Annotated in this window: 43 protein-coding genes and 2 pseudogenes (1 of these 45 cut by a window edge); 31 read left to right on the top strand and 14 right to left on the bottom strand. The window is 62.8% G+C overall.

Annotation, left to right across the window (positions count from 1 at the left end):
• Positions 1-226 precede the first annotated feature (226 nt).
• Entirely contained in the window at positions 227-1576 is a 1350-nt protein-coding gene (locus tag PSH84_RS07980; RefSeq protein ID WP_305482537.1) for an MATE family efflux transporter, read from the top strand.
• 3 nt (positions 1577-1579) lie between these two features.
• On the opposite strand, the gene PSH84_RS07975 is transcribed toward PSH84_RS07980, so the two are convergent.
• The 6 genes and pseudogenes from PSH84_RS07975 to PSH84_RS07950 all read right to left on the bottom strand — a co-directional run bounded on the left by PSH84_RS07975 (position 1580) and on the right by PSH84_RS07950 (position 8378).
• On the bottom strand, positions 1580-2374 hold the full coding sequence (locus PSH84_RS07975) for a DUF4123 domain-containing protein (protein WP_305482536.1): 795 nt from the start codon (positions 2372-2374) through the stop codon (positions 1580-1582).
• Complete coding sequence (locus PSH84_RS07970) at positions 2371-3678, bottom strand: type VI secretion system Vgr family protein (RefSeq protein ID WP_305482534.1); 1308 nt, start codon at positions 3676-3678, stop codon at positions 2371-2373. The genes PSH84_RS07975 and PSH84_RS07970 overlap by 4 nt, the downstream gene beginning before the upstream one ends.
• 404 nt (positions 3679-4082) lie before the next feature.
• The gene (gene speA, locus PSH84_RS07965) at positions 4083-5996 is read right to left on the bottom strand and encodes an arginine decarboxylase (RefSeq protein ID WP_122567229.1); all 1914 of its coding nucleotides are present in this window, start codon (positions 5994-5996) and stop codon (positions 4083-4085) included.
• Positions 5997-6207: 211 nt separating this feature from the next.
• Positions 6208-6579, bottom strand: coding sequence for a translation initiation factor Sui1 (locus PSH84_RS07960; protein ID WP_058543875.1), 372 nt, complete (start codon positions 6577-6579; stop codon positions 6208-6210).
• A gap of 169 nt (positions 6580-6748) precedes the next feature.
• Positions 6749-7306 carry an NUDIX hydrolase gene (locus PSH84_RS07955; RefSeq protein WP_305482532.1) on the bottom strand — a complete coding sequence of 186 codons (558 nt, stop codon included), beginning with the start codon at positions 7304-7306 and terminating at the stop codon, positions 6749-6751.
• Between the two features lie 3 nt (positions 7307-7309).
• Positions 7310-8378: pseudogene (locus PSH84_RS07950) on the bottom strand (DUF2333 family protein).
• Here PSH84_RS07950 and PSH84_RS07945 point away from each other — a divergent pair.
• The 13 genes from PSH84_RS07945 (at position 8314) to PSH84_RS07885 (ending at position 25052) form a co-directional block, all read left to right on the top strand.
• Positions 8314-8577 carry a hypothetical protein gene (locus PSH84_RS07945; protein ID WP_305483209.1) on the top strand — a complete coding sequence of 88 codons (264 nt, stop codon included), beginning with the start codon at positions 8314-8316 and terminating at the stop codon, positions 8575-8577. The pseudogene PSH84_RS07950 and the gene PSH84_RS07945 overlap by 65 nt on opposite strands.
• Before the next feature lie 85 nt (positions 8578-8662).
• Entirely contained in the window at positions 8663-10333 is a 1671-nt protein-coding gene (locus tag PSH84_RS07940; RefSeq protein WP_192263661.1) for a GGDEF domain-containing response regulator, read from the top strand.
• A 52-nt stretch (positions 10334-10385) separates the two neighbouring features.
• Positions 10386-12332, top strand: a complete 1947-nt coding sequence (locus tag PSH84_RS07935) for a methyl-accepting chemotaxis protein (protein WP_305469546.1) — start codon at positions 10386-10388, stop codon at positions 12330-12332.
• 362 nt (positions 12333-12694) lie between these two features.
• Positions 12695-13147, top strand: a complete 453-nt coding sequence (gene aroQ / locus PSH84_RS07930; RefSeq protein WP_122567234.1) for a type II 3-dehydroquinate dehydratase — start codon at positions 12695-12697, stop codon at positions 13145-13147.
• A gap of 48 nt (positions 13148-13195) precedes the next feature.
• On the top strand, positions 13196-13660 hold the full coding sequence (accB, locus tag PSH84_RS07925) for an acetyl-CoA carboxylase biotin carboxyl carrier protein (protein WP_053118072.1): 465 nt from the start codon (positions 13196-13198) through the stop codon (positions 13658-13660).
• A 17-nt stretch (positions 13661-13677) separates the two neighbouring features.
• Positions 13678-15033, top strand: a complete 1356-nt coding sequence (gene accC, locus PSH84_RS07920) for an acetyl-CoA carboxylase biotin carboxylase subunit (RefSeq protein WP_122567235.1) — start codon at positions 13678-13680, stop codon at positions 15031-15033.
• A gap of 294 nt (positions 15034-15327) precedes the next feature.
• Complete coding sequence (gene prmA / locus PSH84_RS07915) at positions 15328-16206, top strand: 50S ribosomal protein L11 methyltransferase (RefSeq protein WP_122567236.1); 879 nt, start codon at positions 15328-15330, stop codon at positions 16204-16206.
• 30 nt (positions 16207-16236) lie between these two features.
• Positions 16237-17460: a DUF3426 domain-containing protein gene (locus PSH84_RS07910; RefSeq protein WP_122567237.1), complete on the top strand. Its 1224-nt coding sequence runs from the start codon at positions 16237-16239 to the stop codon at positions 17458-17460.
• A gap of 185 nt (positions 17461-17645) precedes the next feature.
• A complete protein-coding gene (gene dusB / locus PSH84_RS07905; protein WP_058544597.1) occupies positions 17646-18653 on the top strand; it encodes a tRNA dihydrouridine synthase DusB in 1008 nt (335 codons plus the stop codon).
• Positions 18650-18970, top strand: a complete 321-nt coding sequence (gene fis / locus PSH84_RS07900; protein ID WP_003186237.1) for a DNA-binding transcriptional regulator Fis — start codon at positions 18650-18652, stop codon at positions 18968-18970. Before dusB ends, fis begins: the two co-directional genes overlap by 4 nt.
• A gap of 83 nt (positions 18971-19053) precedes the next feature.
• On the top strand, positions 19054-20661 hold the full coding sequence (gene purH, locus PSH84_RS07895) for a bifunctional phosphoribosylaminoimidazolecarboxamide formyltransferase/IMP cyclohydrolase (protein WP_305469541.1): 1608 nt from the start codon (positions 19054-19056) through the stop codon (positions 20659-20661).
• 218 nt (positions 20662-20879) lie between these two features.
• The gene (gene purD / locus PSH84_RS07890) at positions 20880-22175 is read left to right on the top strand and encodes a phosphoribosylamine--glycine ligase (RefSeq protein ID WP_122567239.1); all 1296 of its coding nucleotides are present in this window, start codon (positions 20880-20882) and stop codon (positions 22173-22175) included.
• 99 nt (positions 22176-22274) lie between these two features.
• On the top strand, positions 22275-25052 hold the full coding sequence (locus tag PSH84_RS07885; protein ID WP_305482526.1) for a hybrid sensor histidine kinase/response regulator: 2778 nt from the start codon (positions 22275-22277) through the stop codon (positions 25050-25052).
• Positions 25053-25079: 27 nt separating this feature from the next.
• Here the strand turns inward: PSH84_RS07885 and PSH84_RS07880 are convergent, their stop codons facing one another.
• The 3 genes from PSH84_RS07880 to PSH84_RS07870 all read right to left on the bottom strand — a co-directional run bounded on the left by PSH84_RS07880 (position 25080) and on the right by PSH84_RS07870 (position 27335).
• Complete coding sequence (locus tag PSH84_RS07880) at positions 25080-25757, bottom strand: hypothetical protein (protein WP_305482525.1); 678 nt, start codon at positions 25755-25757, stop codon at positions 25080-25082.
• Positions 25754-26461, bottom strand: a complete 708-nt coding sequence (locus PSH84_RS07875) for a hypothetical protein (protein WP_122567242.1) — start codon at positions 26459-26461, stop codon at positions 25754-25756. Before PSH84_RS07875 ends, PSH84_RS07880 begins: the two co-directional genes overlap by 4 nt.
• Before the next feature lie 64 nt (positions 26462-26525).
• Positions 26526-27335, bottom strand: a complete 810-nt coding sequence (locus PSH84_RS07870) for a hypothetical protein (RefSeq protein WP_305482523.1) — start codon at positions 27333-27335, stop codon at positions 26526-26528.
• A 234-nt stretch (positions 27336-27569) separates the two neighbouring features.
• Here PSH84_RS07870 and PSH84_RS07865 point away from each other — a divergent pair, with 234 nt between their 5' ends.
• Positions 27570-28166, top strand: coding sequence for a MarC family protein (locus tag PSH84_RS07865; protein ID WP_003186248.1), 597 nt, complete (start codon positions 27570-27572; stop codon positions 28164-28166).
• 12 nt (positions 28167-28178) lie between these two features.
• On the opposite strand, the gene PSH84_RS07860 is transcribed toward PSH84_RS07865, so the two are convergent.
• The 5 genes and pseudogenes from PSH84_RS07860 to cobG form a co-directional block, all read right to left on the bottom strand.
• Positions 28179-35234 (bottom strand): TcdA/TcdB pore-forming domain-containing protein, encoded by a 7056-nt coding sequence (locus PSH84_RS07860; RefSeq protein ID WP_305482521.1) that lies wholly within the window; start codon positions 35232-35234, stop codon positions 28179-28181.
• A 381-nt stretch (positions 35235-35615) separates the two neighbouring features.
• Positions 35616-37313 (bottom strand): precorrin-3B C(17)-methyltransferase, encoded by a 1698-nt coding sequence (gene cobJ, locus PSH84_RS07855; protein WP_305482519.1) that lies wholly within the window; start codon positions 37311-37313, stop codon positions 35616-35618.
• Entirely contained in the window at positions 37313-38044 is a 732-nt protein-coding gene (locus PSH84_RS07850; RefSeq protein ID WP_018608198.1) for a precorrin-2 C(20)-methyltransferase, read from the bottom strand. The genes cobJ and PSH84_RS07850 overlap by 1 nt, the downstream gene beginning before the upstream one ends.
• Positions 38044-38670 (bottom strand): precorrin-8X methylmutase, encoded by a 627-nt coding sequence (locus PSH84_RS07845; RefSeq protein WP_003197389.1) that lies wholly within the window; start codon positions 38668-38670, stop codon positions 38044-38046. Before PSH84_RS07845 ends, PSH84_RS07850 begins: the two co-directional genes overlap by 1 nt.
• A pseudogene (cobG, locus tag PSH84_RS07840) lies at positions 38663-39984 on the bottom strand (precorrin-3B synthase). Before cobG ends, PSH84_RS07845 begins: the two are co-directional and overlap by 8 nt.
• A 506-nt stretch (positions 39985-40490) precedes the next feature.
• On the opposite strand from cobG, the gene cbiE reads away from it, so the two are divergent.
• From cbiE to urtE, 16 genes are all read left to right on the top strand, one after another.
• Positions 40491-41702 (top strand): precorrin-6y C5,15-methyltransferase (decarboxylating) subunit CbiE, encoded by a 1212-nt coding sequence (cbiE, locus tag PSH84_RS07835; RefSeq protein WP_305482517.1) that lies wholly within the window; start codon positions 40491-40493, stop codon positions 41700-41702.
• On the top strand, positions 41695-42792 hold the full coding sequence (locus PSH84_RS07830) for a cobalt-precorrin-5B (C(1))-methyltransferase (RefSeq protein WP_305482515.1): 1098 nt from the start codon (positions 41695-41697) through the stop codon (positions 42790-42792). The genes cbiE and PSH84_RS07830 overlap by 8 nt, the downstream gene beginning before the upstream one ends.
• Positions 42789-43526, top strand: coding sequence for a cobalt-precorrin-6A reductase (locus PSH84_RS07825; RefSeq protein WP_305482513.1), 738 nt, complete (start codon positions 42789-42791; stop codon positions 43524-43526). Before PSH84_RS07830 ends, PSH84_RS07825 begins: the two co-directional genes overlap by 4 nt.
• A gap of 329 nt (positions 43527-43855) precedes the next feature.
• Positions 43856-44254 carry a DUF2946 domain-containing protein gene (locus PSH84_RS07815; protein WP_305482511.1) on the top strand — a complete coding sequence of 133 codons (399 nt, stop codon included), beginning with the start codon at positions 43856-43858 and terminating at the stop codon, positions 44252-44254.
• A 46-nt stretch (positions 44255-44300) separates the two neighbouring features.
• The gene (locus PSH84_RS07810; RefSeq protein WP_305482509.1) at positions 44301-44780 is read left to right on the top strand and encodes a copper chaperone PCu(A)C; all 480 of its coding nucleotides are present in this window, start codon (positions 44301-44303) and stop codon (positions 44778-44780) included.
• A gap of 57 nt (positions 44781-44837) precedes the next feature.
• Complete coding sequence (locus PSH84_RS07805; RefSeq protein ID WP_305471143.1) at positions 44838-45224, top strand: DUF2946 domain-containing protein; 387 nt, start codon at positions 44838-44840, stop codon at positions 45222-45224.
• A gap of 84 nt (positions 45225-45308) precedes the next feature.
• The gene (locus tag PSH84_RS07800; RefSeq protein WP_305482507.1) at positions 45309-47435 is read left to right on the top strand and encodes a TonB-dependent copper receptor; all 2127 of its coding nucleotides are present in this window, start codon (positions 45309-45311) and stop codon (positions 47433-47435) included.
• 163 nt (positions 47436-47598) lie between these two features.
• On the top strand, positions 47599-48978 hold the full coding sequence (locus tag PSH84_RS07795; protein WP_305482506.1) for a PepSY-associated TM helix domain-containing protein: 1380 nt from the start codon (positions 47599-47601) through the stop codon (positions 48976-48978).
• 200 nt (positions 48979-49178) lie between these two features.
• Positions 49179-49967, top strand: a complete 789-nt coding sequence (locus tag PSH84_RS07790; protein ID WP_122567255.1) for an ABC transporter ATP-binding protein — start codon at positions 49179-49181, stop codon at positions 49965-49967.
• The gene (locus PSH84_RS07785; RefSeq protein ID WP_305482503.1) at positions 49964-50911 is read left to right on the top strand and encodes an ABC transporter substrate-binding protein; all 948 of its coding nucleotides are present in this window, start codon (positions 49964-49966) and stop codon (positions 50909-50911) included. The genes PSH84_RS07790 and PSH84_RS07785 overlap by 4 nt, the downstream gene beginning before the upstream one ends.
• Complete coding sequence (locus tag PSH84_RS07780) at positions 50908-51918, top strand: FecCD family ABC transporter permease (protein WP_122567257.1); 1011 nt, start codon at positions 50908-50910, stop codon at positions 51916-51918. The genes PSH84_RS07785 and PSH84_RS07780 overlap by 4 nt, the downstream gene beginning before the upstream one ends.
• A 329-nt stretch (positions 51919-52247) precedes the next feature.
• Positions 52248-53513, top strand: a complete 1266-nt coding sequence (gene urtA / locus PSH84_RS07775) for an urea ABC transporter substrate-binding protein (RefSeq protein ID WP_025211599.1) — start codon at positions 52248-52250, stop codon at positions 53511-53513.
• A 160-nt stretch (positions 53514-53673) separates the two neighbouring features.
• Positions 53674-55176, top strand: a complete 1503-nt coding sequence (urtB, locus tag PSH84_RS07770; protein ID WP_122567258.1) for an urea ABC transporter permease subunit UrtB — start codon at positions 53674-53676, stop codon at positions 55174-55176.
• Positions 55176-56255 (top strand): urea ABC transporter permease subunit UrtC, encoded by a 1080-nt coding sequence (gene urtC, locus PSH84_RS07765; protein WP_305469516.1) that lies wholly within the window; start codon positions 55176-55178, stop codon positions 56253-56255. Before urtB ends, urtC begins: the two co-directional genes overlap by 1 nt.
• A gap of 23 nt (positions 56256-56278) precedes the next feature.
• On the top strand, positions 56279-57112 hold the full coding sequence (gene urtD / locus PSH84_RS07760) for an urea ABC transporter ATP-binding protein UrtD (RefSeq protein ID WP_305483160.1): 834 nt from the start codon (positions 56279-56281) through the stop codon (positions 57110-57112).
• Between the two features lie 167 nt (positions 57113-57279).
• Positions 57280-57671: the 5' portion of an urea ABC transporter ATP-binding subunit UrtE gene (gene urtE / locus PSH84_RS07755; protein ID WP_122567261.1), read on the top strand. It continues 307 nt past the right edge of the window; only the first 392 of its 699 coding nucleotides appear in the window; the start codon lies at positions 57280-57282; its stop codon lies off the right edge, out of view.

The raw sequence follows: 57671 nt of genomic DNA, 5'->3' as shown, positions 1-57671 counted from the left end.
GGGATCGATACTGCGCCAGCCCCCTTGTGGCGAGGATGCTCTGTGGGAGCAAGGCTTGCCCGCGATGAATATGACGCGGTTTCCCAGGGAACCGAGGCGCCTGGATCGCGAGCAAGCTTTGCTCCCACTGAATGGGGATAAATCCCCTCGCCACAAGGAGTCCAAGATCCCCTGGAGAACGATCAGACCATAACCCGCTACAATCGCGCTCCATCAAGGAGCCCCCATGTCCAACCTGATCACCGACTGGCGCGACCGCCTGACCCATCGCCGGGTCTGGGCGCTGGCGGCGCCGATGATTCTTTCGAACATTTCCGTGCCGCTGGTGGCGCTGGTGGACAGCACGGTCATCGGCCATTTGCCCCATGCCCATCAGTTGGGCGCAGTGGCGGTCGGGGCGAGTTTGTATACGGTGCTGGCGTGGGCCATGGGTTTCTTGCGCATGGGCACCACCGGGTTCGCCGCCCAGGCTGCCGGGCGGGGTGACGGGGCGGCGTTGCGGCAAGTGTTGTTGCAAGGACTGCTGTTGGCGATGGGGCTGGCGCTGCTGCTCGGTGCCGTCGGCGTGCCGTTGAGTGGCGTGGCGTTGCACTTCATGCAGCCGTCCGCCGAGCTCAACCAACTGACCCGCGACTTCTTCCACACCCGGCTCTTTGGCTTGCCGGCGGCGCTGGCCAGCTATGCGCTGGTGGGCTGGTTCCTCGGCGCCCAGAATGCCCGAGCGCCGTTGACGATCCTGCTGGTGACCAACCTGGTCAACATCGCCCTGAACCTGTGGTTCGTGATCGGCCTGGACTGGGGCGTGACCGGTTCGGCCCGGGCGTCGGTGATTGCCGAGTGGACCGGTGCGCTGGTCGGCCTGGCCCTGGCTCGCAAGACACTGCGGGCCTGGCCCGGGCAGATGGCCTGGGCGGCCCTGGGCGTGTGGCAGAACTGGCGCCCGCTGCTGGCGGTGAACCGGGACATTTTCATTCGCAGCCTGGCACTGCAAGCGGTGTTTTTCCTGATCACGGTGCAAGGTGCGCGCCTGGGGGACGCAACCGTGGCGGCCAATGCCTTGCTGCTCAACGGCCTGTTGCTGACCGCCCATGCCCTGGACGGCTTGGCCCATGCTGTGGAAGCGCTGTGCGGCCATGCCATCGGCGCCCGCGACCGCCTGGCCTTGCGTCGTTCGCTGGTGGTGGCCATCGGTTGGTCGCTGATTGCAAGCCTCGGCTTTGCCCTGCTGTTCCTGCTCGCCGGCCACTTGTTCATCGACATGCAAACCGATATCCCCGACGTGCGCGCCACCGCTTACGACTACCTGCCCTACCTGGCGACCTTGCCGCTGATCGCGGTCTGGAGCTATTTGCTCGACGGCCTGTTCATCGGTGCCACCCGCGCCCGGGAAATGCGCAACGGCATGGTCTTGACCCTACTGCTGGTGGCCCCAATCGCCTGGATGCTGCTGGGTTTGGGCAACCATGGACTGTGGATCACCTTCCTGCTGTTCATGGCCCTGCGCAGCCTGACCCTCGGTGCGTTTGCCTGGCACTTGCAGCGGCGCGACCGTTGGCTCAGCGCGCCACCTCAATAACCGTCAATCCAGGGGGCCCTGCCAACGCCGCCGCAGGCGATCGAGACGCTCGCGCGGCGAAGCACCCTCCGGCCCCGGGATGGGTCGGGCATCGGGGTATTGCAGGCGCAGCCACAGCCAGTCGTCGAGCACCGTGCGTTCGGTAAACCCCAGCGCCAGCCCTTGCTGCAAATCCTCCCAGAGCCGACGGTAGTCACGCCCGGTGGAACTGGACCATTGCCACGCGTGGCGCTCCAACAGGCATCGTTGCAACTGGCCCTGCTGTCGATCGCTGAGGCCGTGCTCCTTCTCCAGCGCCGCCACCGGCACTCCCGGGTTGGACAATTGTTGCCAGCCCTGGCTGCCGATTGCACGGTCGGCCCATGTGCCACCGAACCAGCGCAACAGACTGATCGGCCCCAGCCAACAACTGAGCTCATGGGAATCGCAACCGTCGAAGAAATAGCTGGCGGTGTGCGGGTTGTAGTAGTTCAACAGGGCTTTGTGATGCAGGCCCAGCGTCACTGTCAGCATGCGCCGCAGATGCGCGAGCACTTGCACGGTGGGCTTTGGGCTGGTCAACAACAACCCCGGCCAGGCGCGCGGGTCCAGATGACAAAGACTGACCAGCGCTGGCGATTGGCGCAGTTCCACCAACAGCGGACCGTGCTCGCGAAGCCCATGCAACTCGGTGCCTTCGAACAGGGCAAAGCGCCGGGCCTCGGCGAACTGCGAGTGCACCCGCCGCACCGCCTCAGGTGCACTCGGTACGTCCAGCAGCAACCACTGCGGCGTTGGTCCAGGCACGGCCGCGCTCATCGAGCCACGCCCGCGCCGCGGCCCATGAGCATACGGCAGGTGCACAGCGGTTGGGCGCAGGGGCTGAACGGTCCGCCTTCGGGCAACAGGCACAACAAGACCAGCGGCTGGGCCTCTCGCATCGCCGACAACAGCACCGGATCGACCACCGACGACCCGAGTGTTTCGTCTGGGGATGACTCATCGGCAATCTCGGCCGAGGCAGGTTCGCTCAGAAATGCACTGACCAGCGGCCGATCCGGATCGCCTTCGATAAAGCTCACCAGCACCTCGGTACCGTCACCCAGCGCGCCCACCCCGCCAGCAGCCAGTTCGGGCGCCAAGGGCAGCCAGCAATGACTGGGGCTGGAACCTTCGCCCTGATAGACCCAGTCAAACTCCACCGCCACGCGCCCCGCTCCCTGCTCCGGCGGCTCGTCCACCGCCACGACCCAGCCGCGCTGCCGGCTCACCATGCGTGGTTTGGCCGGGACGTTGTCCGGCACGAACAACACGCCCCGGGGAATGGCCTTGAAATGGTTGCCATACACACCCGCCTGGGCGTGATGCTCGACCTTCGTCAACAACCAGCGCCGGTTCCAGTTGGCAAACGGATGGTCCGTCAACATCAGCACCTGGCCACCCCGCAAGTTCGTCAGCTCGCTGCGCCCCTGGGCGACCTGCTGCCCCGAGACATCGGTGTGCACGCTGAAGGTCCGCACTGCGGCAGTCGGCCCGTCGTCCACGTAGACCGCCTTACCGGCGGGGGGAAAACTGTGGGGATTGTCGGCGAACACCAGGCAATGCCCCTCCCGGGTGTGTTCGAAATGAAAGTGGATACCCGCCTGGGCACATACGCGCTGGAGGAACCGTAGGTCCGATTCCCGATACTGGGTACAGAAATCCTGCGGTGGATAATCGCCGCTCAGGTCCAGGCACAGGCGGCGGCCCCTGATGCCATGGGCCTTGAGCACCTGGCGAATGATCTGCGGCACCGAGCGGGCACTGAACACCCGCTGGCTGAAGCGCTGCGCCAGGCAAGCCAGCTTCGGCCCGATACGCACCCGCCAACCGGCGCCATGACGGTGCTGGACCAACTCATGGAGCTGCCCATGAATACCCCGGCCTGGGGTCCCGAAACTCAACCAGACGCTGCGGTACAGCAGGCTCGCCAAGTCCAGGCTCGCATCATGTAACAAGAGCTCCACTTCATAGACGAAGGGTTCGCTGATGGCTTCGCTACCCGTGAAGGCCACGACGTCAACGGGCTCGGGCAGACCGGCTATCTCCAGACGGAATGCTGGCTCGCAGGCTGGATCGGACATCGGCGTTTCTCTACAGGAGGGGCGGTCGGGGATTCTCGCCGACCGCCATGGCCTAGTAGAGGGGCGAAGTACAGGTTAGGAAAGGGACTACACGAAATAAGGACATCACCGATTAAATGCACCGGTGTGAGGAAACATCTGCGACGTAAAACAAAAATGCCCTCCGGGACTGTCCGAAAAAACCCGCAACATGCTGTTTGTTTTCTGACAGCCCCCGGCGGGCAGTGTTGATCAGTTAAAAGGGTGAGCCCCGCTGTAATTTTGTGGCGAGGGGATTTATCCCCGTTGGGCTGCGCAGCGGCCCTAAATGCCGACAACTCGGTAAATCAGACAGATTGAGTTGACTGCTTAGGGGCTGCTGCGCAACCCAGCGGGGATAAATCCCCTCGCCACAACCTTCCCCATCAAGAAGACAGGTAAGACGAACGCGTCAGCCCCAGGCGCAGCGCATCGAGGAACTGGGTGCGCTCGGCGGCGCTGATGCGGGCGCTGGCGCACTTGTCGCGGTAGTGCGTCATCAACTCCTCCGGCGACAAGTGCACGTAGCGCAGCATGTCTTCGATGGTGTCGTGGGTTTCGATACCCGCGTGGTACACGCTGCCGTCGGCGTTCTGGTAGATGTTCACCGAGTCGGTATCGCCGAACAGGTTGTGCATGTCACCGAGGATTTCCTGGTAGGCGCCCACCAGGAAGATGCCTAGCAGGTAGTCTTCACCCGGATTGAGCGCGTGCACCGGCAGGCTGGTCTCGATGCTCTGCTCGTCGACGTACTGCTTGATCTTGCCGTCGGAGTCGCAGGTCAGGTCTTGCAGCACAGCGCGGCGCAGCGGCTCTTCGTCCAGGCGATGCAACGGCAGGATCGGCAGCACCTGGCCGATGGCCCAGGTGTCCGGCAGGCTCTGGAACACCGAGAAGTTGCAGATGTATTTGTCGGCCAGCTTGTCGTTGAGCTCATCCAGCACCTGGCGGTGCGAGCGCTGGCGGGCCTTCAACGAGTTGTGCAGGCGACGGCACACGGCAAAGTAGCACTGCTCGGCCAAGGCTTTTTCCGCCAGGGTCAGCTTGCCGTCGGCATATTGGGTCGCCACGTCGCTCATGTAGTGCGTGGCGCGCCAGTAGGTCTCGGTGACCATCTCGATATCGGTCGGGCCCAGCAGGTCAACCAGCCATTGCACGGTTTCCGGCAATTCCTGCTTGTTGTCGATCACCGGCACGTCGTCGTTGTGTTTCTCGACGTCGGTCACCTGCACTACCAGCATCGCGTGGTGGGCGGTCAGCGAGCGGCCGCTTTCCGAGAAGATGTGCGGGTGCGGCAAGCTCTGGGCATCGCAGAACTCCTTGAGCATGCCGACCACGACACCGGCGTAATCATCCATGTCGTAGTTGATCGAACTGGCATTGCGCGAGTGCGTACCGTCGTAGTCCACGCCGAGGCCACCGCCGACGTCGATGTGATCCACCGGCAGGCCGAGGTTGCGCAGCTCACCGTAGTAACGGATCGCTTCCTTGAAGCCGTGCTGATAGTCCGCCAGGTTGGCGATCTGCGAACCCATGTGGAAGTGCAGCAGGCGAATGCCCTGGTCCAGGCCAGCAGCGCGGAAGCGCTCGACCACCGACAACAGTTGCGCGGCCGACAAGCCGAACTTGGACTTCTCGCCACCGGTATCAGCCCACTTGCTCGACGCCAGGGACGACAGGCGCACGCGCAGGCCCACCTGTGGCTTGACCTTGAGCACTGCGGCCTCTTCGATCACCAGTTCGACTTCGGACTCTTTCTCGATGACGATGAAGACGTTGTGACCGAGCTTCTGGCCCATCAACGCCAGGCGGATGAATTCGCGGTCCTTGTAGCCGTTGCAGACGATGGTCCCGCCCTTCGGTGCCAGGGCCAGCACTGCCAGCAACTCCGGCTTGGAACCGGCTTCCAGGCCGATGGAGACGTTCTGGGTGGCGATGATGTTCTCGATCACCGCTTCCTGCTGGTTGACCTTGATCGGGTACAGCGCGGTGTACTTGCTCTGGTATTCCAGGCGCGCGATGTTGCTGTCGAACGCGCCGGTCAGTTGGCGCACGCGGTCTTGCAGGATGTCGGGAAAACGCACCAGCAAGGGCAACGAGAGGCCACTCTGGCGCAACTGGTCGACTTGCTCGAACAGGTCGATGGGCGAACTGCCCGGGCCGTTCGGACGGACTTCGACGCGACCGGCTTCATTGATCGCGAAATAACCGGCCCCCCAATGGCGAATCCCGTAAACGCTGCGGCTGTCCGCAACTGTCCATTGGCTGCCATCGTCTTTGCGTGTGCGTCGTACGGACATCGAAGTCCCCTATAAAGAAGTCAAAATGCACCATCCGGTCGGAGGCTGGGGCAGTCTAGAGAGTGAAAATGACGAATTGCCTGTTAGCAAGGTAGACCCTGCTCCCAGCGATGAGTTTAGAAGCCCGTTCAGAACAGGCTCTGTGAAAACCATGCGGGCGACCTCGAACGCAGGGTTCGGGTCCAGCCGAGGGTGGTTTTCACAGAAGCTGCTAGCCGCCGGATTTCTTTGCCTTGAAGCCGTGCTTGACCAGTTCCGCCAACAGCAGCTCGACGTGATCGCCCTGGATCTCGATGATGCCGTCTTTCAACGCGCCACCGGTGCCACAGCGCTTCTTCAACGTGGTGGCCAGTTCCTTGAGCGCGTCTTCGGCCAACGGCACGCCGGTGATCGTGGTCACCGTCTTGCCGCCGCGACCTTTGCTTTCACGGCGCACACGGGCGATGCCGTCACCTTCCGGGATGGCGGTCTGTTTGCAGATGCAGGCATCCACCGGTTGACGGCAATCAGGGCAATGACGACCGGCGTCGGTAGAAAATACCAGGCCGCCCAGGGCGGCGAAGGATGCGGCTTTTTTGGCCACCGGCAATCCTCTTGGGAGGACAAAGACTGGTCGAGGGGAGAACGTGCCTCGACCGCGAAACCCCACTCAGGCAGGGGCAGCGCTACTGGACCGCAGAGGCGGTTCAGCTTGAAAAGTCGCGCAGTGTAACGGCAAAAAGCCGACTTGCTAAGGGCCAATCAGCGCCAATTTATAGCTTCTTTGCGACGTCGCTACCGTGGATGCGCAAATAGCGTTCAAGTGCCGCCAGGGAGTCCGGGCAGTAAGGCATGCGCTGGATTTCATCGAGCACCTGTTCAAGCGGCAGGAAACGCGCTTCGAGGACTTCTTCAGGTTGCAGGACCAACGGGCCGTCCCACACCGCCGAAAACGCCGAGCACCACAGGCGACTACCGGGGTCTTCGAAATAAAAATGGTCGTGGGCGGTCAGCTCCACGCCGCTCACGCCCAGTTCCTCAGCCAGCTCACGGGCGGCCGACTCGGCGTAGGTCTCGTCGGCCTGGACCATGCCACCCGCCGCCACGTCCCAGAAACCCGGGTAGATGGCTTTGCTCAGGGTGCGCCGGTGAACGCACAGTTCACCGGCCGAATTGAACAGCATGATGTAGGTGCCGCGTCCGATCAGGCCGCGCTCGCGCAACTCCGAACGCACCAGGCTGCCGAGCAGGTTGTCGTGCTCGTCGACCCACGCGATCAGCTCGGCATCCGAGGCCACTCGGTGAGCGACCTCCCGGGGGCTTTCGCTCATGGATCAGCCTTGGTTCAGCAGTTGCCGCAAGTCGATGACCGCTGCGTTGGCCCGGGAAATGTAGTTGGCCATGACCAGCGAGTGGTTCGCCAACACACCGAAGCCGCTGCCGTTGAGGATCATCGGGCTCCAGACCGGTTCCTGGGACGCTTCCAGCTCACGAATGATCTGCCGCACGCTGACCGTGGCGTTCTTTTTCGCCAGCACATCGGCGAAGTCCACCTCGATGGCGCGCAGCAGGTGCGACAACGCCCAGGCCTGGCCGCGGGCTTCATAGAACACGTTGTCGATCTGCAGCCACGGGGTCTCGACCACCTCTTCGTCCACCTGCGGCACCTGACCCGGCGCCGGGACTTCGGTTTTCAGCGAGGTGTTGAGCTTGACCCGGCCAACGCTGGCCGACAGGCGCTGGGACAACGAACCCAAGCGCGTGCCGACGTCCCCCAGCCAGTTGTTCAGGTTGTCGGCGCGGGCGTAGAACAGTGCGCTTTTCTGGCTCGGGTCGGACAGCCGCGCCTGGTAGCGGCTCAGGGAATTGATGCCTTCCTGGTATTCGGATTCGCTGGAAGGCAGCACCCAACTGCGGTTGTCGAAGTTGAAACGCGGCTCGGCCTTGGCCAGGTCGGCATCCTCGGCGGACTGGGACTGGGAACGGGCGAAGTCCTTGCGCAGGGCGCGGCTCAGGTCGCGGACTTGCACCAGCACGCCGTACTCCCAGCTCGGCATGTTGTCCATCCACAGGCCCGGCGGGAAGCGGTCGTTGGAAATGTAGCCACCCTGCTTGGTCAGCAAGGTTCCGGCCACGGTCTTGAGCGTCTCGACGGTGGTGTAGCCCACCACCATTTGCCGGCCATCCTTCTCGGCCGCGGCCTGGGCGTTCTGCTGCACGGGGGAACAACGCGGGCTCCTGGCTCCAGTACCAGCCGAGGGCAATGGTCACCAGCAGGTAAAGACCAATCAGCGTGGCCAGTGCGCGGCTGAAAAAAAGCCCACCCAGGTAGCTGCGGGTGTCCGATTTCGGCTCGGCGGCACGTTCAGGCGCGCTGCCCGCGCGGTTTTTCCAGTCCAGCATGGCGATATCCCTTCAATCACTTGAGTTCTCGGTTCGACCACAACCCTACGCCATCGTGCCTGATTTGAAACGCGATAATGCGGCGCCAATCATGCCGGGCGCGACAGGGCAATCGAACAGCACTATAAAGGAAGCGTTGCCATCGGCCTACGAGACTGTCCAGTCACAAACTGAATTGGGCGACTGGACAGAATATTGACGTATGACACTCATGCGGAGGAAAAGAGGTGCTAGCATAGAGCCACCAGTCGATCTCAGCATGCACCCTAACTAGTAGTCAGGATATGACCGAGCCAGAAGACCCCAGCCGTGAGCGCCTCAAGCACCACTTTGCCCAGCGGGTAATTCATCAGGCTCGTCAGATCCTGGAGATTTGGCAGCGCCTGCAACGCAGTGAGTGGTCAAGCACCGACCTGTCGGAGCTCAGCGAGGCCAATCTGCGCCTGCTGCGCTTCGCCGAGCGCTTCGAACAGCCCGAGCATTCCCTGCTGGCCCAAGGCATCAGCCAGTCGCTGCAAGCGGTGGACGCCAATCGCGGGCGCCTGAGCAGCCACCTGATCACCGAAATCAACCGCCTGATGCAGCGCTTGTCGCGCACCGGCCTGCGCCATGGCGACCAGCTCGAACAAACTTTCCTGCCGCCGCTGCGCAAACCCATCTACGTGATGCTGCAGGACCATGACCGCGCCGAACGCCTGGCCAAGCAATTGGAGTTCTTCGGCCTCAGCGCCCAGGCGCTGGACAGTGTCGCGGCGTTCCGGGCCTCGATGGTTGAGCGCCTACCGGCGGCGATTGTCATGGACGTGGACTTCAGCGGCCCGGGCACCGGCCTGAAACTGGCCGCCGAAGCCCAGGAAGGCCTGGAACAACCGTTGCCGCTGCTGTTCTTCAGCTTGCTGGAAACCGACACCCCGACACGCCTGGCCGCGGTACGCGCCGGCGGACAGGAATTCCTCACCGGCACTCTCGAAGCCTCGAGCCTGCTGGAAAAGATCGAAGTGCTGACCTGCGTCGCCCAGTACGACCCCTACAAAGTGCTGATCATCGATGACTCCCGCGCCCAGGCCTTGCACACCGAACGCCTGCTCAACAGCGCCGGCATCATCACCCGCACGCTGATCGAGCCGATCCAGGCCATGGCCGAGCTGGCGGATTTCCAGCCCGACCTGATCATCCTCGACATGTACATGCCAGCCTGCACCGGCACGGAGCTGGCCAAAGTGATCCGTCACAATGACCGCTACGTCAGCGTGCCGATCATCTACCTGTCCGCCGAAGACGACTTGGACAAGCAACTCGATGCCATGAGCGAAGGCGGCGACGATTTCCTGACCAAGCCGATCAAGCCCCGGCACTTGATCACCACCGTGCGCAACCGTGCCGCCCGGGCGCGCAACCTCAAGGCGCGGATGGTGCGCGACAGCCTCACCGGCCTGTACAACCACACCCATATCCTGCAACTGCTCGAGGATTGCAGCTTCCGCGCCCGTCGCGAAGGCAAGCCCCTTAGCTTTGCCATGCTCGACATCGACCACTTCAAACGGGTCAATGACAGCCACGGCCATCCCATGGGCGACCGGGTGATCAAGAGCCTGGCGCTGTTTCTCAAGCAACGCCTGCGCAAGACCGACTTCATCGGCCGTTACGGCGGCGAAGAGTTCGCCATCGTCATGCCCGACACCGACATCGACGCCGCCTGCAAGGTGCTGGACGAGATTCGCCAGCGCTTTGCTGAAATCCACTACCCGGCCCAGCCCCATGATTTGTGGTGCACCTTCAGCGCTGGCGTGGTGGAGATGAGCGATGATTCCGACAGCCTGATGATGGCCAGTCAGGCGGACGAAGCGCTGTACCGCGCCAAGCACGCCGGGCGCAACCGGGTACAGAGCGCCCGGCAATCAAAGCAAAGTGCCACCTTTTCATCGGAATCGACTGATTCAGTCATAAACCTGTAACTCAAGCGCAATAAATTCAGGCACTTACGATTCTGCCCCTGGTAGACCTTTGATGCGCCTGAAGCTGCTGACCAATCTCAACACCCTCCTTTTAGTCGCCGTGTGCCTGGGCCTTGGGGCTACCCTGTGGTGGTCGCAGATCGCCCTGGAACGGCCTTACTTGCTGATGGAGCGCTACCTGGGCCTGTCGCGGCAGTTCCAGGGCGACGTGGCGCGCAACGTCGAGGACTACCTGGCCAGCGGCGACGCCTTGCGCCTGAGCGCGGCTACCCAGGCCTTGGAGACCCTGCAGAAAGATCTCGACCAGTTTCCCCCGGAGTTGGCCCAGACTCTGCGTCCGAGCCTGTCCAACCTTGAGGGCTTCAGCAAGACCGATCTGCTGGCCGCCGGCAAGCTGGCCGGTGATCCACAGGCCTTGTTGCTGCAGGCCGAACGCGAACTGAGCGCCAGCCTCGACCAACTGGCCCAATACGCCAATGGCGCCCCGGCCTACCTGCCACCGTTGTTTGCCGCTTCGCAGCACCTGGGCCGGTTGTCCCTCACGCGGGACAAACTGGTCAGCAGTGGCCGTAGCGAATTGGCCGCCGATGTCGAACGGGAACTGGCGAGCATCCGTGTCGAAGCCGAACGCCTCGACAGCCTGCCACTGCTGGGCGTCACCGTCAGCAGCGAATCGGGCAGCGATGATTTCGCCGCGCTGATGGGCCTGGAAACCCAGGAAAAAACCGTCGCCGAAGACGCCGGCATCGCCCTCAAGCGCGAACTCAACAGCCTGCTCGGCCGTTATCCGGCGGAATTGACCCGCACCCGCGAACTGATCCAGAAACGCACCGAACTGAGCAATGCAACGCACCTGAAAATCGCCGATGTGCAAACGGCGATCGATACCCTGGAACCGGCGGTCCGGGCTCAGCATGGGCAGATCCAGGGAGAGGTTCGCATGATCCAGGGCGTGATGATCGGCCTGATCCTGCTGATCGCGCTGCTGATCGACACCTTGCAGCGGCGCCTGGCCCGGACCTTGACGCACCTGGCTCCAGCCCTGTCGACCTGGGCCGAGGGGGATTTCAGCCGGGACATCCACGTGGGCGCCAGCAACCGCGAAATGCAGGACATCGGGGCTTCGCTCAATCGCCTGCGCGCTTACCTGGTGGACCTGGTGGGCACCATTCGGGTGAACGCCGAACAGGTCGCCGGCAGCAGCCGGGCCCTGGCGGAGCTGAGCGGCGAGCTGCACAGCGGGGCCGAGCATCAGGCCGGCGACACGGCGCTGATCCGTGATTCCCTCAGCGAACTGGAGGCGACGATCCAGCAAGTGGCCGGCGATGCCAGCCAGGCCGCCGACGCCAGCCGCAGCGCCGGGCAAGCGGTGGAGCAAGGGCAGAAAGTCATCGGTTTGAGCCTCACGGGCCTGCATGCGCTGGTGGGGGAAGTGCAAGGCAACGCGCAGATGATCGAACAACTGGCTGAGGAATCCGCAACCATCGGGGGCGTGCTGACGGTGATTCGCTCGATTGCCGACCAGACCAACCTGCTGGCTCTCAACGCGGCCATCGAAGCGGCTCGCGCCGGGGAAATGGGCCGGGGCTTTGCGGTGGTGGCCGAGGAAGTCCGCTCCCTGGCCCAGCGCACGGCCGGCGCCACCGCCGAAATCCAGACGCTGATCGCCCGCCTGCAACTGGCCGCACGCCAGTCGGTGGACGGCATGCGCGCCCAGGTCGAACACGCCGAAGCCACCGCCAACCAGGCGCAAGCGGCCGACGGCGCGCTGGATGAGATCGTCGGCGCCATCCAGACCATCTCCGACACGGCAGTACGCATCGCCGACGTCACCGCCCAACAAAGCGGTGCCGTCAGCGAAATCCGCGATCACAGCGAGCGCATTCACCAACTGGGCGGGGACAACCTGCTGCGCATCGGCCAGGGCCGGGAACAGGGCGACAATCTCCTGGTACTCGGCGGGCGTTTGCACACCGCCGTGCAAGCGTTTCGGGTCTAGCGCCAAAGACTGGATGAATCGTTGTGGCGAGGGAGCTTGCTCCCTCGCCACAGGGTCGATTCCGAAAGAAGTGAACACTCATCGTCAGCCGCCACCTCCTGTGGGAGCGAGCTTGCTCGCGATAGCGGTGGGTCAGCTTGCATTGATGTTGAATGTGCCGCCGTCATCGCGAGCAAGCTCGCTCCCACAAGGTCTCGTGCAGGTTGTCCGAACGCGGGTGACCGAATCCGGGGGCATGGTCACAAATTTCGCGCAAACATCGGTCATCGTGCTGGCTATTGCCGAGAACTGGACAGTCATTAAGGCTTTGCGGCATAGTCGCCGGGTTCTGATACCTGCTCACAGATAACAAGGAACAGCAGATGGCGACCCTATTGGTCCTGCACGGACCCAACCTGAACCTGCTGGGCACCCGTGAACCGGGCGTCTACGGCGCCGTGACACTGGCCCAGATCAACCAGGACCTGGAACAGCGGGCCCGCAACGCCGGCCATCATTTGCTCTACCTGCAAAGCAACGCCGAATATGAATTGATCGACCGCATCCATGCCGCGCGTGGCGAAGGCGTGGATTTCATTTTGATCAATCCAGCAGCTTTTACACATACAAGTGTCGCATTACGTGACGCGCTGCTGGCGGTGAGCATCCCATTCATCGAAGTGCACTTGTCCAACGTGCACAAACGCGAACCTTTCCGCCATCACTCCTACTTCTCCGATGTAGCAGTGGGAGTGATCTGCGGCCTTGGCGCCAGCGGTTACCGACTGGCCCTGGAGGCCGCCCTAGAACAGCTTGAAAGACAGGCACCCGCTTGAACAACAAGCGTTAAACGCCCCTGACCGACCCTTGGGAGTTGATGATTCATGGATATCCGTAAAGTTAAGAAATTGATCGAATTGCTGGAAGAGTCCGGCATCGACGAGCTTGAGATCAAGGAAGGCGAAGAGTCCGTACGCATCAGCCGCCACAGCAAGACCCCGGCCCAGCAGTTCTATGCACCGGCCCCGATGCAAGCTCCGGCCGCCGCGCCTGCTCCAGCAGCAGCCCCGGTTGCCGCCGCAGCGCCAGCCGCACCGGCAGCACCAACGTTGAACGGCACAGTCGCTCGTTCGCCAATGGTGGGCACGTTCTATCGCAAGTCTTCGCCCTCCTCGCCGTCCTTCGTTGAAGTCGGCCAGACCGTGAAGAAAGGCGACACTCTGTGCATCGTCGAAGCCATGAAGATGATGAACCACATCGAAGCTGAAACCAGCGGTGTGATCGAGTCCATCCTCGTCGAAGACGGCCAGCCGGTTGAGTACGACCAACCGCTGTTCACCATCGTTTGAACCGCGGGGAGCCTTTGATGACTGCGAAGTTGGAAAAAGTCCTGATCGCTAACCGCGGTGAGATTGCCCTGCGGATTCTGCGTGCCTGCAAAGAGATGGGCATCAAGACCGTCGCCGTTTACTCCAAGGCCGACAAAGAACTGATGCACCTGGGCCTGGCGGACGAATCCGTCTGCATCGGTCCGGCGTCGGCTGCGCACTCCTACCTGCATATCCCGGCGATCATCGCTGCTGCCGAAGTGACCGGCGCCACCGCCATTCACCCGGGCTACGGTTTCCTGGCGGAAAACGCCGACTTCGCCGAACAGGTGGAAAACTCCGGTTTTGCCTTCATTGGCCCGAAAGCCGACACCATTCGCCTGATGGGCGACAAGGTTTCGGCCAAGCACGCCATGATCGCTGCTGGCGTACCGACCGTTCCGGGTTCCGACGGCCCACTGCCTGAAGACGAAGAAACCGCTTTGCGCATCGGTCGCGAAGTCGGTTATCCGGTGATCATCAAGGCCGCTGGCGGCGGCGGTGGTCGCGGCATGCGTGTGGTACACAAGGAAGAAGACCTGATTTCCTCGGCGAAACTGACCCGCTCCGAAGCAGGCGCGGCGTTCGGCAACCCGATGGTCTATCTGGAAAAATTCCTGACCAACCCACGTCACGTCGAAGTCCAGGTGCTGTCCGACGGCCAGGGCCAGGCCATCCACCTGGGCGACCGCGATTGCTCGCTGCAACGTCGTCACCAGAAGGTCCTCGAAGAAGCGCCGGCACCGGGCATCGACGAGCAGGCTCGCCAGGAAGTCCTGGCGCGTTGCGTCAAGGCCTGTATCGACATCGGCTATCGCGGCGCCGGTACCTTCGAGTTCCTGTACGAGAACGGTCGTTTCTACTTCATCGAAATGAACACCCGTGTTCAGGTGGAGCACCCGGTTTCGGAAATGGTCACCGGCATCGACATCGTCAAGGAGATGCTCAGCATCGCCGCCGGCAACAAGTTGTCGTTCACCCAGGATGACGTGGTCATCCGCGGTCACTCGCTGGAATGCCGGATCAATGCCGAAGACCCGAAAACCTTCATGCCTAGCCCAGGCACGGTCAAGCATTTCCATGCCCCGGGCGGCAATGGCGTTCGCGTCGACTCGCACCTGTACAGCGGTTATGCCGTTCCGCCGAACTACGATTCGCTGATCGGCAAGCTGATCACCTACGGGGCGACTCGTGAAGAAGCCATGGCGCGCATGCGCAATGCGCTGGACGAAATCGTGGTAGACGGGATCAAGACCAACATCCCGCTGCACCGCGACCTCGTTCGTGACGAAGGTTTCTGCAAAGGCGGCGTCAACATCCACTACTTGGAACACAAGCTAGCCGGTCAACACTGACGGTTTTTGCTCCAGACCAACAAAGCCGCTTTCGAGCGGCTTTGTTGTACCTGTATCCCGCACAAATCCCCCTGTGGGAGCGGGCTTGCTCGCGAATGCAATCTGCCAGTGACATTGATGTTGACTGACCCAACGCTTTCGCGAGCAAGCCCGCTCCCACAAGTACAGCGTCATCCAAGAAGCGAGCGGTAGACATAAGGTCACACCACTCCCACAAAACCCATGCGCTCGCGTAAACTGGCGCGCTTCTCGCAGCCATCGGCTGCACACTCTATTTTTTCAAAGGTGCCCGCCATGCCTTGGCTGCAAGTACGCCTGGCCATCAGCCCGGAACAAGCCGAAACCTACGAAGACGCGTTTCTTGAAGTAGGCGCTGTATCGGTAACCTTCATGGACGCCGAAGACCAGCCGATCTTCGAGCCGGAGCTCAATACCACCCCGCTGTGGTCCCACACCCACCTGCTGGCCCTGTTCGAAGGCGGCACCGAGGCGGCCAGCGTACTGGCCCATCTCGAGCTGCTGACCGGCAGCCCGCTGCCCGAGCATCACAGCGAAGTGATCGAGGACCAGGATTGGGAACGCAGCTGGATGGACAACTTCCAGCCGATGCGTTTCGGCCAGCGCCTGTGGATCGTTCCGAGCTGGCATGCCGCGCCAGAGCCGGACGCGGTCAACCTGCTGCTGGACCCGGGCCTGGCGTTCGGCACCGGCACCCACCCGACCACCGCGCTGTGCCTGGAATGGCTCGACGGCCAGGACCTGAAGGGTTGCAACGTACTCGATTTCGGCTGTGGCTCGGGGATCCTGGCGATTGCCGCGCTCCTGCTGGGCGCCCGGGAAGCAGTTGGCACCGACATCGATGTCCAGGCCCTGGAAGCCTCCCGCGACAACGCCGGGCGCAACAACATCGCCGAAACCCTGTTCCCGCTGTACTTGCCCCAGGACCTGCCACAGGTCCAGGCCGACGTGCTGGTGGCCAATATCCTGGCCGGCCCGCTGGTGTCCCTGGCGCCGCAACTATCGAGCCTGGTCAAGTCGGGCGGACGCCTGGCGCTGTCGGGCATCCTCGCCGAACAGGGTGAAGAAGTCGCTGCCGCTTATGCCGCGGACTTTGACCTGGACCCGATCGCCAATCGCGATGGCTGGGTGCGCATCACCGGACGTCGGCGCTAGAATGACCGCCTGTATTCACCGGATTGCCGCATGACTGACAGCTTCGTCACCCAGTGCCCGCATTGCCACACCCGTTTTCGCGTCAGCCATGCTCAATTGAGCGTGGCCCGCGGGGTGGTTCGTTGCGGCTCGTGCCTGCAAGTGTTCAATGCCGCCCGACAGTTGCTGGAACAACGCACAGCCAAGCAAACGGCGGCTGTCGCGCCACCCGCCAAGCCGGCCGCCGACGCCCCGCCCCGGGCGATCAGCCAGAAACAATGGAGCGCCGCCGAGCTGGATCTGGATGACCTGGACAAGGAACTGGCGCGCCTGGAGCGACGTGATAATCGCGCCCCGGGCAATGCCGGCCGGCGTCGGGAAGACAACCTGAGCGCGCAACGCGATTCGCACTCCAGCGAACAGCAAGCCTGGCCCGACAGCCTGTACAGCGAAACCTCGAGCGAACACGTCGAAACCGTCCTCGATACCCCCTTCGAACCGTTCGAGCCCCACGAGCCGGCCCGACCACCGCGTACCGAACCGTCCCTGTCCCTGGCCCTCGAACCGCTGGAACCGGACGACGAACCGGCCGCCCCGCTCCACCTCGCGCCGGACGACGAGCCCGACGAACACCTCGAGCGGCTGTCCGCTACCGATGACCACGACGATGAGCCCGAGCGACCGCTGCCACTGCGCAAGTCACGGGAACGCCAGGAGCCGGGGATACGCGCCGAGGCCCTCCACGACCTGGACGACGACCCGCTGCAACTGGATTGGCGCAAGCGCCGCTCACCCTGGGGCCGACGCCTGTTGTGGGCCCTGCTGATACTGCTCGCCGCCGCTGCCCTGGGCGGCCAGTACATCGCCTACCATTTCGAAGAACTGGCCCGCCAGGACCAGTACCGGCCGTGGTTCCTGCAAATCTGCCCGACCATCGGCTGCGACGTACCGTCCAAGGTCGACATCGCCAAGATCAAAAGCAGCAACCTGGTGGTGCGCAGCCATCCGGAGTTCAGCGGCGCCCTGATAGTGGACGCGATCATCTACAACCGTGCGCCCTTCTCCCAACCTTTTCCGTTGCTGGAGCTGCGCTTTGCCGATCTCAACGGGCACCTGATCGCCAGCCGTCGCTTCAAGCCCGGGGAATACCTGGGCGGCGATCTCGAGGGCCGCGGCGAAATGCCGCCACAGACGCCCATCCACATCGCGCTGGATATCCTCGACCCCGGGCCCAAGGCGGTGAACTACAGCCTGAGCTTTCATTCCCCCGAGTGAAAGCGGCCAAGGTCGGCCAATTGACGGCAGCTTTCTGACTGACCCCAGCCAGACCAAACCGCTGGCGATAACAAAATAGCTGTTCAGATTTTATCCAATTCGATCTTTATCCAGTCATCGAGAGCGGGTATCATGCCAACCCTTTTTCGAAGTCTCATGATCCGGCCCCACTTCAGGGAAGTCCTATGTCGGCGGTACGCATCGGCCCATATACATTGCAGAACGGCCTGGTTCTCGCCCCTATGGCGGGCGTCACCGACCAGCCCTTTCGTCAGCTTTGCAAACGTTTGGGCGCAGGCTTGGTGGTGTCGGAAATGGTCACCAGCGACATGAGTTTGTGGAACACCCGCAAATCGCGTCTGCGCATGATCCACGAAGGTGATCCCGAGCCCCGCTCGGTACAGATCGCCGGTGGCGACGCACAGATGCTGGCGGAGGCGGCCCGGGCGAACGTCGAGTTGGGGGCGCAGATCATCGACATCAACATGGGCTGCCCGGCGAAAAAGGTCTGCAACAAGGCCGCCGGCTCGGCACTGTTGAAAGATGAAGCGCTGGTCACCGAGATCCTGCAGGCCGTAGTGGCCGCGGTCGATGTGCCGGTGACCCTGAAGATCCGCACCGGGTGGGACCGGGAGAACAAGAATGGCCTGGTGGTGGCGAAGATCGCCGAACAGGCGGGCATCACGGCGTTGGCGGTCCATGGCCGCACCCGTGCCGACCTGTACACCGGCGAAGCCGAGTACGACACCATCGCCGCGATCAAGCAGGCGGTGTCGATTCCGGTGTTTGCCAACGGCGACGTTGACTCGCCCGAGAAGGCCCGGTACGTGCTGGACGCCACCGGTGCCGATGGCCTGTTGATCGGTCGGGCCGCCCAGGGGCGGCCATGGATTTTTCGTGAGATCGAACACTATCTGCGCACCGGCGAAAAGCTCGCTGCGCCACAGTTGTCCGAGGTGGAACGTATTCTGCTAGAGCATCTGGCCGCGCTACATGCCTTCTACGGAGAGGTCATGGGCGTACGCATCGCTCGCAAGCATGTGGGCTGGTATCTCGCAACCCTGCCGGGCGCCAGGGAGTTTCGCGCCCGTTTCAATCGTTTGGATGGTACGCAAGCACAATGCGCCGACGTTCAGGCGTTCTTCGCTGAGCGTTACAAGAGCCTGACAGGGGACGAAGGGGTGGCCGCATGACGATGATGACCGAGACTTTAGTGAGTGGAACAACACCCGTGAGCGACAACGTGAATTTGAAACAGCACCTCAACACGCCCAGCGAAGAAGGTCAGACCCTTCGCGGGAGTGTCGAGAAGGCGCTGCACAATTATTTCGCCCACCTTGAGGGCGCTGCCGTCACGGATGTGTACAACCTGGTGCTTTCCGAAGTCGAGGCACCGCTGCTCGAAAGCGTGATGAACTACGTCAAGGGCAACCAGACCAAGGCCAGTGAGCTGCTGGGCCTGAACCGCGGCACCCTGCGCAAGAAACTCAAGCAGTACGATCTGCTGTAAGCATTCAATCAAACCAGAAAGGCGCCCGCATAAAAAACGGTCGCCTTTTTTGCTGACTTCCCTTGCTTTTGATGGAAATTGAAATGACCGACCAGACCACCCGCCTGCCGATCCGCCGCGCCTTGATCAGCGTTTCCGACAAGACCGGGATCCTCGAATTCGCCCGCGAGCTGCAACAGCTGGGCGTCGAGATTCTCTCCACCGGCGGGACCTTCAAGCTGCTGCAGGACAACGGCGTTGCCGCAGTGGAAGTCGCGGACTACACCGGTTTTGCGGAAATGATGGACGGTCGGGTCAAGACCCTGCACCCGAAAATCCACGGTGGGATCCTGGGCCGTCGCGGCATCGACGACGCCATCATGAACGAACACGGCATCAAGCCGATCGACCTGGTGGCGGTCAACCTCTACCCGTTCGAAGCCACCATCAACAAGCCAGGTTGCGACCTGCCGACCGCCATCGAGAACATCGACATCGGCGGCCCGACCATGGTCCGCTCGGCGGCCAAGAACCATAAAGACGTGGCCATCGTGGTCAACGCCAGCGACTACGCCAGCGTGCTGGAAAACCTCAAGGCCGGCGGCCTGACCTACGCCCAGCGTTTCGACCTGATGCTCAAGGCTTTCGAACACACCGCCGCCTACGACGGAATGATCGCCAACTACATGGGCACTGTGAACCAGGCTGCTGAAACCCTGTCGACCGAAGGCCGCAGCGAGTTCCCGCGCACCTTCAACACCCAGTTCGTCAAGGCCCAGGAAATGCGCTACGGCGAGAACCCGCACCAGAGCGCAGCGTTCTACGTGGAAGCCAAGCCTGCCGAAGTCGGCATCGCCACCGCCACCCAACTGCAAGGCAAGGAACTGTCGTTCAACAATGTGGCCGACACCGACGCCGCGCTGGAATGCGTCAAGAGCTTCGTCAAGCCCGCCTGCGTGATCGTCAAGCACGCCAACCCGTGCGGCGTGGCCGTGAGCCCGGACGCCGAGGGCGGCATCCGCCAGGCCTACGAACTGGCCTACGCAACCGACACCGAGTCGGCCTTCGGCGGCATCATCGCCTTCAACCGTGAGCTGGACGCCGAGACCGCCAAGGCCATCGTCGAGCGCCAGTTCGTCGAAGTGATCATCGCCCCTTCGGTCAGTGAAGAAGCCCGCGCCATCGTGGCTGCCAAGGCCAACGTGCGCCTGCTGGCCTGCGGCCAATGGTCGGCCGATCGTGCGCCGGCCTGGGATTACAAGCGCGTCAACGGCGGCCTGCTGGTCCAGAGCCGTGACATCGGCATGATCGGCAGCGAAGACCTCAAGGTCGTGACCCAGCGTGCCCCGAGCGAGCAGGAAATCAACGACCTGATCTTCGCCTGGAAAGTCGCCAAGTACGTCAAGTCCAACGCCATCGTCTACGCCAAGAACCGCCAGACCATCGGTGTCGGCGCCGGCCAGATGAGCCGCGTGAACTCGGCCCGCATCGCCGCCATCAAGGCTGAACACGCCGGCTTGCAGGTACAGGGCGCGGTCATGGCCTCCGATGCGTTCTTCCCGTTCCGCGACGGCATCGACAACGCGGCCAAGGTCGGCATCACCGCCGTGATCCAGCCGGGTGGTTCGATGCGTGACAGCGAAGTGATCGCCGCTGCCGATGAAGCCGGCATCGCCATGGTCTTCACTGGCATGCGCCACTTCCGTCACTAATATCGCTCAATGTGGAAGCTGGGTTGTGTGTGGGAGCAAGGCTCTGTGGGAGCAAGGCTTGCCCGCGATGCAGGCAACTCGGTCCATCAGGCAAACCGAGGTGATGCTATCGCGGGCAAGCCTTGCTCCCACACAAGCCCAGCTCCCACACAAGCTCACTCCCACAGAAAGCATCTGTGCGATGCTCAACAGAATCAGCGTCATCCGAGGTTTTTGAAATGAATGTTTTGATCATTGGCAGCGGTGGCCGCGAACACGCCCTGGCCTGGAAAGTGGCCCAGGATCCCCGTGTGCAGAAGGTTTTCGTGGCACCGGGCAATGCCGGCACCGCCATCGAAGCCAAGTGCGAAAACGTCGCCATCGACGTGCTGGCCCTGGAACAACTGGCCGACTTCGCCGAGAAGAACGTCTCGCTGACCATCGTCGGCCCGGAAGTACCGCTGGTCGCCGGCGTGGTCGACCTGTTCCGCTCCCGTGGCCTGGACTGCTTTGGCCCGACCGCCGGTGCCGCACAGCTGGAAGGCTCGAAAGCGTTCACCAAGGACTTCCTGGCGCGTCACAAGATCCCGACCGCCGACTACCAGAACTTCACCGAAATCGAGCCGGCCCTGGCGTACCTGCGCGAGAAAGGCGCACCGATCGTGATCAAGGCCGACGGCCTGGCCGCCGGTAAAGGCGTGATCGTTGCCATGACCCTGGCCGAGGCCGAAGACGCCGTGCGCGACATGCTCGCCGGCAATGCCTTCGGTGACGCCGGTTCCCGCGTGGTGATCGAAGAGTTCCTCGACGGCGAGGAAGCCAGCTTTATCGTCATGGTCGATGGCAAGAACGTCCTGCCGATGGCCACCAGCCAGGACCACAAGCGTGTCGGCGATGGCGACAGCGGGCCGAACACCGGCGGCATGGGCGCCTACTCCCCAGCCCCGGTGGTGACCGCCCAGGTGCACCAGCGCGTCATGGACCAGGTGATCTGGCCGACCGTGCGCGGCATGGCCGCGGAAGGCAACGTCTACACCGGTTTCCTCTACGCAGGCCTGATGATCGACAAGGCTGGTAACCCAAAAGTCATCGAATTCAACTGCCGTTTCGGCGATCCTGAGACCCAGCCGGTGATGCTGCGCCTGCAATCGAGCCTGGTCCTGCTGGTCGAGGCCGCGCTGGCCCAGGCCCTGGACAAGGTCGAAGCCCAATGGGATCCGCGCCCAAGCGTCGGTGTCGTATTGGCGGCCGGCGGTTACCCGGGCGACTACGCCAAAGGTAGCGCAATCCAGGGCCTGGACGCCGCGGCCCGGCTGGAAGGCAAAGTCTTCCATGCAGGCACCGCGTTGAAGGATGGGCAAGTGGTCACCGCCGGCGGTCGTGTGCTTTGCGCCACCGCCATGGGCGCCAGTGTCGACGAAGCTCAGCAGCAAGCCTACAAGCTTGCCGCCGAGATCGACTGGGAAGGTTGTTTCTACCGCAAGGACATTGGCTACCGTGCCATTGCCCGTGAGCGTGGCGAAAATCTGGAATAACCCAGCCATTCAGCCAGGCAAGGGTCTGCGGCCCTTGCCTGACTGTTCCGGCGCCGCGCATAGTTATAATCTGGCATCAACCTACGAAGGGATTTCGCCGTGCGCTGGCTCAGGATTGCCATAGGCTTTACCGTCACCCTGCTGACGCTGCTCTGCATGCTCCCGGCCCAGGCCGCGCCAGGCAGTGGTTGGGCGGTATTGCTCGACGAACAGGGCGACCTGACGCTGAGTGATATCCGCTCTGCCCGCTACACCAATCAATTCAGCCCCATCGACCTGGACCGCCTCAAGGCCGCCGAGCCCGGCGGTGCATTGTGGCTGCGTTTTCGCCTGGCCCCGGACAGGCACGAACAAATCCTGCGCATCTTCGCCCCCGACCTGTCACGCCTGAACCTCTATGTGCTGGACGGCGATACCCTGGTCGAGCAACAAGTCAGCGGCAATGCCACGCCGCATACCGAACCGGCAGTGCCCAGCAGCGACTTCATGTTGCCGCTGCCGCGCAGCGATAAATCGCTGGACGTCTACCTTCGACTGGCCTCGCGCCACGAACTGCGCCCCTACGTCACCCTGCAATCGGCCGTCGCAGCGGCAGCCGATCAGAACCAGACGCTGGTCTACGGGCTGCTGTTCGGCTGCATCGCCATGCTGATCCTGCACAACCTCACCCGCTACGCCTATACCCGTTCACGCAGTTGCCTGTGGCTGGCCGCCTGTGAAGGGCTGTTGATGCTCAGCCTGGCGCTGTTGCTGAACCTGGCTGGGCCCTGGCTGCCCGACTGGCCGTCGGTGCAGACGCCCGGGGCCTACCTGGCGCTGCTGCTGACGGCGCCCTGCGGCCTGATGTTCGCCTACCGCTTCTTCGCGCCCCTGGGGCCGCACCCGTTGAACCGACTGCTGCTGGGGGACATTGTGTTCGTCATGCTGTGCAGCCTGCTGCTGTTGTTCGTCAACACGCTGCCACTCAATATCATGACCTACGCCCTGGTGGCCCTGGCCGGCCTGAGCATGCTGTTCGTCAGCGCCTGGCACTGGCAAAAGGGCTACCGCCCGGCCCGGCTGTTCGTCGCGGCCATGGTGGTCTTCAACCTGGGCACGCTGATCATTCTTCCGGCACTGCAAGGGCTCACGGAAGTCCCGCCCCAGGGCTTGATCATTACCTTGCTGATCTTCATCTGTATCAGTGGCCTGTTGATGAGTGTCGCCCTGGGCGAGCGCCAGCGCTCGATCAACGAAAGCCGGTTCAGCATCAGCCGCGACCTGGCGGCGAGTAATGCCGAGATCAATGCCAAGGCCGAGTTCCTGGCCAAGATCAGCCACGAGATCCGCACCCCGATGAACGGCGTGCTGGGCATGACCGAGCTGCTGCTGGGCACGCCGTTGTCGGTCAAGCAGCGCGACTACGTGCAGACGATCCACAGCGCCGGCAATGAACTGCTGACCCTGATCAACGAGATCCTCGACATTTCCCGGCTCGAATCCGGGCAGATCGAACTGGACGACGTGCAGTTCGACCTCAATGCCCTGATCGAGGATTGCCTGAGCATCTTCCGCGCCAAGGCCGAACAGCAGAATGTCGAGCTGATCAGTTTCATCCAGCCCCAGGTGCCGCGGGTGATCAGCGGTGACCCGACGCGGCTGCGCCAGGCACTGATGAGCCTGCTGGAAAACGCCCTGAAGAAGACCGACGAGGGCGAAGTGCTGATCGTCGTGGCCCTCGACGAGCGCAGCCATCAGCCACGCCTGCGCATCGCCGTGCAGGACAGCGGGACGCCGATGGACGCCGAAGAGCGGGACACGCTGATGCACGCCGAGCTGCACAGCAAGAATTTCCTCTCGGCCACGCGCCTGGGGGGCAACCTGGGGCTGGTCATCGCTCGTCAGTTGATCATCTTGATGCACGGGGAATTCGGTATCAAAAGCGGCAACAACCAGGGCAGTACCTTGTGGCTGACCTTGCCGCTGGACCCAGATCGCCTCGAACACCCGACGTCCGACCTCGATGGCCCGCTGCAAGGGGCACGGGTGCTGATCGTCGATGACAACGACACCTGCCGCAAAGTGCTGGTGCAACAGTGCAGTGCCTGGGGCCTGAACGTCAGTGCGGTGCCCTCGGGCAAGGAAGCCCTGGCGCTGCTGCGGACCAAGGCGCATCTGCGGGATTATTTCGACGTGGTGTTGCTGGACCAGAACATGCCCGGCATGACCGGCATGCAACTGGCGGCCAAGATCAAGGAAGACCCGAGCCTGAACCACGACATCCTGTTGATCATGCTCACCGGCATCAGCAACGCGCCGAGCAAGATCGTGGCGCGCAACAGCGGGGTCAAGCGCATCCTCGCCAAACCGGTGGCCGGCTATACCCTCAAGACCACCCTGGCGGACGAGCTGAACCAGCGTAACCGGGGCCAGGCGGCAAACGTGCAGGTAAACGCCGGCCCGCCCATCGCGGTGAAGGTGCCGAGCGATTTCCGCATCCTGGTGGCCGAGGACAACAGCATTTCCACCAAGGTCATCCGCGGCATGCTCGGCAAGCTCAACCTGCAACCCGACACCGCCAGCAACGGCGAGGAAGCCCTCAAGGCCATGAAGGAGCAGCGCTACGATCTGGTCTTGATGGACTGCGAAATGCCGATCCTCGACGGGTTTTCCGCCACCCAGCAGCTGCGAGCCTGGGAAATGGGTAACCAGCGCACCCGCACCCCCGTGGTGGCGCTCACCGCGCACATCCTGGCCGAGCATAAGGAGCGCGCCCGTCAGGCCGGGATGGACGGGCACATGGCCAAGCCGGTGGAGCTGTCGCAACTGCGCGAGCTGATCGAACACTGGGTGGCCCAGCGCGATCAGCAGAACAAGACCGCGGCGCATTCGTCCTAGCGACGTGCGCTGACGTCCGAAGCCTGTTCAACATTTCAACGCATGAATATTGCGGGTGGTTTCGGCAATAACCGCAGCCAGGACTTTTTCCCGGTATGTTGCGTAATGCAGCGTGTTGAACGTCACGACCGCCATTTCTTCAAGGCTGGTCTGCACAACCTGTTCGATCGGCCAAAAGAGAAAGGTCGAGACGGTTTTACGAAGGCTGAATTGCTTGTGGTAAAGAGCGACTTCTATTCGCCCAGGCGATTTCGGCAGGCAGGGAGTTATCTGGAAGAACGCCGAGTCATGCTGCAGGCTTGCCCGCTCGAATACCTCAAGGGCTTTTGGATTTCGCTCCAGGGCGCCAATCGACTCAGTCGCCGGCCGCGCAAAGCGTTCATCGAAGGCCTGGGATAGTTGCCGGGAAATACTCTCGGCCATTGACCCCTCGCCCGCCTGCCCAGGCCTGAGAGAACGCGCCGAATCCCATCCCAGGTACCTGAGCGTGTTCCTGTAGTAGCTGAACCAGCTGCCCACCAAACCGTCCTGATAAGCCAACCTCGTTGCCATCTGCGCGTACAGGTTACTCAGGCAGATGTCTTCGCGATCCTGAGGGGACAGCCGCTGGTCGAACGACAAAAGGCTTGAACCCACGACGGCAGCCGTCGTGGCATCGCGGCTGTGAAACAAGCGCTCGCCAGCCTGCAGGCGCTCAATATTCATAGCGCGCCCTCCCGTTCAACGTTGCCGGAAATATCAAAGACATGCTTCGTCGGCTTATCCCCAAGCTTTTGCACAATCGCACCGCGAAGAGGGTCGTAAAGCTCTTTCGATAAGTTGACCTGGAAGCATCTGGACTGAAGATTACCCACCACATTGGCGACAGACAGGCACTGCCCAAGCGGGTTGGAAATAGCCGATTGCGTGGTCTCATAGCTCAGGGAAACGCTGCTCAGCAAGGGGCCTTGCCCGGCCAGGATCACTTGCAGGCAGACCCTGCCAACGGCCTCTGACGATGGTACGACCTCCTTGCGCTTGCAGGTCTGGTCGCGCAACTGCTCGATGGCCGGCAGGGTATCGGGCAATTGCGCGACACGGTTCAACAGGCGAGTGACTTCATCGGCGACCGTGCGATCAACATACTCTCCCAGTCGATGCCCTAACCAATGTGCCGCAGTGACGTTGGATTGCTCATCGAGTGTGAAGTTGTTCCACGCCACAGCCTTTTGCAACCAGCCGTTCTTCAAGACGTCACGGTACTCGTCATACCATATTTGCGTCTGGGCATAAGCCGGATACTTTTTATTGGCGACCAACTGCGCAAACAATACCGAATCCAATACATCGCTTTTTTCCTGCCCTGTCATATCCCGCGGCAAGACCAAAACAACACCGGCGTTAATAAAAACCGAATAACGATCATTCATTGCAATCACCTCATTCTTTTCAGGGTTGGCGACTACGTTGTAGTCGCCAGGTGGCTATACAAGATCAGAGTTCGTACGCTTCGATTTTTTTCTGTGCGCGATCGCCGAGTTTCTGGATAATAGATTCGCGGGTTTTGTTAATAATGGCCGGCACCATGGTCATATGACTTTCACCGCGATACAGATCGACCGAACTGCTGTCCCAATTAACAAACAGGACTTGAGTCTGGTTCGTGCGCTTGATGAAACGCACGGCCCCCAGCGCCATGATGACTTCACCATGGGGTGTCTCGTGACAGGCGGCGACACCAAACCCTCCCGTGCCAGACTCCTGGATGTTCTGGTCGAACACCCGAAGCGGCCTGTCACGGGTTTGCAAGGCCGCGATGGCATCAGTGGCGACCTTGAGCATCAGCAGTGACGTAGGCCCGGGAACCGCGGCTGCCGTCATCGCCGACCCCAGGATCTTCAGCACCAGTTGATCCATCGTGAAACTTTTGCCCGAGGCGGCAACCGAGTCGTAGTACATCTGCAGGATCGCCCAGCCGCAAGTCTGCATCACCTCCAGGAAAAGTTCATACCACTCCTTGCCTTGGTCATCCCGTGGGAATTGCTTGCTAGCCACCAACGACGCAAACAGATAAGTGTGCTGGATATCCGCCTGGCTTTGTTCGGACATTCCCGAAACAAAGGCCAGGATACCGTCCCCCACCACTGAAGCACGATCCGGTTTTTCCGGATAGCCCGCCATCTCGGCAGAACGGATAACATTAATACGTGGCGAGAATTCAAACTGTTCCGGCGCAATATCATAAGCATTCAAGCGCTCAAGGCGATCAGCCAGGGTTAAAACAGAACCATATTTAGCGTTCATAATACTTCCTTGTTTAATCAAGATCCTCCATGGATCCGAGACACAAACTTACGCAACCGATTTCACAACAACAAGCGCGCAACTGTAACCGTAAATAATCGACCTCAACTACTTACCCTTACATGTAATGAAGTGGCGTCTCCCTGTACTTGCATCTCTCCCTTGCCACGAGCCGACAGACACCCCGACGCCTGATAGACTCCACGTCAAATTCATTCGTCGCGAGCCTCAACCATGCTCCATGTGCTGTTCAGCGTTTACCTGAAGATGCTGGTGCTCTACAGCCCCTTCTTCGTTCTGTCCTGCTTTATCGGCCTGACTCGCGGCTATTCACGCAAGGAACAACGCCGCCTGGCCTGGAAGGTCGCAACGGCGACGCTGGTCTCCAGCGTGTTGCTGTATCTGTTCGGACGGGTGATTTTCAGCGTGTTCGGCATCACCGTGGATGCGTTCCGTATCGGCGCCGGCAGCGTGCTGTTCATTTCGGCCCTGGGCATGGCTCAGGGCAAGTCGGCCGTGCAGACCGACAACGTGCAGCAGGACGTGACCATCGTCCCGCTGACCATTCCCTTGACCGTCGGCCCCGGCACTATCGGCGCCCTGCTGGTGATGGGCGTGAGCCAGCCGCACTGGGACGACAAACTCATGGCCATCATCAGCATCGCCCTGGCGAGCTTCACCGTCGGCGTCGTGCTTTACCTGTCCAGCCGCATCGAACGGATCCTCGGCGACCAGGGCCTGCAGATCGTCAGCCGCCTGATGGGGCTGTTTGTCTGCGCCCTGGCGGCGCAGATCATTTTTACCGGGGTGAAGGGCTACCTGGTGCCGTAAAAGGGAGGCGGCTTATTCTGCAAGCGACGCTGGTGCCAGCAGCTCTTTCAGGGTTGCACTGCCAGTCGCACCCAGACCCTTTAACCGCGCCACGAACGTCGATACCGGGCGCGATTGCGCAGCGTTGAAGCCCAGGCCTATTTCACCGCGCAAGACCGGATCGACGGAACACACATCACGCAGGATCAAGCAGCGTTCACTGTCCGGATCGACAATGACCAGGTGCGCCTGGACGATCTCGAACAGGAGTTTTCCAGGCTCATCGAATGCCCAGATCAACGTGCTCGCCGTGGCGGGTGTTTCACCCAAGGCAGGACGACAGTCGACAATGACCGACTCCAGCTTCAGCCACACCGCCTTCGTCAAATGGCAGGTCTCCACGCCCTGGCCCATGCGCAGGATCAACCGGTTGACCTCATCGGGAATCAGCGGCAAGAGATCGCGGCCGATCTTCTCCCCCTCGACCACCAGCACCTGAGCGTTGCGCTGGACGTAATCGAACGGCCCGATGCTGCGCTTGTCCGGATAGATCAGCACCCGCCCAGCCTGGTGCTCGTGCAGCAGCACGTTCACCTGGGCTTGAGTGCCTAGCAAGGTAAAGTCCTCGGGCAAGTTCTTGCCGGTGACCCGCAGCAGCCGGGCACTTTGCACGTCGTACCATTGCAGGCTTCCGGGCTCGGACTCCACCGAGACGAACTCGGTATGTTGCGCCGCGTCCAGCAATCGCTGGAGGGCTTCGACCAAGTGATCCCCTTGGGCGCTCACCCAGGCGTGGTTGACCCCGGTGATGGTCGCCGTTTCCTGATGACGCAGCGCCAGCGACACACCGTCCACGCTGATGCCACGCAATCCAGTGCCTTCGGGGGTGACATCGGCGAACCGCCAGCCCGTCCACTCGCGCTGATAAGCTGGCAGGCTGGCGCCCGGCAACAGTTGCGAGCCGGCGCCGAATACCTGATCGAGTTGCTGCGGATCGAAGAATGCCTGGCTCACGACTTCACCGCTCGACCGATCGAACAGCCAGACCGACTGATTGTCCGGCGTCACGCCGAGCAAGCGCACTTCCTTGTCGAACCCCGGATCGCACAACAACAATCGGTGCTTCACGTACCAGGCACAGAGGTTGCCGTCACCGGCGGCATTGCGCAGGCCGGCAATGGCGAAATCCTTGTCCGGGTAACCCTTGGCCAGCGGCTCCAGCGCCTGCCACCATCGGGCACGGCCCTTGAGCCAGTGCTCACTCACGCCGGCAAACTGCAACGTCCCTTGCGCCGCCAGGTTGAAAAACAGCCCGTTTTCATCGAGCGTCACGTAGCCCCCTTCGACAGCCAGGATCTGCTTGAGTCCGTCGGGCTGCACCCAGCGATGCGTCCATTGCGCCTTGCCGTCCTTCACGCTGCGTTGCAGCCGGCAGAGCGTTTGGTTGGGGGTGACGCGCTGGTAGACGAAGAACACATCGCTGTCATCGGCCATCGGCAAGAGCATCAGGCCGTCCAGGTGCTTGATCGAATCGTCCCAGCCACGGGCATGATGCTTGGCCGGTTGTGCAAGGATCAGCTGACGATCACGACGGCGGACCCACGCCATGTCTCGGACATCGGGCGCAATCGCCCAGCAGATCGAAACATACGGCGCCGGCTGCCAATCGACGGTGGTGAGCCCATTGTCCGAAGGACCGGAGGGCAGTCGCAAAAAGTTGCCGAGCACGGACGACCACTCAGCCAGGGTATCGTTGGCCAACAGCAGCGCTTGCAACTGCGGCGCCGTATCGTAGGTGACGGAACTCAACCACAATTGCCCGTCATGAATCAGGTAGCGGTATTGCCGGACGGTTTTATTCTCGACGAGGTATTCCTGCACCACATGAATCACGCCCTGGGCGTCCGCCTCGACGCTGCGAATGGTGCTTTGGCCATCCTGGATGAGTAACAGGTAACGGCGCTTGAGCAGGCCCGTGGCGCAGTCCGTTTGCCAGATCTGCAATTGCTCCGGGTCGTGGAAATACGCAGAGCCCTCCAGGACCACCGACAGCTGCGGTTCGCCGAGCACTTCCAAGTCGTCGCGAATGTAGAGGAAGCGGTCTTCGTGGGCGTCATACCAGGCCGTGGTGTAGCGCGGTAGCCGGGCATCCTCGAACGGGATCTGGAAACGCTGGACCGGCGTATACGGCAGCGCCAATCGATGCTCCCGCGCCAGCTCCTTGTAGCGGTCAAGCAGCGCCTGCTCGTCGAGCCCCGCGGGCGCCGTCTGCTCGACCAGGTCCAGTTGCTGTTTGCCTTGGGTGACGCTGAACAACTGCTCGGCCGTGCGGATCAGCACTTCCTGGCGGCCGACACGGGTGACATGGACGCTGCCGATGTACAGCTCGCCGGAAGGCTCAACCCGGATATCACGCTCCTTGGCCCAGGTTGCCTGCAACACCCAGCGGCAATACGTCTGGTTCGGAGCGACAAGCCGTATGTCGGCCCCGGGATTGAGCATCACGGTACAGCGCCCGCCCGCGCCCCTGAGCCAATAGAACACCTTTCCTTGCCAGGCATCCGGCAGGACGGGAACCACCAGTGTGCGCTCCAGCGCATCCAGGTTCACCTTGATGACCGTATCGCCATACACCGGGCTCAGGCGATTGAGGATGTAGTCGGAAGGAAACGAATAGAACGAGAACAGAAACAACCAGGTGCCGTCCGCTTGCTTTTTCTCCAGCCGCCGGGCCGTGTCGAAACCGCGATCATGGCGCCAGCGGGCGAAGGGCAGCGCCTTGTATTCATAGCCGTACGTGGTTTGTGGCGTGCAGGGCAGCACGATGGGTTGGCCAGCGGGCGGCGCGAACCCGACCTGCCCGGGCAACCCTAGCTCCCGGCGAATATCGATGGTCCGCTCGTCATCAGGATCGAAGCTCGGCACACCGAAATGATCGCGCAGCGGGTACAGCTTCGGGCTGTCGAGCAGCAGCGTCCCCTCGTTCAGGTCGATGCTTTTGACCAGCAGTGACGGCCGTGCCACCCATGCGGCCAGCGAGTGATCGTAGTGGTAGCCGTCACCACGGTAGGCCTGCTCCAGGTCGGAGAAAAACTGGCCGACTTGCCGTGCCTCGCGGGCGATGGTGGCAAACCCCTGGGCCAGGGCTGCGACCCCGACGGCCAATCCACCGAGCATCACCCCCACGCCGCCGAGCACCGCCGCCGCGGTCGATGCCCCGGCCAACCCCGCCCCGACGCCGCCCGCCGTCAAGGCCAGGCTGGCAGAGTCGAAGGTCAGTTGGGTGCCGAACTGCGCGGTCTCGATGCCGGTTTGCGCAGTCTTCAGTTGATAGATATCGAAGCCGACATTGGCCAGCCCCAACACCGCGCCGGCGCCCTCGTTGGCCGCATGTCCCAGGGCCTGGCCGACAATCGGCGCGCACGTGCGGGCGATCAGCCGTTCTTCCGTCAGCGCGGTGCGGGCCAACTGCACCAGGCCCGCCACGTCCACGACATTGCCGTGCACCAACTGCGCATAGTTGACGTACGCGTGCAGGCGCACCGCGGTGGTCAGCGTTCGGTCATCCCCTTCCCGGCCGCGCAAGACATTCATCAAGGCCTGGATGGTGAAACCGGCATTGAGGGTATGAACACTGCTGGCCTCGGTCGGGTCCAGGACACCAGCCGTTTCCACGGGTTTGCGCGCCAGGGTCGAAAACTGTTCCGACAGCCAGTTCTTGATCCGCAACAGGCGCTGATCGTCGCTGAGCACCTGAACCGGCTGTTGCGGTTGCGCGGGATCGATCAGGCTCACCCGGTATTTACCTTCAGGCGTGATTTCCAGCGTGTCGAACAAGGGCACCAGCGGCGTCGCCGAGTCATGCAAATCCTGCAAAGCGACCGTTGCCTGGGCGATCTGCTGGCCCCACCAGTGGCTATCCAGCTCGAGCAAACTGCTGCCCAGGTGTGAGTTGTCCACCAGGGATCTGCCGTGGGCACTGTTCAGCCGCTGGCGAATCGCGAGCGCCGGTTTTCCGGGCAACGGGTCGGGCTTGAGCAGGTGCTCCACGGTGAACCCGTCAGCCAGTTCCAAGCCGGCGATCTTTTGGCTGTGCAGATCAATCAGATCGAATTCCGGTCGAGCGTCAGGGCCATAGGCGGCGTAGTAGCGAGCCATGCCCTCGGTCCGAAAAAACGTCTCCAGCGCCCGTTGCAGCCCATCCGCATGGTCGAACTTGCACAGGCCGAAGTTGGGGTCGAAAAAATGATAGGCGGCACGTTCTCCGCTGACGGTCTTGGCCACCAGCATCGAATGGTTGTCCGAGTTGAGCATCAGCGTACGGGGGCCAGTGTGTATCTCGAGCGTGGCCCTGACCTGATCCAGGTTCGCCTGCCCCAGACGCGTTCCGACATCCGTCATCGGTACGTCCCGCAGCGCTTCCAGGGTTTGCAGGAAGGCTTGGGAATCGGCTTGCCCGGGGTCGAGCACCGCGAGGAAGAAACGCTCGCGCAAGTGCCCGGAGGACGCATCGCCCTGGGCAAGCGCTGCGCTCATCACCAACGCCAACGGATAGCAGCGCCCGCCAATGGCCTCGCCATCACCGTTGAGCAGCAAATCCTGGGGGACCATTTGCACACCGGCATGACCGAATCCGTCCAACACTTGCGCGGAGCGTTCGACGACCTGGAGACGGTGCTCCAGGGTCGCCACTTTCTGGATCCGCGCGACATGACGGCCCCACTGAAGCAGCGTCCGCGCCTGTTTCAAGGCGGTTTTCTTCAGCTCCAGCGCGCTGTCGGACGGCAGCGGGGTATCCGCCGGATCGCTCACCAGGCCGTTCATGAACCCTGCCGCCTTGCGCTTGAACAATTGCCGCTCGATGACCGCGTAACGGCCGGACACACCCTGTTCGGCAACGCTGTTGGCCAGGTTCTCCAGCTCACTGGTGGAAGCGTTGAAGCGCGGGTTATCCAAGGTGTCCAAACCGAGCAACACGCCCAGTGACAACCTTTGCACAGGGCTGACCTCAATGACGCGCCGGGTACCGCTGGCGATCTCGTTCAGCACGTCGTCAATCCCCAGGCTTTGCATCTTGGCATCGCTCAGGAACACCGGCACCAGCGTATCGGGCGCCTGGCGCCGGATACGCTGGCGATCATCGAAACTCAGCGGCAACGGTTTGTCGAAACGGATTTCACCGTCATGGCCCTGGCTCATCGCCTCGAGGAACGGCTCACCGAGCCCCTCGACCAATCGTTCCAGCACATCGGTCAGCAGCACCGCCCGCCCCTCGATCAGCGGCCAGCCCTGTTGGAACTCCACGGTCGAATGCTTGAGCAACTGCGTGATGTCGCCGCTGTAGCGCGTGCGGTACTGACCTTCACGCCAGCGTGCCTGCTCATTGGCGACCCATTTTTCGGGTTGGTTGCCATTTTCTTTCCAGGAGTGGTCCTGCTCTTCTTCGGTGGCGCTGTTCACCGTCAGGTGGGGGGCGATGCCCGCCTCCTCGCGCAAGGTCTTGGCAACTGCCGTGCTCAAGTGCGCGTTCGCGTAGTCGGCCATGCCGTCGCGCATGGCACCGGGGCCCGTCAGATGGACGGTGCCTTCGCTCTCAAAGCGAATGCCGTCGCCGAAGTGGGTGGCCACGGCCGATATTCGCGCGATAGCCCTGAGCACTTCACCCATCGGCAGGCGGCTCAGCGGTCCATCGGTTTGTTCGAAGATTTCTTCCACCAGCCCCAACATGCCAGCAACGTCGCTCAGGGCAACATCGCGCTGGGCGGCCAGTTGGACCGACGCTTCAATCAGCGCGTAGTTGGAGCGCATACGATCAATCACGCTTTTAAGAATCCCGGCGCCCGGATGGGCCATCAGAAAGGCATTGGATAACGACAGCTCCATGCTCAAGGCCCGTAGCGCGAAAGGCCGGGCCAGCCGCTCCGCCGGCAGCTCGAAGACCTCGCTCAAGCTTGGCCGGCTTCGCGCGAACGCTTCCAGTGCCGGAAGGTGCTCGGCAGGTATATGCACACGATAACGGGAGGAGGCCTGGCGACCCGGCATCCATTCGGGGTTCTCGTTCAGCAGCAATTGCAGAGTGCCCAGACGGGCATCGTAGTCAAAACCGCTGATGTCGACGCCGCCCAGGGTCGCCGATAACGGCGGAAGGTGGTCGATATCGGTATAACTGCCACCTTCGGCGTACAGGACTTCCGCGCGCACCACATCCGATGCCGCCGCCATATTGCCGAGCAAGCGCATCTCCCGGTCATAGACCTCCTGCAACTGCAGCGAAACCGCACCAGCGGCAAGATCACGCAACGTGAAGCCGTCCATGTCCAGGACAGTGCGCCGATTGCGTTCCAACTGTTGGCGCAGCACTTGCGCATCCTGACCGTAGGCGCGGGTCAATAAATCGATCCGGGCCTCATCGGCGGATCCGCCATTCGCCACCGCGGCATTGATATGGGCCTGCATCTGTTGTTTCAGAACAAGGGCATGTTCGTTGTACAGGGCACCCAACTCGACTTCGGTAATACGCTCATCCGGGTCTTGTAAAAAAACATTGGCCTTGGCGGCCTCGACAATAAGCTTATTGGTTTGCCAAGCCAGTAATGCATCGCTGTCATACCAGAGATTGAGGGTATAACCTTGTCGGGCCAACACCTCTCGCCATACAGTGAGGTAATCGCGCTGAATATCGCCAAGGCCACCGCCGAGCCAGACGAAGTGAAACGTCTTAGGTACTTGCGTGGGCAACTTTTTCATCTGCTCGGTACTGAACTGAAGGCGCGCTTCATGCTGTTCGACTCTGTCGTATATCTGCGGCAGGTCAATCCCGGCACCGGCAGGACTGGAGATATGCGTATCCTGGCTGCGCTTGACCCTGCGCTTGCCCACCAGCTTGGCGAGCGTCTGCTTCAAGAGCCCTAATGGCTCGAGCAGCCTGTGGGAATCCGGCATGCCGATACAGGCAAAGTAATAACGGATGACCGTGTCGTAGTGCTCAGTGTTCTTGTAAGGCAACAGTGCCCGGTCGAGGTCGGCCAGTTTGAAAAGGCTGATGAAACCGACCGAGCTGTCGCCGGTCTTGATGTTCGCTTCCTGCATAAAAAGATACTCCTTGGCCTGTTCCGCCACATAAAGAACAGGCACATAAAAACGCCGCCACCAGAAGGTGTTTTGGCGAGCTGTTATTCAACTAATATTTTGCAACTTGGCGATCTCTGAACGTTTCGCCAAACACTGACAAGCGCACACCGACAACTTATCAGGCATGCAAACTAACGTTTAAAATCCAGCAACTCAAACAGGAAGGCTTTCAATGCATTTCAAAGGAGAAACAAGACTACAACTTGCTATTTTATTTATACGGACGACAACTAAAGTGAAAAAATCGAGAGCGCAATTCTGAAGCCCATATTCATCCTGTGGCGAGGGAGCAAGCTCCCTCGCCACGCTAACTCCCCCAGCCCAGAACAGGGTCGCGGTTCAGGCAGGTTTGGCCCCATACCAACGAGGCGTGTACACCCAGCTCCCACCGGATGCGCGCGGGAACATGCAGGTGGTGGAAGAACCGATCAGCACCATGGTGCGCATGTCGACCTGCTCCGGGGTCAGTTGCCCCAACGTAGTGACACGCAAGGTCTGGCCCGGGCGGCCGATATCACGCCCCAACACCACCGGCGTCTCCGGCGTTCGATGCCGGGCGACGACCTCCAGCGCACGTCCCAATTGCCACGGTCGCGCACGGGAAATCGGATTGTAGAAGGCCAATGCCAGGTCGGCTTCGGCAGCCAGGTCCAGGCGTTTTTCGATGATCGACCAGGGCTTGAGATTGTCCGACAGCGACATCACGCAGAAGTCATGCCCCAACGGCGCACCGGCCTGGGCAGCGGTGGCAAGGGAGGCGGACACGCCGGGCAGGATCTCCAGGTCAACCTGATGCCAGGCTGGGTCGCTGGAGTCGTGCAGCGCTTCGAGCACCGCCGCCGCCATGGCGAAGACACCTGGGTCGCCGGATGACACCACGATCACCGAACGGCCTTGGGCAGCCAGTTCAAAGGCGTGGCGAGCGCGCTGCATTTCTTCGCGGTTGTCGGTGCAGTGCAGCACTTGATCGTCGCGAAACGGACCGGCCATGCGCACATAGGTTTCGTACCCGAGCACATCGGTGGCTCGCGCCAGTTCGGCTTTCACCGCCGGGACCATCAACTCGGCCGCGCCCGGTCCCAGGCCGATCACCGCCAGGCGTCCACGCGGACGACCGATCCGGGCCACCTCCAAGGGCTGCGCGGCGACGGCGATGGCCAGGTTGTCCGTCGTCGAAAGGAGGGTCGCCGCCGGCACCGAATCGCGGGCCAAGGTGGCGGCATCGCCGGTCGCCGCCACAAAGCGCAGCGCCACCCCGAACTCCAACGCGGCTTCACGCAAGGCCGTGCTGGCCATCAGCGTCTCCGCCGCCACCAGGCACGCCAGGCTCGCAATCGCCACGTTGGCTTGCTGCAACGCTGCACGAACAGCGCTTGGCAAATCAGCCACCTCGGCGCTCACCACCACCGCGACACTGCGCGGATAAATCAGCAGCTCATGGGCACTCGCCTCACGTTCGGCATGGCCAACGTGGATCGTGCGTCGGGCTTGCGGATCTTGCGGCAACTGCGCCTGATCCAGCCACGGTGCTGCGCCTTCGATGCGCACCGATTCACCGGCCAACAGGTCGGAGACGAAGCGCTTGCCTTGCTCCAGGTCGCCAAGGCTGTAGCCGCTAGGCGGGTTGAGCAGGCAGGTGCCAAAACGCAATTCGCCGCTGGTGGTGATCGCCGGCGCGACATGCAGCGTGGCCGCGATGTCCCGGGCCATGCCATTCACCCCGCCCAGGCCGCCCAACAGCGGCACCACGGCGCTGCCGTCCTCGGCCACTGCCAGCACCGGCGGCTCGGCGCCTTTTTCCAGCAACAGCGGCGCCAGGGTACGGATGACAATACCCGCCGCGCACAGGGCGATGATCGGGGTGTCCTGTTGATAAAGTTCGCGCAATGTCGCGCCGAACTCAAGGTATTGCCGATCCCCCTCGACCCGCCCGGCCAGGCCGTGGATCAGGGCTTCGGGATAGCGCTGCTGGATCCGTCGCGCCGTTGCCAGGCTGCCGGGGCCGAGGATGACGATGGCCGGCGTCTTGGCGGCCATCAACCCTGCCACCGTTCGCCCGGCACGATGATCAGCGAGAAGTACGGCGACGACATCGGCTCGACTTCATCCAACGGCACGATTTTCTGGTTGGCCATGGTCGCTCGCTCGACGTACAGCGCCCGCCCATCCATGCCCAGTTCCTGAAGCACTTGGCGAACCTTGGGAAAATTGCGTCCCAGCTTCATGATCACCGCCGCATCGGCATCGGCCAGGCGCCGCTTGAGATCGTCATGGGGCAAGACGCCGGAGAGCACCGACAGGCTCTGGTTGCGATAGACCAGCGGTGCACCGAGCACCGAAGCGCCGCCCAGCATCGAGCACACGCCGGGAATGACTTGGGCCTCATAGCGCTCGGCCAGGCGATCGTGCAGGTACATGTAGGAGCCGTAGAAGAACGGGTCGCCCTCGCAGATCACCGCCACGTCGCGACCGGCATCCAGGTGCACGGCCAACTGTTCGGCGGCGGTGTCGTAGAAATCGGCGATCACCTGCTCGTAGGACAGCGGCGCAGGCAGCGCTTCGGTGGTGACCGGGTAGACCAGTGGCAGCAACGTCTGCGCGTCCTGCAAATGGGCCTCGATGATACCGAAGGCATTGCCCTTCTTGCCCTTGGCGACGAAGTACGCCACCACGGGCGATTCGCGCAGCAGGCGCAGAGCCTTGACCGTAATCAGTTCCGGGTCACCGGGGCCCACGCCGAGGCCGATCAGACGTCCAGGCTGCTGCATCATTCAATCTCCGTGGCGAGGGCGTTGACGGCGGCGGCGGCCATGGCGCTGCCGCCCAGGCGGCCTTGCATGATCACGAATGGCACGCCACGGCTGTTGGCCGCCAGCATCGCCTTGGACTCGGCGGCGCCGACGAAGCCCACCGGGAAACCGAGGATCAATGCCGGTTTCGGCGCGCCGGCATCGAGCATTTCCAACAGGTAGAACAGCGCGGTCGGTGCGTTGCCGATGACCACGACGCTGCCCTCAAGGTGTGGGCGCCACAACTCCAGCGCAGCGGCCGAACGGGTGTTGCCCAGTTCAAGGGCCAATGCCGGCACGCTTTCGTCGCGCAAGGTGCAGATCACCGGATTGTTGGCCGGCAGGCGAGCCCGGGTCACGCCTTCGGAGACCATCCGCGCATCGCACAGGATCGGCGCGCCGGCAGCCAGCGCCTGGCGCCCAGCCGTGCCCGCGCCCTCGGAAAACTGCAAGCCATCGATGGCCTCGACCATGCCGCAGGCGTGGATCACCCGCACCGCGAGTTTCTCCAAGTCGGCCGGAATGCGCGCCAGGTTGGCTTCGGCGCGGATGATCGCGAAGGAGTTGCGATAGATCTCCTGACCGTCGCGGATGTAATCAAGCATCAAGGGGGCTCCGGGGGCGAGCGTCGAGCCAGTGGCCGAGCGCTTCAATAGTCAGATTGTGTGCCTGCAACGCGCCGAAACCCGGCAGCGTGGCATCGCGAAAATACAGGTTGTAACGACCGGGGGCGACCGCCAGCAAGGTGGCAGGCGCGACATGGGCCGCCGCGCAGGAACGCGGGCAGCCCGACAGATGAACCTTCAGGGTTTGGCCCTCGCGCTGCAACTGCTCGGCCAGTTGGCGGGCGTCGGCCTTGGTGTCGGCCAGGGCTTTGCCGCAGCCACTGGAACCGGTGCAGGCGATGAGTTGCGCCAGGGGTTGGTCGACCGAAACCAGCAGGCCCAGCGTTTGGAGCTGCGCCAGCACTTCGTCGGCATCCTCGATGCACACGTTGGGCAGCAACAGGCTTTGCCAAGGCGTGAAACGAAGGCTGCCGTCGCCCTTCTCCCGTGCCAACTGCGCCGCCTCCCGCAGCATGACCGCATCGAGCCGGCCAAGGGGCGCTGCGGCGCCGACGTAGACACGATCGTCGTGCTGGGGATGGACGCCGATGTGCAGTCCGTCGTTGGACATATCCCGCTGCCAATCCAGGCAAGCTTGCAGCGGCACGCGACGGGTCAACTGGGCCATGAATTCATCCATGGGGATTTCAGCCAGCAAATGGCGCATGCGGATCTGGTCCGGGCGGGCCAGGTCGAGGAACAGCTCCAGCACCGCTACCACCAAGGCATGCCCCTGGGCCAGGGGCACCCTGCCTGCCGGTTCATCCAGCGGGGTGCCGGCCAAGCCGAAGGCCAGCCAGGGCTCGCCGTCATGGACAAGGGCCGAGAGCCACAGGTCGTGGTGATGTTCGAGCATCGCCATGGCTTCACCGCCGTCCAGTTGCACGGCGAACTTGGCCGACAGTTCATGGAAACGTTCATGGGTTTGCAGGGTGACGAGGATCTGCTCGGCCAATGGACGGGTGTCGAACAGCATCTGCCGATCGATCCCGGCCGCGGGGCTGAGCATCAGATTGCGCACGTCATCGCCAGTCGGGGTTCGAGGCCCAAGCCCGGCGGCCAGCAATTGTTCGATCAACGCAGCGTGTTCGAGGCCAATGCCGCGGACTTGCAGGTTGCCACGGTTGGTCGCCTCGATCACGCCCCCGGCAAACCGCTCGGCGGCCGACGCCACGGCTTCGGCCTGATCCGCCTTGGATGGCCCCGCCATCGAGCTTGATCCGACAGATCCCACCGTCCAACGCCTGGACAACACGCAGCAACCCCGGGCAACCCGAAGGGCGGATGACGTTGGAGGATGGACGTTTCGTTCAAGGGATAACCGGTAGATAGGCACGCCGCAACGGCGAAGGAGCGCCATTATGCCTGCTTTGCCGGGGGTCATGAAAAGCTTGCTGGTCGGATTGAAGCGAGATTGCTCAAGAACACGGGCGGCTTGTTCCAATGAGGTTGGCTGTTGCGCCGCCATCGCGAGCAAGCTCGCTCCCACAGTTTTGATTGGGTTGTGCACAAACTCTGTGTTCACCCCAGATCCCCTGTGGGAGCGAGCTTGCTCGCGATAGCGGTCTGTCTGAAAAGCTGATGCTGAATGGACCGCCGCCTTCGCGAGCAAGCCCGCTCCCACAGTTTTGGTCAGGTTGTGGCGCAGATTCCGTGTTCACCCAAAATCCCCTGTGGGAGCGGGCTTGCTCGCGATAGCGGTCTAGCAGCCACAATGATGTTGCGCCAGGCGCCTGATCCGCCGGGGCGCGGTATGATGGCGGCCCGGTTCGCGGCGGCAACGTGCCTGTCGATCAACCCCACTCATTCGAGGAACAGAGATGACCCCCTGGCTGACCGTAGTGGGCATCGGTGAAGACGGCTTCAAGGGCCTGGGCCGAACGGCTCGCCATGCCTTGCTGCGGGCGTCACACATTGTCGGTAGCGACCGGCAACTGGCGCTGCTGCCACTGTGTATCCGCGGCGAGCGGGAGCTGTGGCCGAGCCCGTTCTCCCTGGAACCGCTGCTCGCTCGGCAGGGTGAACCCGTGTGTGTACTGGCCAGCGGCGATCCGATGTTCTACGGCGTAGGCGCCAGCCTGGCGAAACAGGTGCCAAGTGATCAGATGCTGGTCATCCCCGCGCCCTCCTCCTGTTCGCTGGCCGCGGCGCGCATGGGCTGGCCGTTGCAGGAGGTGGTCACGCTGTCGCTGGTGGCGCGTCCCCTGACGGCGCTCAATGGGCATTTATCCACAGGCGTCAGGCTGTTGCTGCTGAGCAACGACCGCCACAGCCCTGCCACCGTGGCGGCGTTACTATGCGAGCGCGGCTTCGCCCAGAGCGCCATGACCGTGCTGGAGCATTTGGGCGGTGCGGCAGAACGACGGATCGACGGTTGCGCCGCGCAATGGTCCGATGACACCGTCGCCGACCTGAACCTGATCGCCGTCGAATGCCGAGCCGAACCGTCGACACAGCGCCTGTCGCGCCTGGCCGGTTTGCCGGACACCGCGTTCGAGCATGACGGCCAGTTGACCAAACGCGACGTGCGCGCCATCACCCTCGCCCGCCTCGCCCCAACCCCCGGCGAGTTGCTCTGGGATGTCGGTGCCGGCAGCGGCTCCATCGGCATCGAATGGATGCGTAGCCACCCCAGTTGCCGGGCCCTGGCCATCGAAGCCGACGAAGGTCGCCAAGCCTTGATCGAACGCAACCGCGATACCCTCGGCGTGCCCGGCCTGCAACTGATTCGCGGCAGCGCCCCGCAGGCGCTGGAGAACCTGGAGCGGCCAGACGCGGTGTTCATCGGCGGCGGCGTCACCCGCGAAGGCGTGCTCGACGCCTGCTGGGCCCAACTCAAGCCCGGCGGTCGGCTGGTCGCCAACGCCGTGACCCTGCAAAGCGAAATGACCCTGATGCACTGGCGCGAACGTCACGGCGGTGAACTGACCCGGATCCACATCGCCCAGGCCCAGCCATTGGGCGAATTCGACACCTGGCGCCAGGCCTTGCCGATTACCTTGCTGGACCTGACGAAACCTCTCGATGCGTGACGAAACCGCCGAACAACCCGCCCCCCTGCGCAGCGGCTTGACCACCGGCAGTTGCGCCACGGCCACCAGTCTGGCGGCAGCCCGCTTGCTGCTGCGCGGCACCGAAGCCGACGCCGTGGAAATCGTGCTGCCCAAGGGCAAGCAAGTACAGATGCGCCTGGAGTTCTGCCGACTGACCGAGCAAGGCGCCGAGGCCGGGACGATCAAGGACGCCGGCGATGACCCGGACGTGACCCACGGCGCCCTGCTGTTTTCCCAGGTGCGCTTGATCGCCGAACCCGGCGTGCGTTTCGTCGCCGGTCGCGGCGTGGGCACGGTGACGCGACCGGGGTTGGTGCTGGGCGTCGGCGAGCCGGCGATCAACCCGGTGCCGCGCAAAATGATCAACGATCACCTGGGCCGTCTGGCCGAGGAAAGCGCTTATGCCGGTGGTTTCGAAGTCACGGTCAATGTTCAGGACGGCGAAGCCCTGGCGCTGAAAACCATGAACCCGCGACTGGGCATCCTCGGCGGCCTGTCAATCCTCGGCACCAGCGGCATCGTCCGGCCGTTCTCCTGCGCGGCCTACATTGCCTCGATTCATCAAGGCATCGACGTGGCGAAAACCAACGGCTACCTGCACATCGCCGCCTGCACCGGCAATGCCAGCGAAGACACCATGCGCCGGGTCTACAACCTGCCGGAAATCGCCCTGATCGAAATGGGCGACTTCGTCGGCGCCGTGCTCAAACATCTGCGCAAGGTGCCGGTGGAAAAACTCAGCCTCTGCGGCGGCTTTGGCAAAATCAGCAAACTCGCCGCCGGCCACATGGACCTGCACAGCCGCCACTCGAGCATCGACCTGCCACAACTGGCCGAATGGGCCGCCGCCATCGGTGCCGATGAGGCGTTGCAGCAAGGCATCCGCCAGGCCAACACCAGCCAACAAGCCCTGGCGATGGCCAGCGCCGCCGGCATCGCCCTCGGTGACGCGGTGTGCGAGCACGCGCTGGCCTTCGCCCGCAGTGTGGTGCCGGCCCAGGTCCAGGTCGAAGTCTTCGCCATCGACCGTCAGGGCGGGATCGTCGGTCACGCCGGAGCTTTATCATGAAGAGCGTTGTCACGAAACGCATCCTGCTGCTCGGTGGCGTCACAGAAGCCCTGGCCATCGCCCGCACCCTCGGGCCCCGACACATCTACAGCCTGGCCGGCATCGGTCGCATCCCCACGGACCTGACCTGCCAGGTGCGCGTCGGCGGCTACGGCGGCGCCGAAGGGCTGGCGCAATTCATCCGCGCCGAAGGTATCGACCTGCTGCTAGACGTCACCCACCCCTACGCCGCCCAGATCAGCCACAACGCCGCCCACGCGGCCCGTGCCTGTGGCATTCCCTGCTGGGCGCTGCGCCGTCCGGCCTGGCAACCCCGGGCCGGCGATGACTGGCGCGAAGTGGCTGACTGGAGCGAACTGATCCAGGCCTTGCAACCCTTCCACCGCCCGCTGTTCACCCTCGGTCGTGAGCCGCTGCAACATCTGCATGAAATTCCGTTAGAGCAATTCTGGACCCTGCGCGCCCTGGACGTTTACCCCGGTAATGAGCGCTGCGACGTGATTGGGGCCCGTGGGCCGTTTCACATCGAGAGCGAGCGTGAACTGTTCGAGCGACGGCGAATCGACGTACTGGTGAGCAAGAACAGCGGCAGCACGGCTACTGAACCGAAACTGGACGTGGCAAGGGAGCGAGGGGTGCCGGTGTTGGTGTTGAAGCGGCCGGTGTTGCCAGAGGTGGATCGGGAGTTTGGGACGGTGGATGAGGTGTTGCAGGAGCTGCAACAGTTGGCCTGACCGTACAGCCGCACCGTGGCGAGGGAGCTTGCTCCCGCTGGGCTGCGCAGCAGCCCCAAAGAGGTCTCCCGATGAGGGGCCAGCCATGGTCGAAAAATTCACGCGCTTCGACGCTGCCACCTATCTCAATACACATGAGGAAATGGTCGCTTATCGGGTTTCCTGTTTCGAAGAAGATAACGGTGATGGGATACTGGGCGCCTACTTGAAAATCTATTGCTACTGTTAACACCAACCCTGCGACCCTACACCGCACGTGGCTTTTTTACTTCTCAACCCCGATCAGGCTAAATACCGCCACCTGATCGCCCAACCGAGCGGATTGCCCCATGTCCCGACAACGGCTTGCATTTGCCTGGATCGCCTGCTTCGCAGTGCTGTTCAACATGCTTGCTATGCCGCTTTCCAACAGCGCTGGCGCGACGGCCAACTCGCCAGCCGAGCAACTGCTGTGGGGCAGTTTCTGCTCGTCCAGCGGCACGAAAATGGTCGCGGTGTCCCTGGGCACGTTCGAACAGGGCACGCCACAGAACGACAATCACTCGACGATGCAACATTGCTGGTGCTGCTCAGGCCCGGCGCCGTTGGTCGCGCTTGCCGGGCATACCCCGCAGTTGTATCTGGATGCACAGCTGGCCCATCGCAGTGCCGTCCACTCGAAGCTCGACAGCCCCACGCCGCGCCAGCAATGGCCCAGCCTCAATCCCCGCGCCTCGCCTCTGGTCTGATTCTTCCCGCATAAAACTGCGCCCTGAATCGTTCCGGAGAATTGCCATGTTGAACAGACTTATCCTGCTGGCTGCCCTGCTGCTTCCCGTCGGTTTCGCCCAAGCTCACCAGTACAAGGCAGGCGATCTTGAAATAGCCCACCCATGGTCTCAAGAGTTGCCGCCCAATGCGCCGACCGTGGCCGCGTATTTCGTCATCCACAACAGCGGCAAGACGGCGGACAAACTGCTCAGCGTCGAATCGCCCATCGCCGGCAAGGCCGAGCTCCATGAGCATGTGATGCAAAACGACCTGATGAAGATGCAACCGGTGCCCGTCGTCGAGATCGCCCCCGGGGCGACCGTCACCTTCGCGCCGATGGCGTATCACGTGATGCTGCTGGAGCTAACAGACCGCAGCCTGCTCATCGATGGCAAACGTTTCCCCATGACCCTGCATTTCGAAAAAGCCAGGGATGTCACGGTCGACGTTGCGGTGCAGAAAAAAGCGCCCGACGGCACCAAGACACACGTGCACGCCCAGTAGACGTAGCCGCCCGTGCAATCTCTTCGCGCCAGACTGTCCATGCCCCGCCGTCAGCCCATGAGCCTGACACGCGGCAGCTGGATCAGCCTGTTCGCCATGCTGATGATCTTTATCGGTCCGCTGATTTCCCAGTCGATGCCGATGGATCAGCGCATGTCCATGCCTGTGAGCATGAACATGGAGATGAGCATGGACATGACGGCGCACGAAGCGCCGGCAGCCGAACATTGCCCGCCCCAGAGCAGCGAGCATCATGCGCTTTGGGAAAAATGCGGTTATTGCAGCCTGCTGTTTAACTGCCCGGCGCTACCCGGCGGCCACACCTTCGCCGTCTTCGACACACCTCACACCAACACCTACACCAGCCCTTCCCCACGCCTGGGCCATGCCCGGCCAGCGCTCTTCCCGGGTGCCCGCACCCGCGCCCCGCCCCTCGACGCGTAAGCCCGACACTTACCTCACCCCGGTCGCACAAGACAGCCTCAGGCTGCCCGACCGTGTCGTTTATGTCTGTTCGATGGAATCATCATGTCCAGGTTTTCTGCTGGCATCGCGTTGGGCTCTGCCCAGGTTCGCTGCCCCCTGAACGAGCCACGGGTTCGTTTGCGCCAAACCATCGCCGCACTGTGCGGCCTGCTACTCACCCCACTCGTGCTGGCCGATGAGCACGAACATCACGACCATCAGGTCGAAGAACTGAGCCCGACGGTCATCACCGCCATCGCCCCCAGCTCGCCCCTGACCGTCGTCACCAACCCCAAGGATCCGCGCCAACCGGTACCGGCCAGTGATGGTGGCGACTACCTCAAGACCATTCCCGGCTTCGCCCTGGTGCGCAACGGCGGCACCAATGGCGACCCGGTGTTGCGCGGCATGTTTGGCTCGCGGCTGAACATCCTCACCAACGGCAGCATGCTGCTGGGTGCTTGCCCGGGCCGGATGGACGCGCCGACGTCCTACATCTCGCCGGAAACCTACGACAAGCTCACCGTCATCAAAGGCCCGCAAACCGTACTCTGGGGCCCCGGCGCATCGGCCGGGACCGTGCTGTTCGAGCGCGAGCCGGAGCAGTTCGGCGAGCTGGGCACCCGGGTCAACGCCAGCGTGCTGGCCGGCTCCAACGGCCGTTTCGACAAAGTGGTGGATGCCGCCGCCGGTGGCCCGCTGGGTTACGTACGGGTGATCGGCAACACCGCCCATTCGGACGATTACCGCGACGGCAACAACGACACCGTGCCATCGCGCTATGACAAGTGGAATGGCGATGTCACCCTCGGCTGGACACCGGACGCCGACACCCTGCTGGAATTGACCGCCGGCAAGGGCGACGGTGAAGCGCGCTACGCCGGGCGCGGCATGGACGGCTCGCAGTTCAAGCGCGAAAGCCTCGGGCTGCGGTTCGAGCGCTCGAACATCGGCGAGGTGCTGGACAAGATCGAGGCCCAGGTCTACTACAACTACGCCGACCACGTGATGGACAACTACACGCTGCGCACGCCGTCCGGCACCGGAATGATGGCCGGGCCCATGGCCTCCAACGTCGACCGTCGCACCCTCGGCGCCCGCGTCAAGGCCACTTGGCACTGGGCCGATGTGCAATTGATCAGCGGCCTGGACGCCCAGACCAACGAGCATCGCCAACGCAGCAGCATGGGCGTGGATACCTATAAGGACCTGCCGTACACCAAGGACGCCGACTTCCACAATTACGGGGTGTTCGGCGAACTGACCTGGTACGCCGCCGACCGCGACCGGGTGATCACTGGCGCCCGGCTCGACCGCGCCTCGGCCAAGGATTACCGCCAGAGCATCGGTTCCGGCATGTCCGCTCGCCCCAACCCCACCGCCGACGACACTCGCGCCGACACACTGCCCAGCGGTTTCGTCCGTTACGAACACGACCTGGACGACAGCCCCACTACCCTCTACGCAGGCGTCGGTCACGCGCAACGCTTCCCGGACTATTGGGAGCTGTTCTCGGCGAACGTCGGCCCCAGCGGCTCGTTGAATGCCTTCGACGCGATCAAGCCGGAGAAAACCACCCAGCTCGACTTCGGCCTGCAGTACAAGACCGACACTCTCGAAGCCTGGGCTTCGGGTTATGTCGGGCAGGTGCGCGACTACATACTGTTCGACTACACCCCCGGAATGATGGGTACCACCTCCCGAGCCGAGAACATCGATGCGCGGATCATGGGCGGTGAATTGGGTGCGGCCTACAAGCTGAGCGAGCGCTGGAAAGCCGACGCCACCCTGGCCTATGCCTGGGGCAAGAACAGCAGCGACGGCAGCGCCCTGGCGCAAATGCCGCCACTGGACGCACGCCTGGGCCTGACCTACAGCGAAGACCGCTGGAGCGCCGGGGCCCTGTGGCGGGTGGTGGCGGCGCAACACCGGGTCGATGAGAACAAGGGCAACGTGGTCGGCAAGGACTACGGTAAAAGCTCGGGCTTCGGGGTCTTTTCCCTCAACGGCGCCTACCGCATCAATCAACACTGGAAGGTCAGCAGCGGTGTCGACAATCTGTTTGGCAAAGCCTACGCCGAGCACTTGAACCTGGCCGGCAACGCCGGGTTCGGCTACCCGGCGAGCGATCCCCAGGCCATCAACGAACCGGGGCGCACGCTCTGGACCAAGGTGGACATGAGTTTCTAAAAGCATCGCGGGCAAGCCTTGCTCCCACAAGTACTCCATTGCTGAGGGAACACAACGGGGCCCACAGCAATGACAAAGACTGTGGGAGCAAGGCTTGCCCGCGATCGGTTGCGCAGCAACCGAAAAACATAACAACCCAATTAGCCCTGCGGAGCGCTTTGCAATGAGCCAACCGAAACCGAATTTCTACAACCTGGCCTGGCGCTGGCATTTCTATGCCGGGCTGTTCGTGGCGCCGTTCATGGTGATGCTGGCCCTGACCGGCATCATCTACCTGTTCAAGCCGCAACTCGACCCACTGATGTACGGCAGCCTGTTGAACGTACAGGCCGGGCATCACACCCTGGCGGCGGACGACCTGCTCAAGCAGGTCCGCCAGGCCTACCCCGAGGGCCAGGTCAAACAGTACCTGCCACCGGTCAACGCCGAGCGCAGCGCGCAGTTCGTGGTGATCGACAAGGGCCGGGAACTGAATGTGTTCATCGACCCGTACCACGGCGACGTGCTCGGCGAGCAGGATGCGAAGAACAACCTGCAAGCCATGGCCCGGGCGATCCATGGCGAGTTGCTGATCGGCACCGTCGGGGACCGGCTGGTGGAAATGGCCGCCGGCTGGGGCGTGGTGCTGGTGGTCTCCGGCCTGTACCTGTGGTGGCCGCGCGGGCAATCCTCGGCCGGTGTGCTGTGGCCGCGCTGGCACGCGCGCGGTCGGCTGTTCTGGCGTGACTTGCATGTCGTCGTCGGCTTCTGGGGCGCGGCGTTCCTGCTGGTGATGCTCCTCAGCGGCATGACCTGGACCGGCTTCTGGGGCAAGCAATACGCCGACCTCTGGAACCGCTTCCCGGCGGCGATGTGGAATGACGTGCCCAAGTCCGACGTCGAGGCCGGCAGCCTCAACAATGCCCACCGCCAAACCGTGCCGTGGGCCATGGAAAACACCCCGATGCCGATGTCCGGCGACCATGCCGAACACATGGGCCACGGCGGCATGCACGAAGGCCCCGCCGCCCCGACCGTCAGCCTGCAAGCGGTGCAGGATATCGCCACCGAGCGCCAGGTCACGCCCGGCTACAGCATCACCCTGCCGACCACTGCCAGCGGCGTATTCACCGTCGCCGTGTTCGCCGATGACCCACGCAATGACGCCACCCTGCACGTGGACCAGTACACCGGCAAGGTCCTGGCCGATGTGCGCTGGGAGCACTACAGCGTCGTGGCCCGCGCCACCGAAACCGGCGTGATGCTGCACGAAGGCAAGATGTTCGGCCCGGTGAACCAAATCCTCGTGCTGCTGGTTTGCCTGATGATCCTGCTCAGCGCCGTGAGTGGCCTGGTGATCTGGTGGAAGCGCCGGCCCCAGGGCAAGTTCGGCGTGCCGCCGCTGCGCCACGATCTGCCGACCTGGAAAACCGGGGTGTTCATCATGCTGGCCCTGGCGCTGGTGTTCCCGTTGGTGGGGGCTTCGCTGGTGGTGGTGTGGCTGTTGGACCGGCTTGTTACCCGGTTCAATCGCCAGCCTGAGGCGGCTTCATCTTCAAGCTGAAGACAGTGCGTTAACGGAAGGCGGTGCGAAACCTCTACAATCGTGCCCGCCTTTCAAACACAGAACACCCTCCCCTGTGGGAGCGAGCTTGCTCGCGATGGCGGCAGCACTTCAACAAAGATGCAAGCTGAACCACCGCTATCGCGAGCAAGCTCGCTCCCACAAGGGATGCTTGCGCCACCCATGATTTGAGTAGATGCATGACCTCGCTAACCCTCTCCCATCTCGCCTGGACACCCCTGGGCCATGGCCACTGTCATCACCAGTTCCAGCTGCGTGACGCCACGTTGCAGGTGACGCCCGGGGAGTTTGTCGGGTTGATCGGGCCCAACGGCAGCGGCAAGACCAGCCTGTTGCGCTGCGCCTATCGCTTCAGCCGGCCGGAAAGTGGCGAGGTAAAACTCGAACATCACAACGTCTGGAAACAGTCCTCGCGCTGGTGCGCCCAACGCATCGCCGTGGTGCTGCAAGAGTTTCCCGACGCCTTCGGCCTGACGGTAGAAGAAGTGGTCGCCATGGGCCGCACGCCCCACAAAGGCCTGTTCGACAGCGACAATCACGACGACCGCCGGTTGGTGCTCCAGGCCCTGGAATCGGCCGGACTCGCAGGCTTTGGCGACCATGCATTCGCCACGCTCTCGGGCGGTGAGAAGCAACGGGTGATCCTTGCCCGGGCCCTGGCCCAGCAGCCGCAGTTGCTGATCCTCGACGAGCCGACCAATCACCTCGACCCTCACTATCAATTGCAATTGCTGCAACTGATCAAGGGTCTGGGCATCGGCACCCTCGCCAGCCTCCACGACCTGAACCTGGCCGCCGCCTTCTGCGACCGCCTGTACGTGATCGAACACGGGCGCATCGTTGCCAGCGGCACGCCCAAGGACGTCCTCACCGCCGAGCTGCTGCGCGCGGTGTTTGGCGTCGAGGCCCTGGTGGATGAACATCCGCTGTCCGGCTACCCACGAATCACCTGGATAACCCAACCATGACCTTGCGTTCCCTGCTGTTGCTGCCCCTGCTGCTGGGCAGTGCCCATGCCCTGGCCGAAGCCACCCACTACCCGTTGACGATCCAAAGCTGCAACCGCCAGGTGGTGTTCAACGAAGCCCCTCGGCACGCCGTCAGCCATGACATCAACATGACCCAGATGATGCTCGCCCTGGGCCTCAAGCCACGCATGGTCGGCTACAGCGGCATCAGTGGCTGGAAATCGGTGACGCCCGAGATGGCGAAGATCCTCGATGGCCTGCCGGAGCTGGCCGCCAAATACCCCTCGGTGGAAACCCTGCTCAATGCCAACGTCGATTTTTTCTTCGCCGGTTGGGACTACGGCATGCGCGTGGGTGGCGACCTGACCCCGCAGACCCTGCAACCGCTGGGCATCAATGTCTACGAGTTGACCGAATCCTGCGCGTTCGTGATGAAGCGTCCGGCGGCCTCCCTGGAGGACACCTACAACGACCTGCGCAACCTCGGCAAGATCTTCGACGTGCAGGATCGCGCCAACGCGTTGATCGCCACGATGCAGGCCCAGGTGGCCGACGTGCGCAAGCACTTGCCCGCCCAACAACCGCGGGTGTTCCTGTATGACAGCGGCGAAGACCGCGCCATGACCTCCGGCCGCCTGGGCATGCCCCAGGCCCTGATCGACGCGGCCGGCGGGCGCAATATTCTCGACGACGTGGAAACCAGTTGGACCCGGGTGAACTGGGAGAACGTGGTCGAGCGCAACCCGCAGGTCATCGTGATCGTCGACTACGGCGAAGTCAGCGCCGAGCAGAAGCAACAGTTCTTACTGAACAACCCGGCCCTGCAGTCGGTGGAAGCGATCCAGCAGCGGCGCTTCATTGTGATCCCCTACGTGCAAGCCACGCCGGGCATCGATAACGTGCTGGCAGTGCAAACGCTGGCTCGGGGTTTCCACGGCCAATGAACGGTCGTCGCTACGGTGCCCTGCTGATCGTCCTCGGCGCACTGCTGCTGGTGTCGTGCGTGGTGTCCCTGGGTTTCGGGCCGGCGCGGGTGCCGGTGGCCGTGGTCTGGGACCTGCTGCTGTACAAGGCCTTCGGTGTGGGCGAGGTGCATTGGACGCCCGGCCAGGAGCATATCGTCTGGCTGATCCGCGTCCCTCGGCTGTTGCTCGGTGCCTTGGTAGGCGCCGGGCTGGCGTTGATCGGCGCGGTGCTGCAAGCGGTCACGCGCAACCCGCTGGCCGATCCGCACCTGCTGGGCGTCACCTCCGGCGCGACCCTGGGAGCGGTGATCGTGGTGTTGCATGTCGGGGAAATCATCGGCCTGTTGACCCTGCCCTTGGCCGCCTTCATCGGCGCATTGCTGAGCATGCTGCTGGTGTTGGCCATCGCTGCGCGCCAAGGTCGTCTGGAAAGTGATCGCCTGTTGCTGTGCGGCGTGGCGGTGTCCTTCGTGATGATGGCGGCGGCCAATCTGCTGTTGTTCCTCGGTGACCATCGCGCCAGTTCGGCGGTGATGTTCTGGATGCTCGGTGGCCTGGGCCTGGCCCGTTGGGAGTTGCTCGCGGTGCCAGCCGTCAGTGTGTTGCTGGGATTGGTTCTGCTGCTGGGCATGGCCCGGCCGCTGAACGCGTTGATGGCCGGCGAACAGACCGCCGTGACCCTGGGCCTGAATGCGGCGAAGGTGCGGTTGTGGATCTTCTTGATCGCCTCGCTGATGACCGGCGTGCTGGTGTCCATCAGCGGCTCGATTGGTTTTGTCGGGCTGATGGTGCCGCACATCGCCCGGCGCCTGGTGGGTGCCGAGCATCGGCGATTGCTGCCGGCCTGTGTGCTGCTTGGCAGCCTGTTCCTGGTGTGGGTGGATGTGGCGGCGCGGACGCTGATCGCGCCGGAGGACTTGCCGATCGGGGTCGCTACAGCGGCTATCGGTGGGCTGTTTTTCATCGGCCTGATGCGCCGCCGCTGAGCCATCCTCTTTCCTGAATCACAAAGCCAACCTGTGGGAGCGAGCTTGCTCGCGATAGCGGTAGATCACTCAGATTAGAAGTGACTGACACACCGCCATCGCGAGCAAGCTCGCTCCCACAGAGGACTTGCAACTCTCTCGCCCCAATGTGGCGCACCTCCTCGCACCAGCCCCCGCAATGCGTTCACTCATGGTGCGTCCGCGCGCACGCATACCCCGCCAACCCCGCGTTTCAACGCCTTCCCCCAACCGGGCACACCCCTTGCAAAAGCGCCTTCAGCGTTTGCATCTGCCATCCAGAAAAACACAAAGACCACGGAGATCGCACAATGAAGCGTCGTAGCTTGATCAAGGCTTTTACACTCTCGGCAAGCATTGCCGCGATGGGCATGGCCTGGACCGTCCAGGCCGCCGAGACCATCAAGGTCGGCATCCTGCATTCGCTGTCCGGCACCATGGCGATCTCCGAAACGTCCCTCAAGGACATGGCGCTGATGACCATCGATGAGATCAACGCCAAGGGTGGTGTGAACGGCAAGAAGCTTGAAGCCGTGGTCGTGGACCCGGCGTCGAACTGGCCGCTGTTCGCCGAAAAGGGCCGGCAGTTGCTGACCCAGGACAAGGTCGCCGTGGTGTTCGGCTGCTGGACCTCGGTGTCGCGTAAATCGGTGTTGCCTGTGTTCGAAGAACTCAATGGGCTGCTGTTCTACCCGGTGCAATACGAAGGCGAAGAGATGTCGCCGAACGTGTTCTACACCGGCGCGGCGCCAAACCAGCAGGCGATTCCAGCGGTGGAATACTTGATGAGCGAAGAAGGCGGCAGCGCCAAGCGTTACTTCCTGCTGGGCACCGACTACGTCTACCCGCGCACCACCAATAAGATCCTGCGTTCGTTCCTGCACTCCAAAGGGGTGGCGGACAAGGACATCGAAGAGGTCTACACCCCGTTCGGCCACAGCGATTACCAGACCATCGTGGCCAACATCAAAAAGTTCTCGGCTGGCGGCAAGACCGCAGTCATTTCCACCGTCAACGGCGACTCCAACGTGCCCTTCTATAAGGAACTGGCGAACCAGGGCCTGAAAGCCACCGACGTACCGGTCGTGGCGTTCTCGGTGGGCGAAGAGGAACTGCGCGGCATCGACACCAAGCCACTGGTAGGCAACCTCGCGGCGTGGAACTACTTCGAATCCGTGGATAACCCGGCGAACAAGAAATTCGTCGATTCCTGGAAAGCCTACGCCAAGGCCAAGAACCTGCCAGGCGCGGATAAAGCCGTGACCAACGACCCGATGGAGGCCACGTACGTCGGTATCCACATGTGGGCGCAAGCGGTGGAAAAAGCCAAGTCCACCGACGTCGACAAAGTCCGCGAAGCCCTGGCCGGCCAGACCTTCGCCGCACCGTCGGGCTACACCCTGACCATGGACAAGACCAACCACCACCTGCACAAGCCGGTGATGATCGGCGAGATCCAGGCCGACGGTCAGTTCAACGTGGTCTGGCAGACCGAAGGCCCGATCCGCGCGCAACCGTGGAGCCCCTTCATCGCCGGCAACGACAAGAAGCCTGACTATGCGGTGAAGAGCAACTGAGCCCATGGGTGTCGGCCCGAGCACGACGCTCGGGCCGACACAAATCCCTGTGGGAGCGAGCTTGCTCGCGATAGCGGACTCACATTCAGCACGGATGTGACTGACACACCGCCATCGCGAGCAAGCTCGCTCCCACATTGTCCGCGCAAGGCGACTCTCTATGCCCACCGCCCTTTACCGCCTCATCCTCGCTCTGGTGCTGCTGTTGCCACTGGAGGCCCATGCCGGCGACGCCGAAGACTTCGTCGCCGCCAACCCGACCCAGCAGGCCAAGCTCCTGGAAGCCTGGGCCGCGCAGCCGGAGCCTGAGCGCGTCGAGCTGATCAACGCCTTGCAACAAGGCCAGTTGACCGTCGACGGCCAGCCAAAAACCCTGCGCCTGAACAACCGCTTGCGCGGGCTGATCGAAACCGCCCTGGCCAGCCATCAACTGCTCGCCGTCGATGCCCACGTACGCCTGGCGGCCGCGCAGCAACTGCAAAAAAGTGCCCGTCCTGCGCAACTGGCGTTTCTCGATCGGCAACTGGCCGGCGAGCAGGACGAAGACGTACACGCCGCCCTGAGCCTGGCCCTGGCGAACCTGCAACTGGTGGACACCAACCCGAACGTGCGCCTGGCCGCCGTCCGCCTGCTGGGGGAAACCGGCGATCCACTGGCCCGCACCCGCCTCGAAGGTCTGCTTGAACCCGGCGTCGAAACCGATGCCGCCGTGCGCACCGCCGCTGAAACCAGCCTCGGCCAGGTCAAGCGCAAACTTCTGATCGGCGAATTGCTGGGCCAGGCCTTCAGCGGCATGTCCCTGGGCTCGATCCTGCTGCTCGCCGCCCTCGGCCTGGCGATCACCTTCGGCCTGCTGGGGGTGATCAACATGGCCCACGGCGAGATGCTCATGCTCGGCGCGTACTCCACGTATGTGGTGCAGCTGCTGTTCCAGCGCTTCGCCCCGAACGCTATCGAGTTCTATCCGCTGATCGCCTTGCCGGTGGCGTTTTTCATCACCGCGGCCATCGGCATGGCCCTGGAGCGCACGGTGATCCGCCACCTCTACGGGCGGCCGCTGGAAACCCTGCTCGCCACCTGGGGCATCAGCCTGATGCTGATCCAACTGGTGCGCCTGGTGTTCGGCGCGCAGAACGTCGAAGTCGCCAACCCGGCCTGGCTCTCGGGCGGGATCCAGGTGTTACCGAACCTGGTGCTGCCGTACAACCGCATCGTGATCATCGCCTTCGCCTTGTTCGTGGTGGTGTTGACCTGGCTGCTGCTGAACAAGACACGCCTGGGCCTGAACGTCCGAGCCGTGACCCAGAATCGCAACATGGCCGCCTGCTGCGGCGTGCCCACCGGCCGGGTCGACATGCTCGCCTTCGGCCTCGGCTCGGGCATCGCCGGGCTCGGTGGCGTCGCCCTGAGCCAGATCGGCAACGTCGGCCCGGACCTGGGCCAGAGCTACATCATCGACTCGTTCCTGGTGGTGGTGCTCGGTGGCGTCGGCCAGTTGGCCGGCAGTGTGTTCGCCGCGTTCGGCCTGGGCATCGCCAATAAGATCCTCGAACCGCAGATCGGCGCCGTGCTCGGCAAGATCCTGATCCTCGCGCTGATCATTCTGTTCATCCAGAAGCGTCCGCAAGGCCTCTTCGCGCTCAAAGGACGGGTAATCGACTGATGAACCAGCCCCTGATGCTCACGGCCACGCAAAAGGCCGGCCCTAAAGTTACCCTCGCCGTCGGCGCGCTGATCCTGGCCGTGCTGCTGAGCCTGCCGTTGCTGTCGCTGTTGGCGGCGGACAATCCGTTGCACGTCTCCGCCTACACCTTGACCCTGGTGGGCAAGATTCTCTGCTACGCCATCGTCGCCCTGGCACTGGACCTGGTCTGGGGTTATGCCGGTTTGCTCTCTCTCGGCCACGGCTTGTTCTTCGCCCTGGGCGGTTACGCCATGGGCATGTACCTGATGCGCCAGGCCGCCGGCGATGGCTTGCCGGCGTTCATGACCTTCTTGTCGTGGACCGAGTTGCCCTGGTACTGGGCCGGCACCGACAGTTTCCTCTGGGCGATGTGCCTGGTGGTGCTGGCGCCGGGCTTACTGGCGCTGGTGTTCGGCTTCTTCGCCTTCCGTTCGCGGATCAAGGGCGTGTATTTCTCGATCATGACCCAGGCCCTGACCTTCGCCGGGATGCTCCTGTTTTTCCGCAACGAAACCGGGTTTGGCGGCAACAACGGCTTCACCAATTTCCGTTCGATCCTGGGCTTTGGCATCACCGAACCGGGCACCCGGGCGGTGCTGTTTTTCGCCACGGTGTTGTTGCTGGTGGCGAGCCTGTTCATCGGCTGGCGCCTGGCCCGCAGCAAGTTCGGCCGGGTACTGACTGCCCTGCGCGACGCGGAAAACCGCCTGATGTTCTGCGGCTACGATCCCCGTGGCTTCAAGCTGTTCGTCTGGGTGTTGAGCGCGGTGTTGTGCGGCCTGGCCGGGGCGTTGTACGTGCCGCAGGTGGGCATCATTAACCCCAGCGAGATGTCGCCGACCAACTCCATCGAGGCTGCTGTGTGGGTCGCCCTTGGCGGGCGCGGCACGCTGATCGGGCCGCTGCTGGGCGCCGGGGTAGTCAATGGCATGAAGAGCTGGTTCACCGTGGCGTTTCCCGAGTACTGGCTGTTCTTCCTCGGTGCGCTGTTCATCGTCGTGACCCTGTATCTGCCCAAGGGCGTGATCGGGTTGCTGAAGAAAAGGGGCGAATCGTGAGAATCACGCCAACGGCCGAGTTCATGCTCGAACCCATCCTCGAACCCAACAAAGACCAAGGCAGCAGCCGCGACGCCATCGGCCTCGGCCAGGCAGCCGGCGTTGGCCTGAACACCCGTCACGGCACGATCCTGACCCTGGAAGACATCAGCGTCAGCTTCGATGGTTTCAAGGCCCTGAACGATTTGAACCTGTACATCGGCGTCGGCGAATTGCGCTGCATCATCGGCCCCAACGGCGCCGGCAAGACCACCCTGATGGACGTGATCACCGGCAAGACCCGCCCCAGCCATGGCAAGGCCTGGTTCGGCGAAACCCTGGACTTGACCAGCATGAGTGAAGTGCAGATCGCCCAGGCCGGCATCGGGCGCAAGTTTCAGAAGCCGACGGTGTTCGAAGCCCTGAGCGTGTTCGAGAACCTGGAGCTGGCGCTCAAGACCGATAAATCGGTGTGGGCCAGCCTGCGGGCAAAACTGACCGGCGAGCAACACGACCGGATCAACGAAGTGCTGGAAACCATTCGCCTCAGCACGTCAGTCAACCGCGCCGCCGGGCTGCTGTCCCACGGGCAAAAGCAGTTCCTGGAGATCGGCATGCTGCTGGTGCAGGACCCGCAACTGTTGCTGCTCGACGAACCGGTGGCAGGCATGACCGACGCCGAGACCGAGTTCACCGCCGAGCTGTTCAAGTCCCTGGCGGGCAAGCATTCGCTGATGGTGGTGGAACACGACATGGGCTTCGTCGGCGCGATCGCCGACCACGTCACCGTGCTGCACCAGGGCAGCGTGCTGGCTGAAGGGTCGCTGGAACAGGTGCAGGACAATGAGCGGGTGATCGAGGTGTATCTCGGTCGCTAGACCTGCAAACACATTCCCTCTGTGGGAGCGGGCTTGTGGGAGCAAAGCTTGCTCGCGATGAACGATAACGCGGTCCTTCTGATGGACCGAGGAGCCGCTGTCGCGAGCAAGCTTTGCTCCCACAGAAAGCCATTGTTCCCACAGGGGACTTGAGGGGAATTCAAGACATGCTGCAAGTCGACAAACTGCACCAATACTACGGCGGTAGCCACATCCTGCGCGGCTTGTCGTTCGACGCCAAGGTCGGCGAGGTGACATGCCTGTTGGGCCGCAACGGCGTGGGCAAGACCACCCTGCTCAAATGCCTGATGGGCCTGTTGCCGGCCAAGGAAGGTGCGGTGAGCTGGGAAGGCAAGCCCATCACCACCTTCAAGCCGCACCAACGGGTGCACGCTGGCATTGCCTACGTACCCCAGGGCCGGGAAATTTTCGGCCGGCTGACGGTTGAAGAAAACCTGCTGATGGGTCTGTCGCGCTTTCCCGGCGCCGAAGCCAAGGAAGTGCCGGCATTCATCTACGAATTGTTCCCGGTGCTGCTGCAGATGAAACAGCGCCGTGG

This window comes from Pseudomonas beijingensis (genome assembly GCF_030687295.1).
GTDB lineage: Bacteria > Pseudomonadota > Gammaproteobacteria > Pseudomonadales > Pseudomonadaceae > Aquipseudomonas > Aquipseudomonas beijingensis.
Note: the sequence above shows the minus strand (reverse complement) of the source record. Positions and strands in the feature narration are given on the sequence as shown.

Excerpts from the sequence above, each read along its gene's own strand:
- PSH84_RS07780 (WP_122567257.1), top strand. The coding sequence starts at position 50,908 with ATGAACGGTCGTCGCTACGGTGCCCTGCTGATCGTCCTCGGCGCACTG.
- PSH84_RS07975 (WP_305482536.1), bottom strand. The coding sequence starts at position 2,374 with ATGAGCGCGGCCGTGCCTGGACCAACGCCGCAGTGGTTGCTGCTGGAC.
- PSH84_RS07875 (WP_122567242.1), bottom strand. The coding sequence starts at position 26,461 with ATGAATGATCGTTATTCGGTTTTTATTAACGCCGGTGTTGTTTTGGTC.
- PSH84_RS07865 (WP_003186248.1), top strand. The coding sequence starts at position 27,570 with ATGCTCCATGTGCTGTTCAGCGTTTACCTGAAGATGCTGGTGCTCTAC.
- PSH84_RS07910 (WP_122567237.1), top strand. The coding sequence starts at position 16,237 with ATGACTGACAGCTTCGTCACCCAGTGCCCGCATTGCCACACCCGTTTT.
- PSH84_RS07825 (WP_305482513.1), top strand. The coding sequence starts at position 42,789 with ATGAAGAGCGTTGTCACGAAACGCATCCTGCTGCTCGGTGGCGTCACA.
- purD (WP_122567239.1), top strand. The coding sequence starts at position 20,880 with ATGAATGTTTTGATCATTGGCAGCGGTGGCCGCGAACACGCCCTGGCC.
- PSH84_RS07935 (WP_305469546.1), top strand. The coding sequence starts at position 10,386 with ATGCGCCTGAAGCTGCTGACCAATCTCAACACCCTCCTTTTAGTCGCC.
- prmA (WP_122567236.1), top strand. The coding sequence starts at position 15,328 with ATGCCTTGGCTGCAAGTACGCCTGGCCATCAGCCCGGAACAAGCCGAA.
- PSH84_RS07810 (WP_305482509.1), top strand. The coding sequence starts at position 44,301 with ATGTTGAACAGACTTATCCTGCTGGCTGCCCTGCTGCTTCCCGTCGGT.
- accB (WP_053118072.1), top strand. The coding sequence starts at position 13,196 with ATGGATATCCGTAAAGTTAAGAAATTGATCGAATTGCTGGAAGAGTCC.
- dusB (WP_058544597.1), top strand. The coding sequence starts at position 17,646 with ATGTCGGCGGTACGCATCGGCCCATATACATTGCAGAACGGCCTGGTT.
- PSH84_RS07800 (WP_305482507.1), top strand. The coding sequence starts at position 45,309 with ATGTCCAGGTTTTCTGCTGGCATCGCGTTGGGCTCTGCCCAGGTTCGC.
- purH (WP_305469541.1), top strand. The coding sequence starts at position 19,054 with ATGACCGACCAGACCACCCGCCTGCCGATCCGCCGCGCCTTGATCAGC.
- PSH84_RS07845 (WP_003197389.1), bottom strand. The coding sequence starts at position 38,670 with ATGCTTGATTACATCCGCGACGGTCAGGAGATCTATCGCAACTCCTTC.
- PSH84_RS07830 (WP_305482515.1), top strand. The coding sequence starts at position 41,695 with ATGCGTGACGAAACCGCCGAACAACCCGCCCCCCTGCGCAGCGGCTTG.
- urtC (WP_305469516.1), top strand. The coding sequence starts at position 55,176 with ATGAACCAGCCCCTGATGCTCACGGCCACGCAAAAGGCCGGCCCTAAA.
- PSH84_RS07815 (WP_305482511.1), top strand. The coding sequence starts at position 43,856 with ATGTCCCGACAACGGCTTGCATTTGCCTGGATCGCCTGCTTCGCAGTG.
- urtB (WP_122567258.1), top strand. The coding sequence starts at position 53,674 with ATGCCCACCGCCCTTTACCGCCTCATCCTCGCTCTGGTGCTGCTGTTG.
- PSH84_RS07955 (WP_305482532.1), bottom strand. The coding sequence starts at position 7,306 with ATGAGCGAAAGCCCCCGGGAGGTCGCTCACCGAGTGGCCTCGGATGCC.
- aroQ (WP_122567234.1), top strand. The coding sequence starts at position 12,695 with ATGGCGACCCTATTGGTCCTGCACGGACCCAACCTGAACCTGCTGGGC.
- PSH84_RS07980 (WP_305482537.1), top strand. The coding sequence starts at position 227 with ATGTCCAACCTGATCACCGACTGGCGCGACCGCCTGACCCATCGCCGG.
- PSH84_RS07880 (WP_305482525.1), bottom strand. The coding sequence starts at position 25,757 with ATGAATATTGAGCGCCTGCAGGCTGGCGAGCGCTTGTTTCACAGCCGC.
- cbiE (WP_305482517.1), top strand. The coding sequence starts at position 40,491 with ATGACCCCCTGGCTGACCGTAGTGGGCATCGGTGAAGACGGCTTCAAG.
- fis (WP_003186237.1), top strand. The coding sequence starts at position 18,650 with ATGACGATGATGACCGAGACTTTAGTGAGTGGAACAACACCCGTGAGC.
- speA (WP_122567229.1), bottom strand. The coding sequence starts at position 5,996 with ATGTCCGTACGACGCACACGCAAAGACGATGGCAGCCAATGGACAGTT.
- PSH84_RS07860 (WP_305482521.1), bottom strand. The coding sequence starts at position 35,234 with ATGCAGGAAGCGAACATCAAGACCGGCGACAGCTCGGTCGGTTTCATC.
- PSH84_RS07870 (WP_305482523.1), bottom strand. The coding sequence starts at position 27,335 with ATGAACGCTAAATATGGTTCTGTTTTAACCCTGGCTGATCGCCTTGAG.
- urtA (WP_025211599.1), top strand. The coding sequence starts at position 52,248 with ATGAAGCGTCGTAGCTTGATCAAGGCTTTTACACTCTCGGCAAGCATT.
- PSH84_RS07970 (WP_305482534.1), bottom strand. The coding sequence starts at position 3,678 with ATGTCCGATCCAGCCTGCGAGCCAGCATTCCGTCTGGAGATAGCCGGT.
- PSH84_RS07850 (WP_018608198.1), bottom strand. The coding sequence starts at position 38,044 with ATGCAGCAGCCTGGACGTCTGATCGGCCTCGGCGTGGGCCCCGGTGAC.
- urtD (WP_305483160.1), top strand. The coding sequence starts at position 56,279 with ATGCTCGAACCCATCCTCGAACCCAACAAAGACCAAGGCAGCAGCCGC.
- PSH84_RS07940 (WP_192263661.1), top strand. The coding sequence starts at position 8,663 with ATGACCGAGCCAGAAGACCCCAGCCGTGAGCGCCTCAAGCACCACTTT.
- PSH84_RS07795 (WP_305482506.1), top strand. The coding sequence starts at position 47,599 with ATGAGCCAACCGAAACCGAATTTCTACAACCTGGCCTGGCGCTGGCAT.
- accC (WP_122567235.1), top strand. The coding sequence starts at position 13,678 with ATGACTGCGAAGTTGGAAAAAGTCCTGATCGCTAACCGCGGTGAGATT.
- PSH84_RS07790 (WP_122567255.1), top strand. The coding sequence starts at position 49,179 with ATGACCTCGCTAACCCTCTCCCATCTCGCCTGGACACCCCTGGGCCAT.
- PSH84_RS07785 (WP_305482503.1), top strand. The coding sequence starts at position 49,964 with ATGACCTTGCGTTCCCTGCTGTTGCTGCCCCTGCTGCTGGGCAGTGCC.
- PSH84_RS07805 (WP_305471143.1), top strand. The coding sequence starts at position 44,838 with ATGAGCCTGACACGCGGCAGCTGGATCAGCCTGTTCGCCATGCTGATG.
- cobJ (WP_305482519.1), bottom strand. The coding sequence starts at position 37,313 with ATGGCCGCCAAGACGCCGGCCATCGTCATCCTCGGCCCCGGCAGCCTG.